52 protein-coding genes (1 of these 52 only partly in view) are annotated in these 56,018 nt (G+C 60.5%); 23 read left to right on the plus strand and 29 right to left on the minus strand.

Going from position 1 to position 56,018, the window contains the following annotated elements; translation table 11 throughout:
- Positions 1-35 carry the end of a catalase HPII gene (katE, locus tag JOE33_RS12615; protein ID WP_187624986.1) on the plus strand. Its footprint begins 2,116 nt before the window's first position, so 35 of the gene's 2,151 nt are visible here — the last part of the coding sequence; its start codon lies beyond the left edge, outside the window; it ends in the stop codon at positions 33-35.
- A gap of 162 nt (positions 36-197) precedes the next feature.
- Here katE and JOE33_RS12620 read toward each other — a convergent pair whose 3' ends face one another.
- The 4 genes from JOE33_RS12620 to JOE33_RS12635 are packed head-to-tail and all read right to left on the minus strand — an operon-like array spanning position 198 to position 3,004.
- Complete coding sequence (locus JOE33_RS12620) at positions 198-914, minus strand: PA5502 family lipoprotein (protein WP_187624985.1); 717 nt, start codon at positions 912-914, stop codon at positions 198-200.
- Between the two features lie 38 nt (positions 915-952).
- Positions 953-1,741 carry a zinc ABC transporter permease subunit ZnuB gene (gene znuB, locus JOE33_RS12625; RefSeq protein WP_003341611.1) on the minus strand — a complete coding sequence of 263 codons (789 nt, stop codon included), beginning with the start codon at positions 1,739-1,741 and terminating at the stop codon, positions 953-955.
- Entirely contained in the window at positions 1,734-2,522 is a 789-nt protein-coding gene (gene znuC, locus JOE33_RS12630; RefSeq protein ID WP_010431319.1) for a zinc ABC transporter ATP-binding protein ZnuC, read from the minus strand. The genes znuB and znuC overlap by 8 nt, the downstream gene beginning before the upstream one ends.
- Positions 2,522-3,004, minus strand: coding sequence for a Fur family transcriptional regulator (locus tag JOE33_RS12635; protein ID WP_003425978.1), 483 nt, complete (start codon positions 3,002-3,004; stop codon positions 2,522-2,524). Before JOE33_RS12635 ends, znuC begins: the two co-directional genes overlap by 1 nt.
- Positions 3,005-3,071: 67 nt before the next feature.
- Here JOE33_RS12635 and znuA point away from each other — a divergent pair, with 67 nt between their 5' ends.
- The gene (znuA, locus tag JOE33_RS12640) at positions 3,072-4,013 is read left to right on the plus strand and encodes a zinc ABC transporter substrate-binding protein ZnuA (protein WP_010431326.1); all 942 of its coding nucleotides are present in this window, start codon (positions 3,072-3,074) and stop codon (positions 4,011-4,013) included.
- A gap of 649 nt (positions 4,014-4,662) precedes the next feature.
- Here znuA and JOE33_RS12645 read toward each other — a convergent pair.
- Both JOE33_RS12645 and JOE33_RS12650 read right to left on the minus strand, forming a co-directional pair.
- Positions 4,663-5,613 (minus strand): homoserine kinase, encoded by a 951-nt coding sequence (locus tag JOE33_RS12645; RefSeq protein ID WP_010437274.1) that lies wholly within the window; start codon positions 5,611-5,613, stop codon positions 4,663-4,665.
- 36 nt (positions 5,614-5,649) lie between these two features.
- On the minus strand, positions 5,650-5,937 hold the full coding sequence (locus JOE33_RS12650) for a DUF2782 domain-containing protein (protein WP_010437272.1): 288 nt from the start codon (positions 5,935-5,937) through the stop codon (positions 5,650-5,652).
- 74 nt (positions 5,938-6,011) lie between these two features.
- Between JOE33_RS12650 and polA the strand changes: the two genes are divergently transcribed.
- Positions 6,012-8,777, plus strand: coding sequence for a DNA polymerase I (polA, locus tag JOE33_RS12655; RefSeq protein WP_187624984.1), 2,766 nt, complete (start codon positions 6,012-6,014; stop codon positions 8,775-8,777).
- Positions 8,778-9,018: 241 nt separating this feature from the next.
- Here the strand turns inward: polA and yihA are convergent, their stop codons facing one another.
- Positions 9,019-9,654, minus strand: a complete 636-nt coding sequence (gene yihA / locus JOE33_RS12660) for a ribosome biogenesis GTP-binding protein YihA/YsxC (RefSeq protein ID WP_003341625.1) — start codon at positions 9,652-9,654, stop codon at positions 9,019-9,021.
- Positions 9,655-9,948: 294 nt separating this feature from the next.
- Here yihA and JOE33_RS12665 point away from each other — a divergent pair, with 294 nt between their 5' ends.
- The 4 genes from JOE33_RS12665 (at position 9,949) to JOE33_RS12680 (ending at position 14,425) form a co-directional block, all read left to right on the plus strand.
- Positions 9,949-10,593, plus strand: coding sequence for a thiol:disulfide interchange protein DsbA/DsbL (locus JOE33_RS12665; RefSeq protein ID WP_010437268.1), 645 nt, complete (start codon positions 9,949-9,951; stop codon positions 10,591-10,593).
- A 9-nt stretch (positions 10,594-10,602) separates the two neighbouring features.
- Positions 10,603-11,478 carry an endonuclease/exonuclease/phosphatase family protein gene (locus tag JOE33_RS12670; RefSeq protein WP_003414076.1) on the plus strand — a complete coding sequence of 292 codons (876 nt, stop codon included), beginning with the start codon at positions 10,603-10,605 and terminating at the stop codon, positions 11,476-11,478.
- Entirely contained in the window at positions 11,475-13,550 is a 2,076-nt protein-coding gene (locus tag JOE33_RS12675; RefSeq protein ID WP_209924077.1) for a GGDEF domain-containing protein, read from the plus strand. Before JOE33_RS12670 ends, JOE33_RS12675 begins: the two co-directional genes overlap by 4 nt.
- Before the next feature lie 95 nt (positions 13,551-13,645).
- Positions 13,646-14,425 (plus strand): N-acetylmuramoyl-L-alanine amidase, encoded by a 780-nt coding sequence (locus JOE33_RS12680; RefSeq protein WP_010437232.1) that lies wholly within the window; start codon positions 13,646-13,648, stop codon positions 14,423-14,425.
- Positions 14,426-14,453: 28 nt separating this feature from the next.
- Here JOE33_RS12680 and JOE33_RS12685 read toward each other — a convergent pair whose 3' ends face one another.
- Together JOE33_RS12685 and algB are read right to left on the minus strand one after the other, a co-directional pair.
- Positions 14,454-16,241, minus strand: a complete 1,788-nt coding sequence (locus JOE33_RS12685; protein WP_054992823.1) for a KinB sensor domain-containing domain — start codon at positions 16,239-16,241, stop codon at positions 14,454-14,456.
- Between the two features lie 10 nt (positions 16,242-16,251).
- A complete protein-coding gene (gene algB, locus JOE33_RS12690) occupies positions 16,252-17,598 on the minus strand; it encodes a sigma-54-dependent response regulator transcription factor AlgB (RefSeq protein ID WP_003318895.1) in 1,347 nt (448 codons plus the stop codon).
- Positions 17,599-17,795: 197 nt separating this feature from the next.
- Here algB and JOE33_RS12695 point away from each other — a divergent pair, with 197 nt between their 5' ends.
- The 4 genes from JOE33_RS12695 (at position 17,796) to JOE33_RS12710 (ending at position 19,841) form a co-directional block, all read left to right on the plus strand.
- Entirely contained in the window at positions 17,796-18,635 is an 840-nt protein-coding gene (locus JOE33_RS12695) for a BON domain-containing protein (RefSeq protein WP_122529263.1), read from the plus strand.
- A 229-nt stretch (positions 18,636-18,864) separates the two neighbouring features.
- Positions 18,865-19,152 carry a hypothetical protein gene (locus JOE33_RS12700; RefSeq protein ID WP_032614113.1) on the plus strand — a complete coding sequence of 96 codons (288 nt, stop codon included), beginning with the start codon at positions 18,865-18,867 and terminating at the stop codon, positions 19,150-19,152.
- 54 nt (positions 19,153-19,206) lie between these two features.
- The gene (locus JOE33_RS12705) at positions 19,207-19,371 is read left to right on the plus strand and encodes a DUF1328 domain-containing protein (protein ID WP_002555679.1); all 165 of its coding nucleotides are present in this window, start codon (positions 19,207-19,209) and stop codon (positions 19,369-19,371) included.
- A 2-nt stretch (positions 19,372-19,373) separates the two neighbouring features.
- Positions 19,374-19,841: an inhibitor of vertebrate lysozyme family protein gene (locus tag JOE33_RS12710; RefSeq protein WP_010437217.1), complete on the plus strand. Its 468-nt coding sequence runs from the start codon at positions 19,374-19,376 to the stop codon at positions 19,839-19,841.
- Positions 19,842-20,095: 254 nt separating this feature from the next.
- Here the strand turns inward: JOE33_RS12710 and JOE33_RS12715 are convergent, their stop codons facing one another.
- The gene (locus JOE33_RS12715) at positions 20,096-21,406 is read right to left on the minus strand and encodes an ATP-binding protein (RefSeq protein WP_187624982.1); all 1,311 of its coding nucleotides are present in this window, start codon (positions 21,404-21,406) and stop codon (positions 20,096-20,098) included.
- A 163-nt stretch (positions 21,407-21,569) separates the two neighbouring features.
- On the minus strand, positions 21,570-22,310 hold the full coding sequence (gene ompR, locus JOE33_RS12720) for a two-component system response regulator OmpR (protein WP_003318889.1): 741 nt from the start codon (positions 22,308-22,310) through the stop codon (positions 21,570-21,572).
- Between the two features lie 299 nt (positions 22,311-22,609).
- Between ompR and JOE33_RS12725 the strand changes: the two genes are divergently transcribed.
- The 3 genes from JOE33_RS12725 to gshA all read left to right on the plus strand — a co-directional run bounded on the left by JOE33_RS12725 (position 22,610) and on the right by gshA (position 27,148).
- On the plus strand, positions 22,610-24,928 hold the full coding sequence (locus tag JOE33_RS12725) for a Tex family protein (RefSeq protein ID WP_010437207.1): 2,319 nt from the start codon (positions 22,610-22,612) through the stop codon (positions 24,926-24,928).
- 1 nt (position 24,929) lies between these two features.
- Positions 24,930-25,319 carry a PaaI family thioesterase gene (locus JOE33_RS12730; protein WP_010437205.1) on the plus strand — a complete coding sequence of 130 codons (390 nt, stop codon included), beginning with the start codon at positions 24,930-24,932 and terminating at the stop codon, positions 25,317-25,319.
- Between the two features lie 236 nt (positions 25,320-25,555).
- Positions 25,556-27,148: a glutamate--cysteine ligase gene (gene gshA / locus JOE33_RS12735; protein WP_209924078.1), complete on the plus strand. Its 1,593-nt coding sequence runs from the start codon at positions 25,556-25,558 to the stop codon at positions 27,146-27,148.
- Between the two features lie 126 nt (positions 27,149-27,274).
- Here the strand turns inward: gshA and argA are convergent, their stop codons facing one another.
- Positions 27,275-28,573 carry an amino-acid N-acetyltransferase gene (gene argA, locus JOE33_RS12740; RefSeq protein WP_003367421.1) on the minus strand — a complete coding sequence of 433 codons (1,299 nt, stop codon included), beginning with the start codon at positions 28,571-28,573 and terminating at the stop codon, positions 27,275-27,277.
- A 144-nt stretch (positions 28,574-28,717) separates the two neighbouring features.
- Positions 28,718-29,866: an acetylornithine deacetylase gene (gene argE / locus JOE33_RS12745; protein ID WP_032614118.1), complete on the minus strand. Its 1,149-nt coding sequence runs from the start codon at positions 29,864-29,866 to the stop codon at positions 28,718-28,720.
- Between the two features lie 163 nt (positions 29,867-30,029).
- Here argE and JOE33_RS12750 point away from each other — a divergent pair, with 163 nt between their 5' ends.
- Positions 30,030-31,397 (plus strand): CYTH domain-containing protein, encoded by a 1,368-nt coding sequence (locus JOE33_RS12750; protein ID WP_032614120.1) that lies wholly within the window; start codon positions 30,030-30,032, stop codon positions 31,395-31,397.
- 294 nt (positions 31,398-31,691) lie between these two features.
- Here JOE33_RS12750 and JOE33_RS12755 read toward each other — a convergent pair whose 3' ends face one another.
- Entirely contained in the window at positions 31,692-32,171 is a 480-nt protein-coding gene (locus tag JOE33_RS12755; RefSeq protein WP_010426836.1) for an Lrp/AsnC family transcriptional regulator, read from the minus strand.
- A 125-nt stretch (positions 32,172-32,296) separates the two neighbouring features.
- On the opposite strand from JOE33_RS12755, the gene JOE33_RS12760 reads away from it, so the two are divergent.
- From JOE33_RS12760 to JOE33_RS12770, 3 genes are all read left to right on the plus strand, one after another.
- A complete protein-coding gene (locus JOE33_RS12760; RefSeq protein ID WP_010426837.1) occupies positions 32,297-32,644 on the plus strand; it encodes a hypothetical protein in 348 nt (115 codons plus the stop codon).
- Positions 32,645-32,754: 110 nt separating this feature from the next.
- Positions 32,755-34,539 (plus strand): GspE/PulE family protein, encoded by a 1,785-nt coding sequence (locus JOE33_RS12765; RefSeq protein WP_010426838.1) that lies wholly within the window; start codon positions 32,755-32,757, stop codon positions 34,537-34,539.
- A gap of 141 nt (positions 34,540-34,680) precedes the next feature.
- Entirely contained in the window at positions 34,681-35,001 is a 321-nt protein-coding gene (locus JOE33_RS12770) for a DUF2388 domain-containing protein (RefSeq protein ID WP_002551535.1), read from the plus strand.
- Positions 35,002-35,069: 68 nt separating this feature from the next.
- Here the strand turns inward: JOE33_RS12770 and gcvH are convergent, their stop codons facing one another.
- From gcvH to JOE33_RS12795, 5 genes are all read right to left on the minus strand, one after another.
- Positions 35,070-35,456, minus strand: coding sequence for a glycine cleavage system protein GcvH (gcvH, locus tag JOE33_RS12775; protein WP_010426839.1), 387 nt, complete (start codon positions 35,454-35,456; stop codon positions 35,070-35,072).
- A gap of 43 nt (positions 35,457-35,499) precedes the next feature.
- Positions 35,500-36,582 carry a glycine cleavage system aminomethyltransferase GcvT gene (gene gcvT, locus JOE33_RS12780; RefSeq protein WP_010426840.1) on the minus strand — a complete coding sequence of 361 codons (1,083 nt, stop codon included), beginning with the start codon at positions 36,580-36,582 and terminating at the stop codon, positions 35,500-35,502.
- A 153-nt stretch (positions 36,583-36,735) separates the two neighbouring features.
- Positions 36,736-38,352: an iron ABC transporter permease gene (locus tag JOE33_RS12785; RefSeq protein WP_187624980.1), complete on the minus strand. Its 1,617-nt coding sequence runs from the start codon at positions 38,350-38,352 to the stop codon at positions 36,736-36,738.
- A gap of 312 nt (positions 38,353-38,664) precedes the next feature.
- The gene (locus JOE33_RS12790) at positions 38,665-39,666 is read right to left on the minus strand and encodes an extracellular solute-binding protein (protein WP_054992817.1); all 1,002 of its coding nucleotides are present in this window, start codon (positions 39,664-39,666) and stop codon (positions 38,665-38,667) included.
- Between the two features lie 116 nt (positions 39,667-39,782).
- Positions 39,783-40,493 (minus strand): Crp/Fnr family transcriptional regulator, encoded by a 711-nt coding sequence (locus JOE33_RS12795; protein WP_096139901.1) that lies wholly within the window; start codon positions 40,491-40,493, stop codon positions 39,783-39,785.
- An 81-nt stretch (positions 40,494-40,574) separates the two neighbouring features.
- Between JOE33_RS12795 and JOE33_RS12800 the strand changes: the two genes are divergently transcribed.
- Entirely contained in the window at positions 40,575-41,099 is a 525-nt protein-coding gene (locus tag JOE33_RS12800) for an Mpo1-like protein (protein ID WP_032614126.1), read from the plus strand.
- A gap of 68 nt (positions 41,100-41,167) precedes the next feature.
- Here the strand turns inward: JOE33_RS12800 and JOE33_RS12805 are convergent, their stop codons facing one another.
- The 6 genes from JOE33_RS12805 to dadA form a co-directional block, all read right to left on the minus strand.
- Positions 41,168-43,099, minus strand: a complete 1,932-nt coding sequence (locus JOE33_RS12805) for an acetyl-CoA hydrolase/transferase C-terminal domain-containing protein (RefSeq protein ID WP_032614128.1) — start codon at positions 43,097-43,099, stop codon at positions 41,168-41,170.
- Positions 43,100-43,220: 121 nt separating this feature from the next.
- Positions 43,221-43,544, minus strand: a complete 324-nt coding sequence (locus tag JOE33_RS12810; protein WP_054992814.1) for a c-type cytochrome — start codon at positions 43,542-43,544, stop codon at positions 43,221-43,223.
- A gap of 25 nt (positions 43,545-43,569) precedes the next feature.
- On the minus strand, positions 43,570-44,118 hold the full coding sequence (locus JOE33_RS12815; RefSeq protein WP_010426847.1) for a cupin domain-containing protein: 549 nt from the start codon (positions 44,116-44,118) through the stop codon (positions 43,570-43,572).
- Positions 44,119-44,243: 125 nt separating this feature from the next.
- Positions 44,244-45,317: an alanine racemase gene (alr, locus tag JOE33_RS12820; protein WP_187624979.1), complete on the minus strand. Its 1,074-nt coding sequence runs from the start codon at positions 45,315-45,317 to the stop codon at positions 44,244-44,246.
- Between the two features lie 73 nt (positions 45,318-45,390).
- Entirely contained in the window at positions 45,391-45,744 is a 354-nt protein-coding gene (locus JOE33_RS12825; protein ID WP_003314012.1) for a RidA family protein, read from the minus strand.
- Complete coding sequence (gene dadA / locus JOE33_RS12830; RefSeq protein ID WP_003367454.1) at positions 45,716-47,017, minus strand: D-amino acid dehydrogenase; 1,302 nt, start codon at positions 47,015-47,017, stop codon at positions 45,716-45,718. The genes JOE33_RS12825 and dadA overlap by 29 nt, the downstream gene beginning before the upstream one ends.
- A gap of 157 nt (positions 47,018-47,174) precedes the next feature.
- Between dadA and JOE33_RS12835 the strand changes: the two genes are divergently transcribed.
- Positions 47,175-47,663, plus strand: coding sequence for an Lrp/AsnC ligand binding domain-containing protein (locus JOE33_RS12835; protein ID WP_010426849.1), 489 nt, complete (start codon positions 47,175-47,177; stop codon positions 47,661-47,663).
- A 7-nt stretch (positions 47,664-47,670) separates the two neighbouring features.
- On the opposite strand, the gene JOE33_RS12840 is transcribed toward JOE33_RS12835, so the two are convergent.
- Positions 47,671-48,024 (minus strand): YkgJ family cysteine cluster protein, encoded by a 354-nt coding sequence (locus tag JOE33_RS12840; protein ID WP_003403950.1) that lies wholly within the window; start codon positions 48,022-48,024, stop codon positions 47,671-47,673.
- Between the two features lie 105 nt (positions 48,025-48,129).
- Here JOE33_RS12840 and JOE33_RS12845 point away from each other — a divergent pair, with 105 nt between their 5' ends.
- Positions 48,130-49,443: an FAD-binding oxidoreductase gene (locus tag JOE33_RS12845; protein WP_187624978.1), complete on the plus strand. Its 1,314-nt coding sequence runs from the start codon at positions 48,130-48,132 to the stop codon at positions 49,441-49,443.
- 4 nt (positions 49,444-49,447) lie between these two features.
- Here the strand turns inward: JOE33_RS12845 and JOE33_RS12850 are convergent, their stop codons facing one another.
- The gene (locus JOE33_RS12850; RefSeq protein ID WP_187624977.1) at positions 49,448-49,699 is read right to left on the minus strand and encodes a DUF1127 domain-containing protein; all 252 of its coding nucleotides are present in this window, start codon (positions 49,697-49,699) and stop codon (positions 49,448-49,450) included.
- A 175-nt stretch (positions 49,700-49,874) separates the two neighbouring features.
- On the opposite strand from JOE33_RS12850, the gene JOE33_RS12855 reads away from it, so the two are divergent.
- Together JOE33_RS12855 and JOE33_RS12860 are read left to right on the plus strand one after the other, a co-directional pair.
- A complete protein-coding gene (locus JOE33_RS12855; protein WP_054992811.1) occupies positions 49,875-51,296 on the plus strand; it encodes a PLP-dependent aminotransferase family protein in 1,422 nt (473 codons plus the stop codon).
- A 72-nt stretch (positions 51,297-51,368) separates the two neighbouring features.
- The gene (locus JOE33_RS12860; RefSeq protein ID WP_074594872.1) at positions 51,369-52,949 is read left to right on the plus strand and encodes a phospholipase D family protein; all 1,581 of its coding nucleotides are present in this window, start codon (positions 51,369-51,371) and stop codon (positions 52,947-52,949) included.
- Here JOE33_RS12860 and JOE33_RS12865 read toward each other — a convergent pair.
- Together JOE33_RS12865 and JOE33_RS12870 are read right to left on the minus strand one after the other, a co-directional pair.
- Positions 52,946-54,094 carry an MFS transporter gene (locus tag JOE33_RS12865; RefSeq protein ID WP_054992810.1) on the minus strand — a complete coding sequence of 383 codons (1,149 nt, stop codon included), beginning with the start codon at positions 54,092-54,094 and terminating at the stop codon, positions 52,946-52,948. The genes JOE33_RS12860 and JOE33_RS12865 overlap by 4 nt on opposite strands.
- Before the next feature lie 276 nt (positions 54,095-54,370).
- On the minus strand, positions 54,371-55,864 hold the full coding sequence (locus JOE33_RS12870; RefSeq protein WP_010426856.1) for an aldehyde dehydrogenase: 1,494 nt from the start codon (positions 55,862-55,864) through the stop codon (positions 54,371-54,373).
- Positions 55,865-56,018 lie beyond the last annotated feature (154 nt).

Consider the following 56,018-nt stretch of genomic DNA (forward strand, 5'->3'; position numbering starts at 1 on the left):
ATCGTGAAGTGAAAGCCAAGGCTGTTCCGGCTTGATCTGACGCTGCTACGCCTATCGCTCCCACGCTCCCACGCTCCGGCGTGGGGGCGATTTTCTGAATGCTCACTCCCCGCATAGGCTCCCGAACACTTCTCGTTCCCCACGTTCCGCGTGGGAATGCAGTTTCGGACGCTCTGCGTCCGCTTTGAAGGATCGACTCAGGACTTGGCTGGCGTCAGGATGATCTGCGCTTTTTCATTGCGCTCGATCTGGCGGCGCAGTTGCAGTTCGAAATCCGGATTGGCCTTGACCACCCGTTTGGTCAGCAACGTCGCCAGCCACGGATAGTCTTCGGTGCGTGGCACCACCATTAGCATTTCACAATTGAACGCCACGGTATCCGCTGCGATATCGTCCAGTTGACGACGCAGTGCCCGCATATCGCCGATCTTGAGCTCAATCGTCGTGCTTTCTGCGGACGGATCAATCAGCTTGGCAACCCTTCTGGCTTCGGCCGCCTTCAAATCCGCTTCGGCTTTTTCCAGCTCGGCCTTGCGCGCATGGGCAATGGCGCCATTGACGCCACTGGTCAGCGCCGGTGCCTTGGGCATCAGCGCGCGCGCACGGCTCAGCGCAGTGGCCGCCGCATTCATATCGCCCTTTTGCAGGCTGATCTGACTGCGGCTCAGATAAGCTTCGGCCAGACGACGCTGAAAAGGCTCCAGACGGATATCGGCAGGATTGGCAGCCTGCAACGCCGTCAATTGGTCCTCGGCCGTTGCCAGCTCATTGCCGGCGATGTTCTGCTCAAGCTGAGCGAATGCGTCAGGCTGGGCCTCGGAGGCAGGCGTCTCGACGGTGGGCGCACTCTGGCAGGCACCCAGCAGGATGGAAAATGCGACAAGCAGCAGATAGCGTGGGGCGAACGGCTTCATTCCTGCGATTCTCTAGTTTGCGCAAAAAACGAGCAAGTCTACACCGCTCGCCTGGGTAGAACAAAGCTGAGCAAGAACAACGCCGCAGCGGATACCACTATAGACGGTCCGGCAGGGGTGTCCTTGAACCAGGACAATGATAGCCCGGCACACACGGCTATCACGCCCAACAGGCTTGCGCCCAGCGCCATTTGCTCAGGCGAACGGGCGTGACGCTGTGCCGCAGCCGCCGGGATGATCAACAGCGACGTAATCAGCAGAACACCGACGATTTTCATCGCTACGGCGATCACCACGGCGATCAGCAGCATCAACGTCATGCGCAGTGTAGCAACCGGCAGGCCTTCGACACGCGCCAGTTCTTCATGCACGGTCATTGCCAGCAGTGGGCGCCACAGCGCGACGATCAGCACCAGCACCAACGTGCTGCCGCCCAGAATCCAGCCCAGATCAGCCGGACTGATAGCCAGCAGATCGCCGAACAGGTAGGCCATCAGGTCGATGCGCACTTCGTGCATGAAACTGAGCACTACCAGCCCCAGGGACAAGGTGCTCGGTGCCAGAATCCCCAGCAGTGTGTCCGACGCCAGCGGTTGGCGCTGTTGCAACGTGACCAGCAACACCGCCAGCAGCAGGCAGCCGACCGTCACCGCGATGGTCGGGCTGATGTCCAGCAGGAAGCCCAGCGCGACGCCGAGCAGCGCGGCATGGGACAGTGTGTCGCCGAAGTAGGCCATGCGCCGCCAGACCACGAATGATCCCAGCGGGCCAGCGACCACGGCCAGAGCAACGCCTGCGAGCAAGGCATAGAGTAGAAAGTCAGCCATGCTTGCAGCTGTCTCCGTGAACGTGATTGTGAGTGTGGGCCGCAGCATCATTCACCACCGCGCCATGCAGATCATGGGCGTGGTCGTGATGGTGGTGATAAATCGCCAGGCTCTGCGCATTGCTGCCGAACAGCTCGACAAAGGCCGGGTCATGGCTGACCTGCTCGGGATGCCCGGAGCAGCAGACGTGACGATTCAGGCATACCACCTGATCGGTGGTGCTCATGACCAGATGCAGATCGTGGGAGACCATCAGCACGCCGCACTGGTGGCGGTCGCGTAGCCGGGTAATCAGGCTGTACAGCTCGGCCTGTCCGGCCACATCGACACCCTGCACCGGTTCGTCGAGGACCAGTAACTCGGGCTTGCGCAACAACGCGCGCGCCAGCAGAACACGCTGCATCTCGCCACCGGAAATGCCTTGAATCGGGCTGTCGATGACCTTCCCGGCGCCGACCTCTTCCAGCGCCGACGCTGCAGCCGTGCGATCCACACCAGGAACCAGGCGCAGGAAACGCAGCACCGACAGCGGCAGCGTCTGGTCCACATGCAGCTTTTGCGGCATGTAGCCGACACGCAGCTTCGGCTTGCGCCAGACAGTACCGGAGTCGGGCTTGAGCAGCCCCAGCACCGCACGCACCAGCGTGGTCTTGCCCGCACCGTTGGGGCCGATCAGGGTGACGATCTCGCCGGGTTTGACGCTCAACTGGATGTCATCCAGGACGTTTTGCCCGGAGAGCGTTACGGCGACCTTCTCCAGACGTATCAATGCATCGGTCATCAAGCGGCCTTGCAACCAGCGCACACGCCGACGATCTCGACCGTCTGGCCTTCGACCGCAAAGCCGACGCCTGCGGCGGCATCGACCACGGCATTGCTGATGGCCGGGTGCTGCAGCTCGATCGCCGCATGGCACAGGCGGCAGATCAGGAACTGGCCCTGATGCGCGTGAGTGGGGTGATTGCAGCCCGTGAAGGCGTTGAGCGAGGCAATCCGATGCACCAGTCCGTTTTCCAGGAGGAAATCCAGCGCACGGTAAACCGTTGGCGGGGCCGCACGGCGGCCGTCTTCATCACTCAGCACCGCGAGGATGTCGTAGGCACCCAGCGGTTTGTGGCTTTGCCAGACCAGTTCCAGCACGCGACGGCGCAAGGTGGTCAGGCGCAGACCCTGTTTGGCGCACAGCGCATCGGCTTCGGCAAGGGCCGAATGTACGCAGTGAGAGTGGTCATGGGGGCGACTGGCCAGGGGAGTATTGGGCATGAGCAGCGACGATATTGGCTAGAGACGTTATTATGTTACCCGTTCCTGGCTGATATGAGTGATTCGAGTGCGCCGTCTTTTAAATCTTGCTGCTGTTTTCTGGGTCAGCCTGCTGATCGTCTCCCCTGCTCAGGCCGAGGTCCGAGTGCTGACCAGTATCAAGCCTCTGCAGCTGATTGCCGCGGCTGTGCAGGATGGCGTCGGCACACCGGAAGTGCTTCTGCCACCGGGTGCCTCACCGCATAACTACGCGCTGCGTCCATCCGACGTACGGCGTGTACAGGAAGTCGAGTTGCTCTACTGGATCGGCCCGGACATGGAAACCTTCCTGCCGCGCGTCATTCAGGGCCGCAAAATGCCAGCGGTTGCCGTGCAGACGCTGCCGGGCATGCACCTGCGCCACTTTGGCGAAGACAACGCCTCGCATGATGACCACGAGCATGATCACGACAACGACGCAGACGAACATGACCACGACCACCGGCCCGGCAGTCTCGATTCGCACCTGTGGCTGTCGACCGTCAACGCGCGGGTGATCGCCGCAAAAATGGCCACTGACCTGAGCGCTGCCGACCCTGCCAACGCAGCACGCTACGCCAGCAACGCCCAGTCTTTCAGCAAACGTCTCGATACACTGGACGCCCGTATCAAGGAGCGTGTCAGTGCGGTGGCAGACAAACCCTACTTCGTGTTCCACGAGGCCTTCGATTATTTCGAAGAGGCCTATGGGCTCAAGCATGCCGGGGTATTCGCCATCGCCGCCGAGATCCAGCCCGGCGCACAGCACGTCGCCGCCATGCGCGAACGTCTCAAGGCTGCGGGCAAGACCTGCGTATTCAGCGAACCGCCACTGCGCCCGCGTCTGGCCGAAACCCTGAGCGCCGGCCTGCCGGTCAAACTGGCCGAACTGGATGGACTGGGCGGCTACACCCCGGCCACCGCGCAGGGTTACGAGCACGTCTTGCAAAAGCTCGCCGACGACCTGACCGGTTGCCTGAGCAGTCTCTGACTGCCACCGCCCACATGGCAGCACTGCTGTGTGACGCGGAGCGTCACGAACTGCATTCCCACGCTGGAGCGTGAGGAACGATAGTCGTCAGGGATAACATTATCGTGCCCATGCTCCGCGTGGGCATGCCGGTCTGGACGCTCCGCGTCCTCTTGCGACGCAGAGCGTCACGAACTGCATTCCCACGCTGGAGCGTGAGGAACGATAGTCGTCAGGGATAACACTATCGTGCCTATGCTCCGCGTTGGCATGCCGGTCTGGACGCTCTGCGTCCTCTTGCGACGCGGAGCGTCACCAACTGCATTCCCACGCTGGAGCGTGAGGAACGATAGTCGTCAGGGATAACATTATCGTGCCCATGCTCCGCGTGGGCATGCCGGTCTGGACGCTCCGCGTCCTCTTGCGACGCAGAGCGTCACCAACTGCATTCCCACGCGGAGCGTGAGGAACGATAGTCGTCAGGGATAACACTATCGTGCCCATGCTCCGCGTGGGCACGCCGGTCTGGACGCTCCGCGTCCTCTTGCGACGCAGAGCGTCACCAACTGCATTCCCACGCGGAGCATGGGAACGATAGTCAACTGTCCAGCTTTTTGGGGTCAGTTCAGAGCGTGGGGACGACAATCGACTCGCGAAGACAGGTCTGGTCTCAGAGCGCAAACGGCAACGCAATATGCGCTTCCTGACGCTCGGCCAGGCGGCGCTCGAACTCCGCAGGATCATGAATCAGCACATCCTGCCCGGCGAAGGTTTCGGCAGCGATCAAACGTGACAGCCAGAAACGCACGCAAGCGATACGCAACATCGCCGCCCAAAGCTTCGACTCCGCAGCGGTGAATGGTCGCAAGCCCGCGTAGGCCCCCAGCAAGGCACGGGCGCGGACGGCGTCGAGCTGGCCGTTTTCGCGGGAACACCAATCGTTGAGAGCAATCGCCAGGTCGTACAACATCGGACCCGAGCAGGCATTGTAGAAATCGATCAACCCGGTCAGGTGCGTACCTTCGAACAGTACGTTGTCGCGAAACAGGTCGGCATGAAGGTTGGCGCGCGGCAGCGCCATGATCTGCGGCTTTAACGCCTCGATCTCCTCAAGGCTCTTTTCAAGCAGCACTCGCTGAGTCTCGCCCAGGTGCGACAGAAAATTGCGCCCCTCGCTCAGCATCCAGTCCAGGCCGCGGTCAGTCTTGCGCTCGACGATCTGCCCACGGGTCGCCAGATGCAGGTTGGCCAGCAACTCGCCAATCTGCACGCAATGCTGGGTGTTCGGCTCGCTGATGTGCTTGCCCGGCAGACGCGGCTGCAAAAGCGCCGGTTTGTCTGCCAGCTCGCGCAGCGCCTGACCGTCGGTGGTGCGCAGCGCATAAGGCACCGGCAGGTCGGCCTCATGCAGCACATCGAGCAGCTCGATGAAGAACGGCATCTCCTGAACCGGGCCGCGCTCGACCAGCGTCAGCACGAACTCGCCCTGCTCCAGACTGATGAAGTAATTGGTGTTTTCACTACCGGCAGCGATGCCCTGATAGTCAAGCAGACGGCCGAGCCCGTAAGGGGCGAGAAATGTTTCCAGCTCGGGCCGAGCCAGTGGGGTAAAAACGGACATATCAGGACTGCCAACGATTGAAGTGAATGTAGGGTGCTACCAGCTGAATATTTCCCACTGCGGGATCAGCATGTCCGGTTGGTCCGAACGAATGAAATTGGGGCTTGTACCATCGGCGCGCACCAGAAAATAGGGTTTGCCGTGTTTCGGGGTGATTTTAACCGCATACAGAAAGCCGTTCTGGCGATATTCCTGAATGGTTCTGTCACCGTCGGTGCGAATAGTAACGTCCGGCGCCGCTGAAGGTGGATCTTCTGCTGCAACAGCGAGCAAAGGGCTAAAGGCCAACAGGCCGGTCAATATCAGTCGATTTACCTTGCGCATGATAACCTTGTCCCTTTGTCGTCAATGGTCCGCGCATTCTAGCGCCGACCCCGCCGAAAAGGTTGATTCTGCTCATGACCCAAGCGCCACTCGTCCTGGTAGACGGTTCCTCCTACCTCTACCGCGCCTTCCACGCACTGCCACCACTGGCCACCTCCAAAGGATTGCCGACCGGTGCCGTCAAGGGCGTGCTCAACATGCTCAAAAGCCTGCGGCGCCAGTACCCGGACAGCCCGCTCGCCGTGGTGTTCGACGCCAAGGGGGGGACGTTCCGTGATGCGCTGTACAACGACTACAAAGCCAACCGGCCCAGCATGCCGGACGATCTGCGCGTGCAAGTCGATCTGCTGCACGCTTGCGTCAAAGGCATGGGTTACCCGTTTCTGTGCGTCGAAGGTGTCGAAGCCGATGACGTGATCGGCACGCTGGCACGCAGCAGCGCGGCGGCCGATCGTCCAGTGGTGATCTCCACCGGCGACAAGGACATGGCGCAACTGGTCGACGGCCATATCACCCTGGTCAACACCATGACCGGCAGCGTGCTGGATGTACCTGGCGTGAAAGAGAAATTCGGCGTCGGTCCGGAGCACATCATCGATTACCTGGCCCTGATGGGCGACAAGGTCGACAACATTCCCGGCGTGCCCGGCGTTGGCGAGAAGACCGCGGTCGGCCTGCTGGTCGGCATCGGCGGTGGCATCAAGGAGCTTTACGAGAACCTCGACAAGGTCGCGACCCTGCCGATCCGTGGCGCCAAGACCCTGGCCGCCAAACTCGAAGAGCATCGTGAGATGGCCTTTTTGTCTTACGAACTGGCGACCATCAAGATCGACGTGCCGCTGGACATCGAGCTGGATCAGTTGCATTGCGGCGAGCCCGACCGCGATACGTTGATGGAGCTGTACGCCGAGCTGGAATTCAAGAGCTGGATCGAAGACCTGCAACGCGACGCCAAGCGTGCAGGCCAGGAGCTGACCGCCGAAGAGCCGACCGTTGAGGCCAGGGAAGCGGCTTATGAGGTCATTCTTGAACAGGGACAGTTCGATGCCTGGCTGAAGAAACTGCAGGCCGCGCCGCTGTTTGCCTTCGTCACCCAGAGCAACGGTACCGATGCCCAGCGTGCGCAACTGGTCGGCCTGTCCTTCGCCATTCAGACCCACGAAGCCGCCTACATTCCGCTGACGCACTCGTACATGGGCGTGCCGCAGCAGCTGGACCGTGACACCGTGCTCAAGGCGCTCAAGCCGCTGCTGGAAGACCCGGACAAAATCAAGGTCGGCCAGCACGCCAAGTTCGCCATCAACCTGCTTGCCAATTGCGCCATCGACGGCGATCAGGCTCAAGGCATCGACCTGCAGGGCGTGCGCTTCGACACCATTCTGGAATCCTACGTACTGGACTCCACCGCCACCCGCCACGACCGTGACAGCCTGGTGGCCAAGTACCTGACGCACACGCCGATCAATTTCCAGGAGATTGCCGGCAAAGGCGCCAAACAGCTGAGCTTTGACCAGATAGCCCTGGAGCAGGCCGGCAATTATGCCGCCGAAGAAGCGGACCTGACCCTGCGTCTGCATGAAGTCTTCGACGCGCGACTGGCCGCGATTCCAACCCTGCAGCCGGTACTGAACGATATCGAGATACCGCTGGTGCCTGTGCTCGCGCGTATCGAGCGCCAGGGCGCGCTGGTCGATGCCAACCTGCTGGGCATCCAGAGTGTCGAGCTGGGCGACAAGATGACCGCGCTGGAGCGCGAAGCCTTCGCCATTGCCGGCGAAGAATTCAACCTCGGCTCACCCAAGCAACTGGGTGTGATTCTCTACGAAAAACTCGGCATGCCGGTTCTCAGCAAGACCGCCACCGGCCAGGCATCGACTGCCGAAGCCGTGCTTGCCGAACTCGCGGAGCAGGATTTCCCGCTGCCCAAGGTGCTGATGCAATACCGCTCGATGAGCAAGCTCAAGAGCACCTACACCGACCGCCTGCCGGAGCAGATCAACCCGCGCACCGGGCGTATCCACACCTCCTACCATCAGGCGGTGGCCGTCACCGGGCGCTTGTCCTCCAGCGATCCGAACCTGCAGAACATTCCGATTCGTACGGCTGAAGGCCGGCGCATCCGTCAGGCATTCGTGGCCCCCAAGGGCTACAAGCTGCTGGCGGCCGACTATTCGCAGATCGAACTGCGGATCATGGCGCATCTAGCTCAGGACGAAGGCTTGCTGCATGCCTTCCGCAATGACCTGGACGTTCACCGCGCGACGGCTGCGGAAGTGTTTGGCGTCGAGCTGGAAAACGTCACCACTGACATGCGTCGCAGCGCCAAGGCGATCAACTTCGGTTTGATCTACGGCATGAGCGCGTTCGGCCTGGCCAAGCAGATTGGCGTGGACCGCAAGCAGTCACAGGCGTATGTCGACCGCTACTTCGCCCGCTACCCCGGCGTGCTGAACTACATGGAGCGCACCCGCGCCCAGGCTGCCGAGCAAGGTTTCGTCGAGACCATCTTCGGTCGTCGTCTGTACCTGCCGGACATCAACGCCAAGAACCAGTCCCTGCGCAAAGGCGCGGAACGCATGGCGATCAACGCGCCGATGCAGGGCACTGCAGCGGACATCATCAAGAAAGCCATGGTGGCGGTGAATGGTTGGCTGGACGAGTCCGGTCTGGATGCACGGGTCATCCTGCAGGTTCACGACGAACTGGTGCTTGAAGTGCGCGAAGACCTGGTCGATCAGATCAGTGCACAGATCCGTCCACACATGAGCGGCGCAGCAGAATTGGCAGTGCCGTTGCTGGTGGAAGTGGGGGTTGGCAACAATTGGGACGAGGCTCACTGAGCCTGAAATGGCGAATCTGTACGCAGGTTCGCCAAATATTGTAGGAAATGTGAACTTTTCTTCACTGCTGGAACTTAACCGTTTGGACAGGAGTCAGACGTGTCGATTGGTTGAAGAATCGATCGTGCTCCTAGTTGTGTTAAGTGTTGGCAGTTATCCAGATCCCACCCTAAGGTCTGGACCTTAAGCCCCGGAACTTCCCCCTCCCCATGCGAAGTCCGGGGTCTTTTTTGCCTGCGATTTACTCAGCAGGAGCCTTGTCTTCCAGCTCCATCCAGTCGGCCAGCACGGTGTAAGCCTCTTCCAGCCCCATACGCTTGGGGGCCGAAAACAGCTGGATGCTCACTGCATCGCCCCAGCCTTTGCGAATCTCGGCCTGGACCTTGAGCAGCGTGTTCTTGGCAGCGCCGTAAGTCAGCTTGTCGGCCTTTGTCAACAGAATGTGCATCGGCATGTTGCTGGCGATGGCCCAATCGAGCATCAGCACGTCGAAGTCGGTCATAGGATGACGGATATCCATCATCAGGATCAGGCCCTTCAGGCTTTCGCGGCTGCCCAGGTAGGCTTCCAGGTGACGCTGCCAGTGCAGTTTGAGCGGGATAGGCACTTTGGCGTAGCCGTAACCGGGCAGGTCGACCAGACGTCGATCCTCGTCCAGACCGAAAAAGTTCAGCAACTGGGTACGCCCTGGCGTCTTGGATGTACGCGCCAGGCTGGCGTGGGTCAGGGTGTTCAGCGCGCTCGATTTGCCCGCGTTGGAACGACCGGCAAATGCGACTTCAAAACCTTCGTCGTCGGGGCATTGGTCGACCTTGGCGGCGCTGAGCATGAACGTGGCCTGTTGGCACAGACCGAGAATGGGGTTTTTGAGTTGCATGTGATTTCCGGTGAAGACCTGCCTGCAAGGGGTGCGGCAAGAGGTGTCGGTTTCGTTTGGATGCGTGCGCATATAATGACACACCTGTCCCCCGGCCCACACTCACACCGTATCGGGCCGCTCTGACCGACGTGCTGGAACATTCAGACATGACCTGCTTCACTCCTTGTACAAAAAGGCCGTTCTCGGTCGCCCATTTTTACAACCTCAGCGTTACACTAACGAACTCAGGCTTTCGCGTCCGGTCGAAACCACCGTCGCTTGAAGGCGATTCAATCTGCTCAGGAGTAAAGCATGCGTAATCTGATCATCAGCGCCGCTCTGGTTGCCGCCAGTCTGTTCGGTATGTCCGCCCAGGCCGCCACGCCCATCGAGGCCGGCAAGCAATACGTCGAGCTGGCAAGCGCTGTGCCTGTCGCCGAGCCAGGCAAGATCGAAGTCGTCGAGCTGTTCTGGTATGGCTGCCCGCATTGCTACGCGTTCGAGCCAACCATCAATCCGTGGGTTGAAAAACTGCCGTCCGACGTCAAGTTCGTACGCATTCCTGCCATGTTCGGCGGCCCTTGGGACGCTCACGGCCAACTGTTCATCACCCTCGACACCATGGGCGTCGAGCACAAGGTTCACGCGGCCGTATTCGAAGCTATCCAGAAGGGCGGCAAGCGTCTGACCGACAAGAATGACATGGCTGATTTCGTCGCCACTCAGGGCGTGAACAAGGACGACTTCCTGAAGACTTTCGATTCCTTCGCAGTCAAGGGCAAGATCGCCCAGTACAAGGAACTGGCCAAGAAGTACGAAGTGACTGGCGTTCCGACCATGATCGTCAACGGCAAATACCGCTTTGACCTGGGTTCTGCCGGTGGTCCGGAAAAGACCCTGGAAGTTGCCGACCAGTTGATTGCCAAAGAGCGAGCGGCTGCTGCAGCCGCCAAGTAAGCGCACGTCATGCGCCGCTGGGGCAAAGGCAGTACCCGTATCGTTGGCCTGCATGATCCGCAGGTCAACGAACATCATCTGCTGCAAAACGGCCTGCCGGAAGACGGCAGGCTGCGTTTGCTCAGTTTCAATATCCAGGTGGGTATCAGTACCCAGCGCTACCATCACTACCTGACGCGCAGCTGGCAGCACTTGCTGCCGCATGGCGGCCGGGCTGGCAACCTGCAGAAGATCGGCGACCTGATCAACGATTTCGATCTTGTAGCGCTGCAGGAAGTCGACGGCGGCAGCATGCGCTCCGGCTTCGTCAATCAGGTCGAGCATCTCGCCCAGTTGGGCGGCTTTCCGTACTGGTATCAACAGCTCAATCGCAATCTCGGGCGCCTGGCGCAGCACAGCAATGGTGTGTTGAGCCGTCTGCGCCCGACCAAGATCGAGGATCACCCGCTGCCGGGTCCAGCCGGGCGCGGTGCGATTCTAGTGCGTTTCGGCGAGGGCGAAGATGCGCTGGTCGTGGTCATGATGCACCTCGCGCTGGGGACCCGAACCCGAACCCGGCAGCTCGCCTATATTCGCGAACTGATCGGCGGTTATCGCCATCAGGTGCTGATGGGCGACATGAACACCCACGCCAATGACCTGCTGGAACACTCGCCGCTGCGTGATCTCGGGCTTCTGGCCCCGCAGATAGAAGCGACCTTTCCGAGCTGGCGGCCACAGCGCTGCCTCGATCACATTTTGCTTAGCCCGACCCTGACGCTCGAACGCGTACAGGTGCTGGCGCAACCCATTTCAGATCACCTGCCTGTCGCTGTCGAGATTCGCCTGCCTGACTCACTGCGCGGGGACTCACTGCCTGTGCCCTCTGGTGGAAGCCTTGCATGAGCGACGACGCGGAGCGTTGGAAAGAGAAATACCTCAAGGGGATCGAGCAACAGGACAAGCTCGAAAAGCGCTGGGATGCGCGGCTCGATTTGTTGCGACGCGGTCTGGTGCGCAGCAGTCTGGCGGCAGAGGGCTCTGACCGCGCCGTCGATGAATGCATGAAGGAAATGCGCGAGATCGTCCGCAAAGACGATATGGACGCGGGCCTGGCAGCCCTGATCCCGCGCCTTGAAAAAGCCGTACTGGACTCAGAGCAACGCCGCGAAGTACGGGCCGCGCAAATCAGTTCGGCACTGACCGCACTGGTCGCACAACTGCAGTCACTGCCGCTGCCACGCGACGTACGCAAGCCGCTCAAGCGCTTTGCCAAGGAGCTTGAAGAGCGCGCCTCCCAGGCCCGCGAGCTGCCTCTGTTGCTCGGCGAGTTGAGTAATTTGCAGGGCCAGGCCCTGACCCAGATTGAAAAGCCCGAAGAAGGCCCCCGCCAAGGGTTGCTGCAACGCCTGTTCGGTTCACGCGAGGGCCACGGCAACGAGTCCCATCCCGAGGCTGCTCCCCCCGAAGAAGACGCCTGCGCACCGCAACCGCACGAACCCGATGCCGAGCCGCAAGCAGCGAACACTTACGCCACGCCAGACGCCGTTCCTGTCGAAGCCGAGGCTATTGATTCCCCTGCCGCAGCCCCCGCTGCCGCAGACAGCACGCTGCCAACGCCTGCCCCGGAAACCGCTGCGCCTGCCGCAGTGATACCCGCCGCAGTGACACCTGAAGAACCTGCACCATCGGCCACCGCTACGGACACTGCTCCGGTATCGGCAGAGGCCGTCGCCGAACCTGTACCTGTACCTGCCGCAGTCGACCCCATCGATTTCGCGGATATCCTGGCGCCTGTCCCATCAGTGCCTTATCAACAGCGGCCAGCGCCAATTGACGTGACCGTTGAAACCCCCTACGCAGAAGCCGAGCAGCAGCCCGAGTCGGCAGAAGGCGAAGAAGGCTATGCGCTACCCTCCTCACCTGAGCCCAGTTACAGCTCGGTGGCAGCACACATTGAACAAACCCTGTTGGGCCTGCTGGACGACCTGACCCTGTCCGAGCACTTTCGCCCGCAGGTCGAGGACATGCAGTTGCGCTTGAAACATGGGCTTAACTGGTACGAATTACTGCCGATCCTCGACGATCTTGCGGTGTTGATGCTGGCGATCAACAACGGCGGCCAGCATGAGTTTGGCACTTACCTCAAGCAGCTCAACGAGCGGCTCGAATCGTTTCAGAGCCACTTGCAGGCAGCCAGTGAAGATCACGCCGAGGATCAGTCCACCGCGCGCGACCTGAACGACCAGTTGCGCGAACAAGTGGGCGGCCTGCAAAGCAGTGTTCAGGACGCCTCCGATCTGCCCAGCCTCAAGCGGGTGCTCGACAATCGGCTTGAGGCCCTGCTCGGCACCATGGATCACTACCAGCTCAAGCGCGATGCCCGCGAGCGCGAAGTGGCCTCGCGCCTGCAAGGTCTGGCGGCGCGCGTCGCGAGCATGGAGCAGGAAGCCCTGGGTTTCAGGACCCACCTGGAAGAACAGCGTCAAAAGGCCCTGATAGATCCACTCACCGGACTGCCCAATCGTGCAGCCTGGGGCGAGCGCCTCGAACTGGAAATGGCTCGGTGGAAGGAAGAAAAAAACAGCCTGCTGGTCTGCATTCTGGATCTGGACCATTTCAAACGCATCAACGACGGCTATGGGCACCTGGCTGGTGACAAGGTGTTGAAGATCGTCGCCAATGTCCTCAGCAAACGCCTGCGCGCCGATGACTTCATGGCACGGTTTGGCGGCGAAGAATTTGTCATGCTGCTGCCTGCGACACCTCCTGCTACCGGGCTGACGCTGCTCGATGAACTGCGCGCCGCCGTTGAGTCATGCCCTTTCCACTTCAAGGGTGAGCGAGTCACCATCACCGTATCCATTGGCCTGACGGCTTTTCGCACTTCAGAGAAGAGCGACACCGCCATCAAACGTGCCGACCAGGCGCTTTACAAGGCCAAGGAGAACGGTCGGAACCGCATCGAACAGGGCTGACTGAAACATTTTGACCTGAACAAATAGCGGGTGCCCCATGCTATTCGCACACATTTTGTTATGATGTTTCATTTCCTGCCGACGCTGCCGACCTCATGAAGCTGTATTTCTCTGCCCTGCTCATGCTCCTCCTCACTGCCTGCGCCAGCGGTCCCAGGCTGGACACCAGCCATCCCTCGGTAAATTTCGACGGCCGTGCCCAGTACGTGGTGATGCATTACACCTCGACGTCGCTGGAACGCTCCCTGCAGTTGCTGACCCATGGCGAGGTCAGCGCCCACTACCTGATCGGTGACGACAGCAAGGCCACCATCTACAAGCTGGTCGATGAAAGCGCGCGTGCCTGGCATGCCGGCGAGAGCGAGTGGGAAGGCCGAACCTGGCTCAACTCCAGCTCGATCGGCATCGAGATCGTCAATCCGGGTTTCAAGGAAACGCCGACAGGTCGCCTGTGGTATCCGTATACCGAAGCACAGACCCAATCGATCATTGTCCTGCTCAAGGACATCGTCAAACGCAACAGGATCGACCCCAAACACATCATTGGTCATAGCGACATCGCCCCGCTGCGCAAGCAGGATCCGGGACCGTTGTTCCCGTGGAAACGCCTCGCTGCCGAAGGTCTGGGAAACTGGCCGGACGAACGCCAGGTTGCCCAGCGTCAGGCACAGCTGGCAGTCAACCTGCCGAGCATCAGCTGGTTCCAGCAGCAGTTGGCGCGCCTGGGCTATAGCACCCCGCAGACCGGCGAGCTGGACGTCGCGACACGTCAGGTACTGGCCGCGTTCCAGATGCACTATCGTCCGGCACGCTTCGACGGCGAGCCTGACGCACAGAGCGCGGCCATTCTGCAGGTGCTCAATCACTCGAATTGAAGTGAGTGAGGGCTTGGCGCTCAAGCCCTCAGAGCGGTAAAGCCATGTAGAACTGCGTGCCCTGCCCCGGCCGGGAATAAACGCCCATGCGCCCGCCGTGCAGCTGGACAATCTCTTTGCACAGCGCAAGCCCGAGTCCGGCACCGCCTTTCTTGCGACCGACCTGGACGAAGGGTTCGAAGATCCGCCCCTGCTGTCCGTAGGCAATGCCCTCGCCGTTATCCTCGACGCTGATGATCGCCCGCTCGCCGTGACGCCTGGCCTGCAGGCGAATCAGGCCGTTGGGCGGCGTGTGACGCAACGCATTGTCCAGCAGATTATCCAGCACCCGCTCCAGTTGGGACTGATCGGCATGCAGGCGCGGCATCGGCTCCTGCATATCCAGCATCAGCACGATATCCTGTTCCTGGGCCTGATCCTCGAAGCGCGCCTTGGCTTCTTGCAGCAAGGTCTCGATGGAGCATGGCGCGAGTTTGAGCTTCTGCAGACCGTTCTGGTAACGCGAGAAATTCAGCAGGTCGTTGATGAGCTGCATCAGGCGCTGCATTTCTTCGGTGACCGTATTGAGCAGATCGGCCTCGCGGGACTCGGGGGCAAAGTGCAGACGCTCCTGAAGAAGGCCGAACGCCATGTGCATGCCGGTGACCGGCGTGCGTAACTCATGCGAGGCCCGCAGGACGAACTCGCTACGTACCCGCTCGAAAGCACGCTGCTCGGTCACGTCGTGTAGCACCATCACCGCCCCCAGGATGTGGCCCTTGGTGTGGCTGACCGGCGTCATGCTGTAGGTCAACAGGCGCGACTCGCCGTCGATTTCGATGGCCAGGTCTTCCGGCGCGCGTTCCAGCGTTCCGCCCCGCAGCACCAGATGCAATTGCTCATCCAGCTCGGGACGGCCCAACGCCTCGCCGAGACTGTGCCCGAGGCGACTCTCGTCCCATCCGAGCTGGCGCTGCGCAACCGGGTTCAGGTGCTCCAGATGGCCCTGGCGATCGATCATCAACAGGCCATCGTCGATACTGTCGAGAACCGCTTGCAGGCGCTGCTGGCCCGCCAGAAGCTCATCGACGTTGGTCGCCTGATGCTGACGCAGGGCTTCGGCCATGATGCCGAAGCGCCGGGTCAGCAGGTTCATTTCAGCGGCCGAGGAAATCGGCAGCGTGACCTCGTAATCCCCCTCACCGATGCGATCGGCAGCCTTGGCCAGCGCCTCGATCGGCGCACCGAAACGACGGGCGATGCCATGCGCGGTCACAAAGCCGATGCACAGCACAGCCAGCCCGACCAAGCCCAGCAAGCCGGCGATCCACAATGCACGATCCCTGGAATTAATCTCGGCGTTGCTGATGTTCTCCAGCGCCTTGCGATGCACATCCATCAGACCGTTACGCAGAGTGTCGAAACTTTCGCTCAGTTGCGCGTTACCGCGTATGCCTCGCGGATCATTGCCATACTGCTGCCAGGCCGCAATGAATCGCTGATAATCGCCTCGGGTCTTTTCAAAACCGTTGCGCACATCTTGCTGGGTGTCCTGCGCCGACCCCTCTTCCAGCAGCTCTTCGAACTGCTTCTGGACTCTTTCCAGCTCAGGCTCATTGCGATTGGAACCGGTCATCAACACCAACTGATCACCCATGTTCTGGCGCAACTTAAGGCCCAGATCGAGGATGGCGAAGTTATGCTGAATCAGTGATTCCTGAGTCCGGGCCATCTGCATGACACTGACGAGCCCCAGCAGCAGTCCGAGCAAAGCGACCGTGATAAGCGCCGAAATGCTCAGAAAGAGGCGGGTGCGCAGCTTCATGGCCAGTTTCATTTGAGGTATTTCATAGGTTGTACTGTTTTCGTTTGCGGTAAAGCGTCGAAGCATCGATACCCAGGGTCTTGGCGGCCTGATCAAGGGTCTCACTGGTTGCCAGTACGGCCCCGATGTGTGCCTTTTCAAGCTCGTCCAGACTCAAGGCCGCTCCCACCCGCGGTGCGTTGTTGGTCGGTTGTTCAGCCATGCCCAGATGACTGACCTCCACGCGCTCCTGCGGACAGATGATGCTGGCACGCTCGATCACGTTGCGCAGCTCGCGAATGTTGCCCGGCCAGCGGTAATTGAGCAGCGCAGCACGGGCCTCTTCGCTGAAGCCTCGGGCCGGACGGGCGTACTCCTTGACGAAACGCGCCAGAAAGCGGTCTGCGAGGGTCAGAATGTCTTCGCTGCGCTCACGCAAGGCCGGCAGATTCAGGGTGATCACGTTCAGGCGGTACAGCAGATCCTCACGGAAACGTCCGCTGCGCACCATGTCTTCAAGGTTGAGGTTGGTCGCCGCCAGGATGCGCACGTCGGCACGCCGGGTCACCGGGTCACCGACCCGCTCGTACTCCTTGTCCTGAATGAAGCGCAGCAACTTGGGCTGCAACGTCAGTGGAAAGTCGCCAATCTCGTCGAGAAATAGGGTACCGCCGTCGGCCTGATTGACTCGGCCCAGCGTACTTTCGCTGGCACCGGTAAAGGCGCCGCGGCTGTGGCCGAACAGTTCGCTTTCCATCAGTTCTGCCGTCAGCGACGGGCAGTTGATCGTGACGCAGGACTTCTTGGCCCGCTTGCTCCAGCCATGAATCGCCCTGGCCAGCTCACCCTTACCGGTACCCGACTCACCCAGAATCAGGATGTTGGCGTCGGTTACGGCAACCTGGCGGGCGGTTTCCAGAATGGCCATCATCGAAGGGCTGTGGGAGTCCAGGCCGTCCTTGGGCTTGCGAACCTCGCCTTCCAGTGCTTCGAGACGTGCAGACAGTTGTCGAACTTCAAGCTGCTTGGCCGTCGCAAGACGTAACTGGTCAGGACTGCACGGCTTGACCAGATAGTCGGCTGCGCCAGCCTGAATGGCATCGACAGCCGTATCCACCGCCGAATGGGCAGTCACGATCACCACACGCATCCACGGCGCCTGAATCCGCATCTGCGCCAGCACGTCCAGGCCGTTGTCTTCGCCCAGACGCAAATCGAGAAAGCACAGATCGAATACTTGACGCTGCATGAGCGTGTCAGCCTGGGCTGCGCTGTTGGCAGTGGCGACACTGTAGCCTTCGTCTTCCAGACAGTACCGGAAAGTGCGGAGGATGGCGGACTCGTCGTCCACAAGCAGAATACGGCCCTGATTCTCAGTGGCTGCTTCCATTTTTCCTACGCTCCTTAATGAATTGTCTCAGTTAGTCTCGGAATCATCGGGCAAGTTGCATGGTCAATTCTGATTGATTCTTCGGCATGCATGGTAGCTTTCTGATCAGCTAATGGCGAACAGCCTGATTAATCCGCGTTTATGCCGTTAAAACCGTCTATTCGGAGACGAAATCTCACCGCAAAAGGAACGCTCATATGTTTTCACTTAAAAAGATTGCTCTGATCACCGCCACCGCTGCGCTACTGGGCAGCGGCCCGGTACTCGCCCAGTCTGACCTGCCCACTCAGCTCAACGAGGCGCGTCAGGAAGGCTCGATCTGGACAGCTTTCGCGCTGAACAAGCATCTGAGCCCGTTCAAGATCGATGTGGGTGTCGAACAAGGCACTGCGACGCTCAAGGGCAAGGTTGAAAACGAGGTGGACCGCGAGCTGGCTGAGCGCATCGCGCTGGATACCAAAGGCATCGAAAAGGTCGACAACCAGCTGGAGGTAGATCCTGCTGTCGCCAGTGAGCCTGGCACACGGACCAACATGGCTCAGCGGTTCGAAGATGCGACGCTGGTCGCGACGGTGAAATCCAAACTGCTATGGAGCAGCGTAACCGAAGCGCTGACCATCGATGTCGACAGCAAGGACGGCGTAATCACCCTCAAGGGCCGAGCACAAAGCCCCGAAGCGAAGGAGCTGGCGGGTAGCCTGGCCAGCAACACCGATGGCGTGGTCAGCGTCAACAACCTGATCAGCCTGAGCGCGGCCGACTCGATTGCGGCCAAGACCCAGCCACAGTCGCTGACCCCGACCGAGGAAATGAGTGACGCCTGGATCACCAGCAAGGTCAAGGCGAGCCTCATCTATAGCCGGACACTGGATGGGCTGAATATCAAAGTAGACACCAAGGCCGGTGTTGTCAGCCTGAACGGCGTGGTGGCCAACTTCGCCGAGAAAGAGCTGGCGGTGGAAATAGCGCGAAATATTCGTGGCGTCAAAGGGGTCAACGGCGACGCGCTTAAGGTCATGGCGCGCAGCGCAGGCTGAGGGTTCAGAGCAAGAGCGTTGAGCGCTTCGTGCAGAACGCACGATTACAAAGGGGTAATCGTGCAGCTTGCTGGCAGCACGCTCACACCTAACTTACTAACTTATTGATTATTAAGGGGTTTATATCTAACAAAAAACTGGCATGCAGTCTGCAATAACCCATTCAACAAAGGTCGACCCACAACGACCCATCAGATTGAATGCCCACTCAGGCCAGGGGATTTTGCAAATGAACAGCCAGCGTTTTGCACAATTGCGTATTTCTCCCCTGCACGTTCAGCAAGGTCTTTTTTTGCTCCTTGCCTTGCTCGTCACTCTGATCGCCATTCAGCAGTTCCAGCGTTGGAATCAAGCCAACGAGGCAACTCAACCGAGACAGCAATTCATCCAGACCAGCAGCATCTCCTATCGCGGCGTCAGCGCCCCGGCAGTCAAGGACATGTCTTCAAGCCTCCGCAACGTCGACGGCCTGGTATCTGTAGATGAAGTGGCTCCGCAGCAAAAATGGGTTTTCTGACCCGACCTTAAAAGCAGCACCCCTTATTAAAACGGCATCAAAAGGAGTATCACCATGTTGAGTTGGGCAATCACGTTTCTGATCATCGCAATCGTCGCTGCAGTACTGGGCTTCGGTGGTATCGCGGGCACGGCTACTGGTATCGCCAAGATCCTGTTCGTCGTCTTCCTGGTGATGTTCGTTGTGTCGTTCTTCTTCGGTCGTCGCGGTCGAGGCTGATAATGCACACGTCATTTCGCACACTGGCCGCCGCCCTGTTGATGGGCGGCAGTGCCATGGTCATGGCAGCCAATGATGGACAGTCTCGGGTTAATGAGCTTTTGAGTTCTGCTCCCGAGTACCGCACAACTTGGGCGAAGGTCGTCAAGAAGGAAGAGCGGTTGCCGGAATGGGTGTTAAACCTGTCCGGTGCTTCCGAGCAGCAGATGACAGCGGCCACTGAAGACGGTGACAACTATTTGGTTGGACCGCTTTGCGAAACGGCCGATACGTGCAAAAGCAAGCGCCTGATCGTGGCTTTCAGCCTCGACAAGGAAGATGCTTACGCCATGTTGGTTGAAGTGCCTGCAGGTCTTCCTGCAGACAAGTCGCCAACTCGTCACGCGACTTACCGCTACCTGGGTAAGCCTGACGAGGGTATGCAAAAGCTCTTGAATGAAGAGTTGCGCAAAGACCCGAACTGGTATTGATCCAGAAGAAAGGCGTCGACTCCAGAAGTCGACACCTTTCGGCTTTGCGCGGCCTGAGGAAGGTACGCGCATGACCAGGGGGCCGGGACGCGTTGATCAATTGGATCGGCGTGACCTAGGGGTACAGGGAGTACCTCCGCCAAGGGCCGGGTCAGGCAAGCCGCCGTGCAAGTCCACGAGGATGCGTCAACCTTCAGAACGCTTCCCATGATCCTGCACGGCGCTTTATGTTTCCTTTCTGCTTCGCCCTCGTCTTAAATTGCATCCCTCGGTAGCATCAGCCCCAGCGGCAACCTTACTCGTGCTTCAAGACCACCTCCCGAACGATTCCTCAACTCGACGTTGCCGCCGTGCATGGCCGCGATACGCTTGACGATGGCCAGGCCGAGGCCGGTGCCCTTGCCACTGCGTGCGCGATCACCGCGAATGAACGGGTTGAAGATGGTGTCCAGCTCGGAAGGATCGATGCCCGCCCCTCTGTCCAGCACACTCAACACCACGTAGGGCGCATTTCGGTCACCCGATACATAGGCGGCGACTTCGATACCATTGCCGGCATGGTGCTTGGCATTGCCAATCAGGTTGGTCAGCAGCCGCTTCATCGAGACGCGGCGTAGCGGGAAGGGAGGAATGGGCTCCAGGCACAGACGGATACTGTCTTCATCGTCATTGAAGGGGGCAACCACATCGCGCACCAGGTGCCCCAGATCGACCTCTTCGATCTCTTCGTCACGCCCATCGCGAATGAACGCGAGGAATTGATCGAGAATGGCGTCCATGTCCTCGATATCGCGCACCATGCCTTCGGAGAACTCGTTGTCGTTCATCAGTTCGAGAGACAGGCGCAGGCGCGTCAGCGGTGTGCGCAGGTCGTGGGAAACCCCGGCCAGCATCAGCTCGCGCTCCTGCCCGGCCTGCTCGACGTCTTCGGCCATCTGATTGAAGGCCCGGTAGACCTCGGTCATCTCGCTCGGCGTGTCACTGACCGGCAGCCGCACGCTGCGCCCCTGCCCCAGCTGACGCGCCGCAAAGACCAGACGCTTGAGCGGTTGATTCAATTGGCGCACGAAAATCCAGGCTGATGCCGTGGAGAGCAATCCGATGGCCAGGAACCAGCCCAGCACGTTCCAGATTTTCTGACCGCGCAACGGGTGCGGATAAAGCGGCACTTTCAGCCAGCCGTCGCCCAGGCTCGGCGCTCGCACCCACAGCGCAGGGGGCGCATGTACGCGCAGACGCACTTCCGTATCGCCCCCCAGCTCGGCCTGCATCTGCCGCTGATAGATCTCGCTGTAAGGCCAGTGCTGCTCCCCTTCCGGCACACCACCGCCCACTACCCGAATCAGCCCCGCCGCCTCGGCAATGGCCTCGCGGTCGTTTTCACCGGCTGCCCAGTACGCGCGAAGTGTCAGAGCAACACCATGGCTGTATTGCCTGTCGACCAGCACGTCCTCGTTCATCAGCAGATAAACCAGCGTCAGGGCCTTGGAAAACAGCACGACGATGAGCACCAGCCAGAGCGTGCGGGAGAAAAAGCTTTGCGGGAACCAGAGCGGAGTCTTCATAACTGCAGCCATACACTTTGCAGGGCGAGCGAGGCTCGCAGGTTTGCCGAACGCGGGCCGGACCCGATGGACGAACGCAAAAAACCAGTACGTCGACAAACCTGTAAAAGATTATCGACGTAACTGGCAGAAATGACGGATGTCTGGGTCGACAACCGGGTTATCAGCGACTTCCGGCACCATCCGGAACGAATACATAGCCCACGCCCCAGACCGTCTGAATATAACGGGGCTTGGAAGGATCAGGCTCGATCAGGCGACGCAGACGGGAAATCTGTACGTCGATGGATCGTTCCAGCGCATCCCACTCCCGGCCACGCGCCAGGTTCATCAGTTTGTCGCGGGTCAGCGGCTCGCGAGCGTGCATGACCAGCGCTTTCAGTACCGCGAATTCCCCGGTGGTAAGCATGTGCACTTCTTCACCGCGCTTGAGCTCGCGAGTTGCCAGAGACAGCACGTAGTCACCGAAACTGACCGACTCGTCTTCGCTGCCGGGGGCTCCGGGCACCGGTGCCGCCTGACGACGCAACACAGCCTTGACGCGCGCCATCAACTCGTCCGGATTGAACGGCTTGGCCAGATAATCATCAGCACCCAGTTCTAGCCCCTTGATGCGGCTCAGCTCATCGCCCTTGGCGGTCAGCATGATAATCGGCACCTGATTGTTCGCGGCACGCAGACGGCGACAGGCTGAAAGGCCGTCTTCGCCGGGCAGCATCAGGTCCAGCACCACAAGGTTGAAAACCTCACGGGCCAGCAGCCGGTCCATTTGTTCCACATTTGCCACGGCGCGGGCACGATAGCCCTTGCTGGTGAAAAAACGCTCCAGGAGACTGCTCAGCCCCGGATCGTCATCGACAATAAGGATTTTTTCGCCTTCGGCATTTTGTGCGGTGCTGCTCATCGGATGCTCCTCTGATCTCGGGGCGCATTATGGCGTAGCTGCGGTGATGCGCACCTTGTGCATTGTTAGCAGATTTTACCGGAGGCGACACTTGTGGCTGCTTTTTCGCCGAAAAAACACCACATTTGTCGGCCGATCCCCTAATCCGGCTTCGCTGGGTATAATGCGCCGCCCTCGAAGTCAGGCAACACCGGACTTATGGCGGTTCGCCAGCCCTGAAAATAAATGCTGGCGCACGATACCCAGGCAAGGCAATTCGTACATAGCCCAGTTTTTTGCTCACAACTCCAGGTGGTTTTATGGACAGCATCAACAGCCGCATCGCCGAAGAACTCGGCGTACGCCCACAACAGGTCGCCGCGGCCGTAGCACTACTGGATGAAGGCTCGACCGTGCCCTTCATTTCCCGCTACCGCAAGGAAGTGACCGGCAGTCTTGATGACACGCAACTGCGCCATCTGGAAGAGCGCCTGCGTTATCTGCGTGAGCTGGACGACAGGCGCGTCAGCATTCTTGCCAGTATCGAAGAGCAAGGCAAGCTGACCCCGGAGCTGGCGCGCGACATCAAGCTGGCCGACACCAAGACCCGCCTCGAAGACTTGTACCTTCCTTATAAGCAGAAACGCCGCACCAAGGGCCAGATCGCCCTTGAAGCCGGGTTGGGCGAACTGGCCGACGGCCTGTTCAACGACCCGGGCCTGGCACCTGAAACAGAAGCAGCCCGCTTCGTCGACGCGGAAAAAGGCGTCGCTGACGTAAAGGCGGCGCTGGAAGGCGCCAAGTACATTCTGATGGAACGCTTTGCCGAAGATGCCTCGCTGCTGGACAAGCTGCGCGGCTTCCTCAAGCAGGAAGCGGTAATCAGTGCACGCGTGGTGCCGGGCAAGGAAGAGGAAGGCGCCAAGTTCCGCGACTATTTCGAACACGACGAACCGCTCAAGAGCATGCCGTCACACCGTGCGCTGGCGATTTTCCGCGGTCGCAACGAAGGCTTCCTGAGCTCAGCACTGAAAGTCGGTGAAGAATTGCCGGGCGCCATGCACCCGTGCGAACTGATGATCGGTGAGCGTTTCGGCATCCAGAACCAGAACCGCCCGGCCGACAAATGGCTGGCCGAAGTGGTGCGCTGGACCTGGAAGGTCAAGCTGTACAGCCACCTTGAAACCGATCTGCTGGGTGAGCTGCGTGACGGCGCGGAAACCGAAGCGATCAATGTGTTCGCCCACAACCTGCACGACCTGTTGCTCGCCGCACCGGCCGGTCAGCGCGCCACGCTGGGGCTCGATCCTGGCCTGCGCACCGGCTGCAAGGTCGCCGTGGTCGACGCCACCGGCAAGCTGCTCGACTACGCCACCGTCTACCCGCACGTACCGAAAAACCAGTGGGACCAGACCATCGCCGTACTGGCCGCACTGTGCGCCAAGCATTCGGTCGACCTGATCGCCATTGGCAACGGCACCGCCAGCCGCGAAACCGACAAGCTGGCTGCCGATCTGATCAAAAAATACCCGGGCCTGAAAATGACCAAGGTCATGGTCTCCGAAGCAGGCGCCTCGGTGTACTCGGCATCGGAACTGGCCGCCAAAGAATTCCCGGACCTCGACGTGTCGATCCGTGGAGCGGTGTCCATTGCCCGTCGCTTGCAGGACCCACTCGCCGAACTGGTGAAAATCGACCCGAAATCCATCGGCGTCGGCCAGTACCAGCACGACGTTTCGCAGCTCAAGCTGGCACGCGGCCTGGATGCGGTGGTGGAAGACTGCGTGAACGCGGTGGGCGTGGACGTTAACACCGCCTCCGTGGCGCTGCTGGCACGCATTTCCGGCCTCAACACCACGCTGGCGCAGAACATCGTTGCGCATCGCGATGAAAACGGCGCGTTCAAGACCCGCGCGGCGCTGAAGAAAGTCAGCCGCCTGGGCGAAAAGACTTTTGAGCAGGCCGCCGGCTTCCTGCGCGTCATGACCGGTGACAACCCGCTGGACGCTTCCGCCGTCCACCCGGAAGCCTACCCGCTGGTGCAGCGCATTGCGGCTGAAACCGACCGCGATATTCGCTCGCTGATCGGCGACGCCAGTTTTCTCAAGCGTCTGGACCCGAAGAAATTCACCGACGAGACCTTTGGTCTGCCGACCGTGACCGACATCCTTCAGGAACTCGAAAAACCGGGTCGCGATCCGCGTCCGGAGTTCAAGACTGCAGAGTTCCAGGACGGCGTCGAAGACCTCAAGGACCTGCAACTGGGGATGATCCTCGAAGGCGTGGTCACCAACGTCACCAACTTCGGTGCATTCGTCGATATCGGCGTGCATCAGGACGGTCTGGTACACATCTCGGCGTTGTCCGAGAAGTTCATCAAGGACCCGCGTGAAGCGGTCAAGGCCGGTGATGTGGTGAAAGTGAAGGTCATGGAGGTCGATATCCCGCGCAAACGCGTCGGCCTGTCGATGCGCATGAGCGACACGCCCGGCGAGAAAATCGATGGTGCACGCGGTGCCCGTCCAGGTTCTTCGCCTCGCCAGAACAGTGCCCCGCGCAAGGAAACCACTGCACCAGCGCCCGCCAACAATGCGATGGCGTCGCTGTTCGCCAATGCCAAGCAACTGAAGAAGCGCTGAGATGGATATTCCTGAAGATCTGACCCATAGCGCCTACTTCAAGATGCTCGGCTGCGAGCTGCGGCGTCTGGACGAGGGTGTTGCCGAAGTTGCGTTGCCGCTGGAGGCGCACCTGCGCAATCGCGGCAACGTGATGCACGGCGGTGCAATCTTCAGCCTGGTCGATATCGCCATGGGCCTGGCCTGTTCCAGCGTTCACGGCTTCGACCAGCGCAGCGTGACCATCGAGTGCAAGATCAACTACGTGCGTGGCGTCTCCGAGGGCGAAGTCCTGTGCATCGCCAAGGTGCTGCACGCAGGTCGCCGCACGCTGGTGGTCGAGGCCGAAGTCGTTCAGGGCGACAAGCTTGTGGCGAAAGCGCAAGGCACATTTGCGGTGATCCAGGCTTGATCGAGGGCTGATGAAAAGCATCCCTGCGAACTGAACCTAGCCGTACCTACATCATTTGGGTTAATTTCGGCACCATTAGCGTGGTGCCGAGTCCATTTGGGTAGTACGACAAAGAGCAGTGATTGTGAACAGGCGCTACCGACCAACCAGGCGACTACGCCAGTTCCTTTCTTCACCCTTGTAGACCGTCAAGTCCACCCCCATATCGGGGCGACCGATGCGTGAAGGATTACACCTTGAGCGAACTTTTAAACCGTCGTCTTGCATTGCTCGGCGAGCGTAACAACCTCTCTCTGCTGGAGCAGTGCCTGCACGGTATCGAGCGTGAGTGCCTGCGCGTTACCGCAACGGCAGAACTGGCCCGGACGCCACACCCGCAAGCTCTGGGTGCCGCCCTGACCAATGGTCAGGTGACGACCGATTATTCCGAATCGCTGCTGGAGTTCATCACACCAGCCTTGAAGAATCCGGCCGAGACCATCGACAACCTGGACCGGATCCACCGCTTCGTTTACAGCAAGCTGGGCGACGAGCTGCTGTGGAGCCCGTCGATGCCGTGCCCGTTGCCGGACGAGGAGCACATACCGATTGCCTATTACGGCACGTCGAACATCGGCAAGCTCAAGTACGTGTACCGCAAGGGCCTGGCGCTGCGTTATGGCAAGACCATGCAGTGCATTGCCGGCATTCACTACAACTTCTCGTTGCCGGAAGACGCCTGGGCGCTGCTCAAGCAGACCGAAGACTTTGCGGGCGATGCGCGGGACTACCAGTCGCATTCATACATCGCGCTGATTCGTAATTTCCGCCGCTACAGCTGGCTGCTGATGTACCTGTTCGGTGCTTCACCGGCACTCGACGCGGGTTTCCTGCGCGGCCGCAAGCATCAGCTCGAGCAACACTTCGACGCCGATACCCTGTATCTGCCGTACGCCACCAGTCTGCGCATGAGCGACCTGGGTTATCAGAGTGACGCCCAGGCCGACCTGACCCCTTGCTACAACGATCTGGTCAGCTACACCGACAGCCTGCGCAAGGCCGTGGCCACGCCTTACAAGCCTTACGTCGATGTCGGCACTCATGACCAGAACGGCGAGTGGGTGCAGCTCAACACCAACGTGCTGCAGATCGAGAACGAGTACTACTCCAATATTCGCCCCAAGCGTGTGACCTATAGCGGCGAACGCCCTATTCAGGCGCTGGTGGCCCGTGGCGTGCAGTACGTCGAAGTGCGCTGCCTGGACATCAACCCGTTTCTGCCTACCGGCATCAGCCTGGAGCAGTCGCGTTTCATCGATGCGTTCGTGCTGTATTGCGCCCTCGAGGAAAGCCGGCAACTGGCCAGCCACGAGTGCTCCAACGCAAGTTCGAACTTCCTGTCAGTGGTCAAGGAAGGGCGTCGCCCGGGCCTGAGCCTGATGCGTGACAACCGCCCTGTCGATCTCAAGACCTGGGCCACCGAGCTGGTGGAGAAGATCACGCCGATTGCCCGCTTGCTCGACCAGGCTCAGGGCACCGATGAGCACCTCAGGTCGATTGCCGTGCAACAGGCCAGGATCGATGATTCAGCGCTCACACCGTCTGCACAAGTGCTGGCCAGCATGGAAGCGCATAACGAAGGCTTTACCGCGTTCTCCCTGCGCCAGAGCCAGGTCCACGCCGAATACTTCCGTACTCACCCGCTGAGCGCTCAGGAACAGGCAGACTTCGAAGCTCAGGCCAAAACCTCGATCGAAGACCAGGCAGAGCTGGAAGCGACCGAGGAAGTGGTGGATTTCGACACGTTCGTGGGTTCGTATCAGGCGAGCATTCTGTCGATCAGCAACTGATGCTCAGGTGACGCAGAGCGTCACGAACGGCATTCCCACGCGGAGCGTGAGGAACGATAGGCGTCCGCAAGAACACCTATCGTGCCCACGCTCGCAGTTCTGGACGCTCTGCGTCCGCTCCCGAGCTTATATCGCCTTTTCGAAGATCTTCGAATTACGCTGGTAGTTGTACAGCGAGGCGCGGGCGCTTGGCAGGCGGTCGACGCTGCTGGGTTCAAAACCGCGTTCGCGGAACCAGTGCGCAGTGCGGGTGGTGAGGACGAACAGGGTTTTGATACCCAGAGCCCGGGCGCGGTTTTCAATGCGCTCCAGCAACTCGTCGCCACGGCCGCCGTGCCGGTATTCCGGATTGACGGCCAGACACGCCAGCTCGCCCGACTCCGAATCGGCAATCGGATACAGTGCGGCACAGGCGATGATCAGCCCTTCACGCTCGACCACGCTGAACTGCGTGATCTCGCGTTCCAGTACTTCACGGGAACGACGCACCAGAATGCCCTGCTCTTCCAGCGGCGTGATCAGGTCCATCAAACCGCCGACATCCTCGATGGCCGCTTCGCGCACCAGCTCGAACTGCTCCTGTGCGACCAGAGTGCCGCCACCGTCACGGGTAAACAGCTCGGTCAGCAACGCGCCGTTCTCGGCATAGCTGACGATATGGCTGCGCGCCACGCCGCCACGGCAGGCCTCGGCCGCAGCGTCCAGCAGTTCCGCCTGATAGTTGGCGCCCAGTCGCTGCAGGTGCGCGGGAACCTGTTGCGGACGCAGCTCGCGCACCAAACGGCCCTGCTCGTCCAGCAAGCCGGTTTCGGCACCGAACAGCAGCAGTTTGTCGGCGGCCAGATCGATGGCCGCGCGGGTGGCGACGTCTTCACAGGCCAGGTTGAAAATCTCCCCGGTCGGTGAATAACCCAGGGGTGACAACAGCACGATATGACGTTCGTCCAGCAGGCGATTGATGCCCTTGCGGTCGACCCGGCGCACTTCGCCGGTGTGCTGATAGTCCACACCCTCAAGCACGCCGATAGGCCGTGCGGTCACCACGTTGCCGCTGGTCACTCGCAACCGCGAGCCCTGCATGGGCGAGGCGGCCATGTCCATCGACAGACGCGCCTCGATCGAAATGCGCAGCTGACCCACGGCATCGATCACGCACTCCAGCGTTTCGGTATCGGTGATACGCATGTCGCGATGGAAACGCGGGGTGATGCCGCGCTGGGCCAGACGGCTTTCAATCTGCGGGCGGGAACCGTGAACCAGCACCAGACGCACGCCCAGGCTGTGCAGCAGCACCAGGTCGTGGACGATATTGCCGAAATTGGGGTGCGCAACGCCGTCGCCGGGCAGCATGACGACGAAGGTGCAATCGCGGTGAGCATTAATGTACGGAGACGCGTGGCGAAGCCAGTTGACGTATTCGGGCATGACAACAAGAGCCTGTAGAAAAAATGGACGAAGAAAAGAAGCACGCACAACGGTGTGGTGGTTATCGTCGGAACAGGCTTGGCAGCACGCGCAGTCTCCTTCTACTCAAGATACTTTCATTAGCAGACACGGGTTATGTCTGACTCACTGGGGCGTCAGGCAGTAATGTTCGATCAATTGACGTAACAGACGCACTGTAGGGTCAAGACGTGACATTTCGAGGTATTCCCCCGGCTGATGCGCACAGGCGATATCGCCCGGGCCGAGCACCAGTGTCTCGCAGCCGAGGCGCTGAAGATAAGGCGCTTCGGTGCCGAATGCTACTGCTGCGGCCGTATGACCGGTCAGACGTTCAGCGACACGCACAAGTTCAGCGTCAGCGACCTGCTCGAAAGGCGCGCACTCGGGGAACAATGGCGCGTAGTCGATCTGTACCTGATGCAGCTCGGCCAGCGGCTGCAGCTTCTGCCGAATGGCCGAGCGCAGCATTTCCGGGTCCATGCCCGGCAGCGGACGCAGGTCGAATTCCAACGAGCACTGGCCACAAATCCGGTTCGGGTTGTCGCCGCCATGAATACAGCCCAGGTTCAGCGTCGGCTGCGGCACCGTGAATTGCGGGTTGCGGTACTTCGCCTGCCACTGCGTGCGCAGACCCTTGAGTTCGCTGATGGCGTCGTGCATGGCTTCGAGTGCGCTGTGCCCAAGACTAGGGTCGGAGGAATGGCCGCTGCGCCCGAGAATGTCGATGCGCTCCATCATCACGCCCTTGTGCAGGCGGATCGGCTTGAGCCCGGTCGGCTCGCCGATCACTGCCGCACGACCCAGCGGGCGTCCGGCCTCGGCCAGTGCGCGGGCACCGGCCATCGAGCTTTCCTCGTCGCAGGTGGCGAGGATCAGCAGCGGCTGCTTGAACGGCTGGTCAACGAGACCACGCACCGCTTCGATGACCAGCGCAAAGAAGCCTTTCATGTCGCAACTGCCCAGCCCCACCCAGCGACCATCCACCTCGGTCAGCTTCAAGGGGTCGGTCTTCCACAGTGCCTCGTCGAACGGCACGGTATCGCTGTGCCCCGCCAGTACCAGACCGCCCGGGCCTGTTCCGTAGGTCGCCAGCAGATTGAACTTGCCGGGGGACACTTGCTGGATATCGCAGACAAACCCCAGATCGCCGAGCCATCCGGCCAGCAGATCGATGACGGGACGGTTGCTCTGGTCCAGAGAAGGCTGAGTGCAGCTCACCGAGGGTGCGGCGATCAGGGCGGCGAACTGTTCTTTCATGGACGGCAACGGCATGGACGCTTCCTGTAATCGAGACGGAACACGGCCCATCATAGGGCCATAGCAACCCAGGAATAAACCGTTTCGGGCCATGTCCTGTACACTGACGGCCTCAGCAGTCGTTCAATCATGGGCTGCGCTCCCGTTTATCCGTATCAGCGTTTGGATTCCCCCGGCCATGCAAAAAGAAACAGAAATCAAACTCCGCGTCAGCCGCGAGACCCTCGCTGCACTGCGTGAACACCCGTTGCTCAAGAAGCGCAACAAGAGTGGCTGGGAGCGCCTTGAACTGTCGAACCAGTATTTCGATACCCCCGAAGGCGAGCTGGCGCAGGCCAAAGTCGCCCTGCGCATCCGTCGCGACGGCGATCAGATCATCCAGACCATGAAGACGCGCGGGCAAAGCGTGGCCGGCCTGTCCGAGCGCAATGAGTACAACTGGGACCTGAGCAAGGCCAAGCTGGACCTGAAGAAGCTCGAAGGCGATTGCTGGCCCGAGCAACTGGCCGATCTGGACAAGAAAACCATCAAGCCGCTGTTCACCACCGATTTCGTGCGTGAGAAAGCCGAGATTGCCTGGGGCCGTGGCAAGGCCAAAGTGGTGATCGAAGCCGCACTGGACCTGGGCCAGGTGGTGGCAGGCAAGCAGAAGGAAGAGATCTGCGAGCTGGAACTCGAGCTGCGTGAAGGCGAGCCTGCCGCGCTGCTGGAACTGGCCGCCGAACTGGCTGCAACGCTGCCGCTGATGCCATGCGATATCAGCAAGGCCGAACGCGGCTACCGCCTGCTCGATGCCAGCAGCTACTCGCTGAGCCTGCATGCGCCCGCCCTGAATGCTGAAACGCCGCTGGACGACGCTTATTCCGCGCTGGCCTGGCATCTGCTGGGCAGCAGTCAGCGCCTGGCCGAGCAATACCGTTTCAACGGCCACTGGCGTCTGCTGCAGGACTGGGTCGAGATGCTCGCCGAACTGCGTGCTCTGACCAGCAGCCTCGGCCAGGCCGCGCCACGCACCTCGACCGCACAACTGCGTACTGCGCTGGACGCCTTGCTGGAAGACTGGCGGCCGCTGGTTCAGGCCGGGCAGGATGATGCCGATGTACGCGGTGCCGCCCACGAGCAATTCCTGGAGGAATTGCAGGACACGCGCTGGGGCGAGTTCTCGCTGAATACCTCACGCTGGTTGCTGGGCCGCAGCTGGACCACCGAACGCAACACCCGCGGCAATCGTCAAGGCGCCGCGCTGTTGAGCAGCTGGCTGCCACGCCTGCTGGGCGAAGAAGCCACGTCCCTGCAATTGAGCCGTTATCAGCAGCAGCCGGAAGACCTGGCCGAGCAACTGCCACGCATCGAGCGCATTCAGTCCTGGCTGCACTGGGCACGCGGCGCGCTGGACCTGCCGGAGCTGGACCGTCTGTACGGCGAACTGCGCAAGCTCGAAGAACTGGCGCATCTGGACATCAGCGACGAAGTCCTCGATGCCCGTGTGCAACAGGCAATCACCGTCTTCCAGAGCCGCGCCTGGAAAACCCTGCTGCGCTTGTAAGGCTGGATTCCTGTTTCCATGCTCTGGCGCAAGTTATCGTTCCCACGCTCCAGCGTGGGAATGCCGTTCTGGACGCTCCGCGTCCGATCTTGAACATGCGGCGCGGCGCAAATTTGTGACGCAGAGCGTCACGAACTGCATGCCAACGCGGAGCATTGGCACGATAGTCATCGAAGACGAAACTGGCTGACCGTCGCGACTCTCGTTCCCACGCTCCAGCGTGGGAACGCCGTTCTGGACGCTCTGCGTCCGATCTTGAACATGCGGCGCGGCACGATAGTCAAAAGCGCACGCTCAGCCTCCCTGGCGCAGCAGCGGCAGGCTGGTGGTGGATTTGATCTCTGAGAGGGCCACTGTCGAGTTAACTTCCTGAATGCCGGGCACCAGCGACAGTTTTTCGAAGAAGAACCGCTCGTACGCCTCGATATCCGGGGTCACGATGCGCAGCAGAAAATCCACCGACCCCATCAGCACATAGCACTCCAGCACCTCCGGAAAACCACGAATCGCGTCGGTGAACTCGGTGAAGTTGGAGCGCCCGTGGGCGTTGAGTTTTACCTCCGCGAATATCTGCGTGTTCAGACCGATTTTCTTGCGGTCCAGCAACGCCACCTGACGGCGAATCACCCCTTCATCCTTGAGCCGCTGAATGCGGCGCCAGCAGGGTGATTGCGAAAGGCCGACCTGCTCGGCGATCTGCGCACTGGAAAGCGAAGCGTCTTCCTGGAGCAGCGCCAGAATCCTGCGATCGTAATTATCCAGCTCGATTTGCATAATTAATTTTCCGAAATAGTCTGTTGCGCATTAACAAGTCTTACAAAGACTAATTCACCCAATGATGGACCAGAAATTTCTTTTCAGGCATGCAAAGATTTCCAGCATCCTTCTGGAGTATCAGCATGCCCAATCTCGAAGCCGTCACCACCCCTTCGCAGCGCCCGGACAGCTGGTCGTCCAGCAATGCACAGTGCTGCGCACGCTACCGTGTCTGCGCCGAAGCCGAGCCTGCATTGCTCTGTCAGGTGTTGAACCTGTTTGCCATGCAGTACCTGACTCCCGACCAATTGAGTGCTGTGCAACAAGAGAACCTGCTGCTCATCGACCTTCAGGTTTCCAGATTGAGCTGGCATCGAGCACAGGTGATTGGTGAAAAAATGCGCAACCTGATCGACGTCTGCTCAGTAGAGGTCGAGCAGGTCGACGCCTGCAATAACGTGCAATCCCGAGTCGCCCTGGCAACGGGCTGAATCAATTCGCCTGCTCCGGCAATTCCCGGTCGCATAGAACGAGCAACGCTGTCACGCTTGGCGTCTACTCTTGTTCATCGTCCAATGACGAATTGCCTCAAGGAGCGCACATGGCAGCCCTGGCCCCCTCTTCACAGGATCGCTGGCTTGATCTGAACGATGTGTTGCGTGATCTGGTTGCCGAAGGCTATCTCGGCCAGGACGACGCGGAAACGGCACTCACCCAACGTCGCAGTGCGGTGAACATCCAGCTGCACCCCATCGAGTTTCTCGCTGCGCTGCAGTTTGACGACCTCAAACGGCCGGGCAAGAAGCTGGACGTGGAAACCCTGGCGGCCTGGCTGGCCAAAGCCTGTGGCCAGCCTTACATGCGTATCGATCCGCTGAAGATCAACGTCGCGGCGGTCACGCCACTGATGTCCTACGCCTTTGCCCAGCGCCACAAGATTCTGGCCGTGGCGGTCGATCGCGAATCGGTGACCATCGCCAGCGCGCAGCCCTATGTGCGCTCATGGGAAGCCGACCTGGCGCATGTGCTCAAGCTGCAGATCAAACGTGTGGTCGCCAACCCGACAGACATCCAGCGCATGGCGATGGAGTTTTTCAGGCTGGCCAAGTCGGTCAGCGGGGCCAGCGCCTCTGAACAGAAAATGAGCAACATGGGCAACTTCGAACAGTTGCTCAAGCTCGGTGCCAGCGATCAGGAACCTGACGCCAACGACGCGCACATCGTCAATATCGTCGACTGGCTGTTCCAGTACGCCTTCCAGCAACGCGCCAGCGATATTCACATCGAACCGCGCCGCGAACAGGGCACCGTGCGCTTTCGCATCGACGGGGTACTGCACAACGTTTACCAGTTTCCGGCGCAGGTGATCATGGCGATTGTCAGCCGCCTGAAGAGCCTTGGGCGGATGAACGTCGCCGAAAAACGCAAACCGCAGGACGGGCGGGTCAAGACCACCACGCCTGAAAATCGCGAAGTGGAGTTGCGCCTGTCGACCCTGCCGACCGCGTTCGGCGAAAAAATGGTCATGCGGATCTTCGACCCCGAGGTATTGCTCAAGGATTTCGACCAACTGGGCTTTTCCAGTGACGACCTGCGGCGCTGGCAGGAAATGACCCGCCAGCCCAACGGCATCATTCTGGTCACCGGCCCGACCGGTTCGGGCAAGACCACTACGCTGTACACCACCCTGAAAAAGCTGGCGACCTCCGAGGTCAACCTGTGCACCATCGAAGACCCCATCGAGATGGTCGAGCCGGCCTTCAACCAGATGCAGGTGCAGCACAACATCGAACTGAGCTTTGCCGCCGGCGTGCGTGCGCTGATGCGACAGGACCCGGACATCATCATGATCGGCGAGATTCGCGATTTGGAGACGGCCGAAATGGCGATCCAGGCGGCGCTCACCGGTCACCTGGTGCTGTCGACGCTGCACACCAACGATGCGCCCAGCGCCATCAGCCGGATGCTCGAACTGGGTGTACCGCATTACCTGCTCAAGGCGACCATTCTCGGGGTCATGGCCCAGCGTCTGGTGCGCACCCTTTGCCCACATTGCAAGGCGCCCATCAACCTCAACGAGACCGACTGGCAAACCCTGACGCGCCCCTGGCAGGCACCGGTGCCACCCGGCGCGCATCAGGCGGTCGGCTGTGTGGAATGCCGTGATACAGGCTACCGGGGCCGGGCGGGTGTCTACGAGATCATGGTCATGTCCGACAACATCAAGGCATTGATCTCGGCCGACCTGGACCTGAACGCCATGCGTCGTCAGGCCTTCAAGGAAGGGATGCGCAGCCTGCGTCTGTCCGGCGCGCAGAAAGTCTCGGCAGGCCTGACTACACTTGAAGAAGTGCTGCGGGTGACACCGCAGAGCGAACAACGCTGATCAGGGTCGAGAGCGTTGTTCCAGAAGGCCGCGCAGCATGGCCAGCCAGCTAAAGTGAACTACGCGGTACACCTTGATTGAACTAGTTCATGTCTTTGGCTATCCAACCCCTCAGAACAACCACAGCTGGAGTAACTCATCATGCGTCTCAAGTTTGCTGTCGCCACCGTAGCCTTGCTTTCCATCCCAATGGGTTCAGCGATGGCTGACACCTTCTGGCGTAATGTGCTGTCGTCCGGTGCAACCACCGGCTCGACTTATCTGACCTTCAAGGATCACAAACTGATCGTGGCCGCCCAGGACGACGCAGGCAGCTTCGTCGCCAGCGACGGTGGCATTCGCGGTCCGTTCCTGGAAGCGGCCATCGAGCAAGTGCGCAAAGACAATCCCGGCCTGAAAGCCACCGACATGGAACTGGCCAACGCGATCCTGGATAAAAACCTCGTCGCTGAAAACCAGTAAGCCTTGCCGGTTAGCTTCGCGCACAAAAATGCCGCTCAATGAGCGGCATTTTTTTGAGCGGCAATCGGTTATTCGCCGATGGCGCTCTTGTAACCCGCTGCATCCAGCAGCTTGGCCAGATCGCCGTTGGCGTCGCTTGGCTTGAGCTTGAAGATCCAGGCGCTGTACGGTTCGCTGTTGAGCGACTCGGGGGCATCGCCCAGCGCTGTGTTGACTTCGATGACCTCGCCCGCGACCGGCGAGTAGATATCCGAAGCGGCCTTGACCGACTCGACGACACCGGCGGTGTCAGCGGCAGCGAACACTTTGCCGATTTCCGGCAGTTCGACGAAGACCACATCGCCCAGTGCTTCCTGTGCATGGTCCGAGATGCCGACGGTCACGGTGCCGTCTGACTCCAGACGTGCCCATTCATGACTTTCGGCGAAACGCAGCTCGGCGGGAATATTGCTCATTTAGTCATCCTCAACATCGGGTCAGCGGAAAACCCGCCATAGGTTAGATCAAGGTTTTGCCATGGCGCACAAACGCAGGCTGCACCACCCGCACCGGATACCATTTGCCGCGGATTTCCACCTCGGCCCGGTCAGCGGTCGCCATCGGAACGCGAGCCAGTGCAATGGATTTGCTCAACGTAGGAGAGAAACTACCACTGGTGATCTCTCCTTCGCCAATTTCTGCGACACGTACCACCTGATGCGCCCGCAAGACACCGCGCTCTTCGAGCACCAGTCCCACGAGTTTGAAGGCAGTTCCCTCAGCCCGCTCGCTCTCCAGCGCCTTGCGACCGACAAAATCACGGTCGGCAGGCTCCCAGGCGATGCTCCAGGCCATATTCGAAGCCAAGGGCGAAACATGCTCACCGATGTCCTGGCCATACAGGTTCATGCCGGCCTCAAGACGCAGCGTGTCGCGAGCGCCCAGGCCGATCGGCGAAATACCCGCGCCGACCAATTCATTGAAAAAGCTTTGCGCCTCTTCGGCAGGCAGCATGATCTCCAGGCCATCCTCGCCGGTATAGCCGGTGCGCGCGATAAACCAGTCGCCATCATCAAGCCCTTCGAACGGCTTGAGCTGGTGAATCAGTTCGGCGCGGGCGCTTGAAACCAGCTCGGCAATACGGGCTCTGGCCTTGGGGCCTTGAATGGCGAGCATTGCCATTTCACTGCGCTCGACCAGCTGCACGTCGAAGTCGCCCAGTTGCGCCTGCATCCAGGCAAGATCCTTGACGCCGGTCGCCGCGTTGACGACCAGCCGATAACCTTCAGGCGTGAGGTAGACGATCATGTCATCGATCACCCCGCCGCTCTCGTCGAGCATGGCGCTGTACAAGGCACGACCGGGAGTTTTGAGCTTGTCTACATCATTGGCCAGCAGACGACGCAGCCAGACCCGGGCCTGACGGCCGAGCACATCGATCACGTTCATGTGCGAGACGTCGAAGACCCCACAGTCGCGGCGCACCTGATGGTGTTCCTCGACCTGCGATCCGTAATGCAACGGCATGTCCCAGCCACCAAAATCGACCATTTTCGCGCCAAGGGCGAGGTGCAGGTCGAACAGGGGGGTACGCTGTCCCATGGGTTTCTCCTTCCGGGCGTGGCGAAGGTGCGGGCAGAAGACATCGGCAAGCCCCCAATAAACCGGAGTTTGCAGCACGTAACAGCTGACCGAATTATCTGACAGACCGCACCAATTGCGGCGCATTGTAGCCGCAAGGTGAGGGCCCCGCACCTAGCCAATCTGACGGGAAGAGCGACGAATCAGCCCAATGACGGGTAATAATCCTACAAGCACCAGCGACAAAGCCGGCAATGCGGCTCGTGCCCACTCGCCCTCGCTGGTCATTTCGAAGATACGTACCGCCAGCGTATCCCAGCCAAACGGGCGCATGAGCAGGGTTGCCGGCATTTCCTTGAGCACATCGACGAACACCAGCAGCGCCGCGCTCAACGCCCCGGGCACCAGCAGCGGCAAATACACGTTGAGAAACAACTTTGGTCCGCTGACCCCCAGACTGCGCGCCGCTTCCGGCAATGAGGGGCGGATACGCGACAGGCTGTGTTCCAGCGGACCGAAGGCCACGGCGATGAAACGCACCAGATAAGCCAGCAGCAGGGCCGAGAGGCTGCCCAGCAACAAAGGCTTGCCTGCGCCGCCCAGCCAGCTGGACAGCGGAATGACCAGTTCGCGGTCCAGATAACTGAACGCCAGCATGATTGAAACGGCCAGTACCGAGCCTGGCAACGCGTAGCCCAGGTTGGCGAGGCTGACACCGGAGCGGATCGCAGGCGTGGGCGCCATACGTCGGGCAAATGCCAGAATCAGCGCCACACCGACGGTGATCAACGCCGCCATGCCACCCAGATAGAGCGTGTGCAGAATCAGACCGGTGTAGCGCTCATCCAGATCGAAGCGGCCGCGCTGCCAGACCCAGACGATCAATTGCAGCATCGGCACCACGAAAGCGCAGAGAAACACCAGCCCACACCAGAAGCTGGCGGCCAATGCCTTGATGCCGCGCAACCGGTAAAGCGCAGCGCCACGCGGACGCTCGTTGGCCGGTCGGCTTGCACCGCGGGCGCGGCGCTCGCCGTACAGCAGCACCAGCACGGCCAACAGCAGCAGACTGGCCAGTTGCGCGGCGCTGGACAGGCTGAAGAAGCCGTACCAGGTTTTGTAGATGGCGGTGGTGAAGGTGTCGAAGTTGAACACTGATACCGCACCAAAGTCGGCCAGGGTTTCCATCAGCGCCAGCGCTACCCCCGCGCCGATGGCCGGACGTGCCATTGGCAGCGCCACCCGCCAGAACGCCTGCAAGGGCGTGTTGCCGAGCACTCGCGCAGCTTCCATCAAGCCTTTGCCCTGCGCCAGAAACGCTGTGCGTGCCAACAGGTAGACGTAGGGATAGAAAACCAGCACCAGCACGATGATCACCCCACCGGTGGAACGCACCCGAGGCAGACGCAGGCCGGAGCCGAACCATTCGCGCATCAACGTCTGCACCGGGCCGGAAAAATCCAGCAGCCCGACGAACACGAACGCCAGCACGTAGGCGGGGATCGCGAAAGGCAGCATCAGCGCCCAGTCCAGCCAGCGACGGCCAGGGAATTCACACAGGCTGGTGAGCCACGCCAGGCTCACTCCCAGCAGCGTCACGCCCACGCCGACACCCAGTATCAGAATCAGCGTATTGCCCAGCAGGCGCATCATCTGGGTTTCGAGCAGGTGTGACCATATCTGCTGGTCAATGGTCTCCCACGACAGCAGCAGAACGCTCAGCGGCAGCACGACCAGCGCAGCGATGGCAAAGACCAGGGGGTACCAGCGGCGTTGCACAGGATGGGCCACGGTGTTCTCGAAATGAGGAGTGATCAGTTTCTAAGTCATACATCTATGCGGCACGGCCCACTCACGCTGGAGCGATCAGCGTAATACACAAGGCTGTTTTTGATTCTGGCCGAAGGCCGTGGGAGCGAGCTTGTTCGCGAAAGGTCAGGTATAAAAGCCGAAAGTGCATCGTCTGAAATACCGTCTTCGCGGACAAGTCCGCTCCTACGCCCTGCGGGCAGAATCCTGAAAGCCCCGTGTTCCTGGCTAGTCAGGACCTGTGCATAACGCTGAGCACTAAAGCGTGGGAGCGATAAGGCACTGGGTATTAAATCAATTCCAGCCCGCGCGATCCATCATGCGTATCGCTTCTGCCTGACGCTTGCCTGCCACCTCGACCGGGATGGTGTCGGCCTTGAACTGCCCCCAGCTCGACACTTCTTCTGAAGGCGCCACGTTCGGGTTGGCCGGGAATTCCTGATTGACGCTGGAGAAAATCTTCTGCGCCTCGGGGCCGGTCATCCATTCGACCAGCGCCTTGGCGGCTTCAGGGTGCGGAGCGTATTTGGTCAGGCCGATACCCGACAGGTTGACGTGCACACCGCGATCAGCCTGGTTCGGCCAGAACAGCTTCACCGCCAGATCCGGTTTTTCCTTGTGCAGGCGACCGTAGTAATAGGAATTGACGATGCCCACGTCGCACTGCCCGGCATTGATCGCCTCAAGCACCGCGATGTCATCGGAGAACACGTCGGTGGACAGGTTGTTGACCCAGCCCTTGAGGATTTTCTCGGATGCTTCGGCGCCGTGGGTTTCGATCAGCGTGGCGGTCAGCGACTGGTTGTAGACCTTCTTCGCCGTACGCAGGCACAGACGGCCTTCCCAGTTCTTGTCGGCCAATGCCTCGTAAGTGGTCAGCTCGGCAGGCTTCACCCGGTCGGTGGAGTAGGCGATGGTGCGCGCGCGAAGGCTCAGGCCGGTCCAGCCGTGGGTCGACGAGCGATACTGCGGCGGAATGTTGGCTTCGATCACCGGCGAGGTGAATGGCTGCAGGATACCCATCTGCTCGGCCTGCCAGAGGTTGCCCGCATCGACCGTCAGCAACAGGTCGGCGGTGGCATTCTCACCCTCGGCCCTGATGCGCTGCATCAACGGCGCTTCCTTGTCGGTGATGAATTTGATCTTCACCCCGGTACTGGCCGTGTACGCATCGAATACCGGCTTGATCAGCTCGTCGATCCGCGACGAATACACCACCACTTCATCGGCAGCCTGAGCGGTGCCGCCCAGTAAAGTCAGTGTCAGAGCAGCCAGAAGACGCTTGCTTGCCTGCATCGGGGTATCTCGCGTTCGCAAATGAGGCGAAATGGTAGTGAATCCCATTTGCTATCTCAATCGAAGCGGCAGCGGAGCCGTTACCGGATGTTTCCAGACTTGATCATCACCAGTGATCAGCACACAGCCCTGGCTCTGGAAAAGTTCGCAACCCTGCGCAGCTTGTCCACATCGAACACTTCCAACTGCTCCTCTCCCAGGCGCACGATCCTGCGCTCATGCAGGTCCTGAAGCACTTCCAGCAAGGCCGGGGCAGCAAGCGCGAGACGCTCCGCCGCCTGAATGTCATCCAGCGCAATCAGGCGCCGTGCCTGGCTCAACGGTCCATACCCCTCGCTGAGCATCAGCAGGCGCCAGGCAACCCTCGCCCGTGGCGGCAGGTGACGCATTTTCTCGGGGCTCTGCAGCGGCAACCCGACTTTCTGGCTGAGCAGTGCGGCAAACCAGCGCCAGTATTCGGGGTGCCTGTCGAGCAGCCGGGTCAGGAATGGCTGGGGGATGTGCAGAAAGATGCTCTGTTCAAGCGAGCAGACTTCGAAACGGCGCGGCAGCCCGTCAAACAGCGAGACTTCGCCAAACCAGCACGGCGCGCTCGCCGGTTCCATGTGTGTCAGCAACCGTTGCTCGTGAGCGCCGCCGATCCGCACGCTGCCCTCCAGCAGCACATAAACACCGCAGGGCAGATCGCCCTTGTCGAACAGCCGCTGGCCGGGCGTCTTGCGTCGCTGGCGGGCAGCGTCCAGCAGGCTATCCTGCAGACCGGCAGGCAGATGGGAAAACCAGTAATCGGATAGCAATCGTGACCGCCACGACACTCCATTTGTCATTTTTGCTCCCTTCTCTTTCAGCCATGCATGTTGTACAAGAAATCAGGCTCAAGCCGGCCATCGTCTCAGGCAGGAATAATAATGAAAACCCTTGTCGATCATCTCAGCCAATACGCGGCTTATCACCGTGATTCACGCAATATCGTGACGCACTTCGTGGGTATTCCACTGATCGTGCTGGCCGTAGCGGTGCTTCTCTCGCGACCGGGCTGGACTATAAGCGGGCTGTGGCTTTCACCTGCGGCGCTGCTGGCCTTGGGCTCGACGATCTTTTACCTGCGACTCGACCGCGCCCTGGGCATCGTCATGGCGGTGTTGCTGGCGCTGTGCATCTGGGCCGGGGCCAACCTTGCGCAGCAGGCAACCATGGTCTGGTTGAGTGCGGGCGTCGGGCTGTTTGTGATTGGCTGGATCATCCAGTTCATCGGCCATTACTACGAGGGGCGCAAACCGGCCTTCATCGATGACCTGACCGGGCTGATCATCGGCCCGCTGTTTGTGGTCGCCGAGCTGGCTTTTCTGATGGGCCAGCGCAAGGTTCTGCAGCACGCCATCGAAGAGCGCGTCGGCCCGGTGGGGCGTGCGACTCGCAAGGCGACGACCTAGGCGCCAAGCGCCGGGCACCGGGCACCGGGCACCGATCGTCGCCAGCGGCAACGATCGGTGCCCGCTTCTCAGCCGGCAAGCCCAGTGCTGTTCTGCAACCCGGCCAGCAACAGCCGCTGATACAACTCTTCGCGCAAGCCCTGTGGCTCGTCGAGCTGCATGCGTTGCAAGTGCACGAGGAAGGCCTCCGGGTCCGGAGCGTCGAGGGTCGCCTTGCCCAGTTCGAGGATTTCAGTGAGCTTGAGCTTGCTCTTCAACCAGTTCAAGGCTCTCAGCAGGTCGCGCTCCTCGGCGGTAAAGTCGCACCCCAGCGGGTATTCGGTGAACAGTGACGGGTAGCGTGATGCAGTGTCCTTGAGGCGCTCGGGCGTGTTGTCGGTGAAGCGCGGATCGAGACGGAAGTCCTTGGGCAGCTTGCCAGCCTTTTGTGCCTGCTCGATCAGGCCCGACTGAAACCGCGAGTCGGTGATGTTCAGAATTCGCTCGATCACCGTCGCGTCGGTCTGCCCGCGCAGATCGGCGATGCCGTATTCGGTCACGACAATGTCGCGCAAGTGTCGGGGGATGGTGGTGTGGCCGTACTGCCAGACGATGTTGGAGCTGACCTCGCCGCCCGACTCACGCCAGCTGCGCAGCATCAGAATCGAACGGGCGCCTTCCAGTGCATGGGCCTGCGCCACGAAGTTGTACTGACCGCCCACGCCACTGAGCACCCGGCCATCTTCCAGTTGATCAGCCACTGCCGCGCCCATCAGGGTGACGGTAAACGCACTGTTGATGAAGCGCGCATCGCGGCGTTGCAGACGCTTGAGTTCTTCCTGGCCGTAAAGCTCGTTGATGTAGCTGATGGCGGTCATGTTGAACTGCGCCAGACGCTCGGCGGGCAGCTCGCGCAGCCGCGCGTAGAAACTGCGCGGGCCAAGGAAAAAGCCGCCATGCACCACCACGCCACCAGGATGGGCATCCTCATCCAGCGTGCCCATATTGGCCAGCCGTTGCAGTTCTGCATCGGCATACACCTTGCGCCGCACAATGCCGGCATCGGCGAGTACCAGCAGGCCGTTGACGAACATTTCGCTGCAACCGTAAAGGCCGCTGGCGAACGGCTGAACGCCGCCTTCGCGATCGATCAGGGTCTGCCAGTTACTCATATTCAGCTCTGCCAGCAGGCCGCGCCAGGTTTCGTTATCGGCCTGGCGGGCCAGCAGCGCGCCGGTCAGTGCATCGCCCATCGAGCCGATGCCGATCTGCAACGTGCCACCGTCACGCACCAGTGTGCTGGCGTGCAGGCCGATCAGGTGGTCCTGATAGCCCACTGGCATGTTGGGAGTGGAAAACAGCGTACTGCGCTCGTCTTCGTCGATCAGCACATCGAAGGCGTCGATATCCAGCTCCGAGTCGCCCGGCATGTAAGGCAGGTCGGCGTGCACCTGGCCGAGCATCAGAATGGTTTGTCCGGCGGCCCGACGCTTGGCGATCATGGGCAGCAGGTCGAGGGTCACATCCGGGTTGCAGCTCAGGCTCAGCGTGCCTGGGCGCTGCTCGTCACGGGCCACCAGTTGCGCGACCAGATTCAGGCCGTTGGCGTTGATGTCGCGCGCGGCATGGCTGTAATTGCTGCTGACGTAGTCTTGCTGGGCTGACTGGCTGTTGAGCAAACTGCCCGGCTGCATGAAGAATTGCTGCACATGAATATTGTCAGGGAGTTTGTCGCGGCGCAGTGCAGCCAGGAAATCGAGTTCCGGATAGTCAGCGAAGACGCGCTCCAGGAACGGTTCGAGAAACCGCGCCTGCAAACCTTCCCCGGGCGTCGGCCGCCCGAGTGTCAGCGCGGTGTAGATCGTCAGCCGTCGTTCGGGCAGCTCGCTGATGCGCCGGTACAGCGCGTTGACGAACCGGTTGGGCTTGCCCAGACCCAGCGGCATGCCGAGGTGGATGTGCTCGGGTAGCTGCGCCAGAACGTGATCGACGGCATGCTCGATGGAACAGGAATACGGCATCCCAGCTCTCCTGAATTGTTATTGGGTGCAGGTTGGACCGGTGACAACGTCAAAGTGCTGCATGCTCGCCACGCAACTATCGTTCCCGCATACATAAGTCTTGTGGAAGCGAGGGTGCACCTCACTTCAGCCCGGACATGCTCTGGATGGCGTTCTTCAGTTCGTCGTTCGTGCAATCGCCGCAGGTACCTTTCGGGGGCATGATGCCGATGCCTTTGATGGTGCTGGCCAGCAGTCCATCAAGGCCGCCTTTTTGGCCGGCGCGCTGTTCCCAGGCCGCCGTGTCACCGATCTTCGGCGCGTTGAGCAGGCCGACGCTGTGACAGGCAACGCAGTGGGCGGCGATGATGTCGTCAGGGGCTCGGGCGGTATCGGCGGCTTGCACGTTGAACGCCCACAACGTCAGAACGCCTGCGATGCTCAGAATCTTCCGGGTCAGTTTCACGCGTCACTCATCGCAAGGGGGCGGGTCAGAAATTGGCCGGGGTGGCCGCACTGATCAATCGTGCCGGGACGTCGAACGGGTTACGAAAACGATGCGGCCGGGTGCTTTCGAAATAATAGCTGTCACCCGCTTCGAGCACGTAGGTATCAAGCCCGACCACCAGCTCCAGCCGTCCCTCGACAAGGATTCCGGTTTCCTCGCCTTCGTGAACGAGCATCTCTTCGCCGGTATCGGCACCCGGTGGGTAGGTTTCGGTAAGAAAGGCGATGGCGCGGCCCTGGTGCGATTTGCCGACCAGCTTCATGGTCACGGCGCCGTCCGAAATATCAATCAGCTCGCTGGCCTTGTACACCACTTGAGCCGCGTTCTCGGGCACGGTTTCTTCCGAGAAAAATTCGACCATGGACATGGGGATACCGCCGAGCACCTTGCGCAGCGAGCTGATCGAAGGGCTGACGCTGTTTTTTTCGATCATGGAGATGGTGCTGTTGGTCACACCTGCGCGCTTGGCGAGTTCACGCTGGGACAGTCCCTTGAGCTTGCGAATCGATTGCAGTCGTTCACCCACGTCCAATGCGATATTCCCCCAGTTTTTGTCAGGTCTAGTCGATATGAGCGCCATCATGGCAACAGCGTTCGATATTTACAACACTTCGACCAACACCTGACACACCAAGGCCTGGCGCACAGAGGGCGGAATCAGTCTTCGGAATAGATGCGCGGAACGCGACGCAGATTGCAGAAGATTTCATAGGGAATGGTTTCTGCACCCTGGGCGACTTCACTGGCGAGCACCTGCTTGCCCCACAGCTCGACACGGCTGCCAAGCCCGGCCTTCGGCACGTCGGTGAGGTCCACGCAGAGCATGTCCATGGACACTCGTCCGAGCAGCCTGGATGGCTGGCCGTCGATCTGCACGGGGGTGCCGGTCGGCGCGTGACGCGGATAGCCATCGGCGTACCCCATCGCCACTACCCCGATACGCGACGGCCGGTCACAGACAAATGTCGCGCCATAGCCCACAGGCTCGCCCACCGGCAGTTCACGCACGCTGATGATCTTCGATTCCAGGGTCATCACCGGTTGCAGGCGATCCGCCAGAGGGTGCACCTGTTCAAACGGCGTAGCACCGTAGAGCATGATGCCCGGGCGCGACCAGTCGCTCGGAATCTGTGGCCAGCCCAGCACCGCCGGGGAGTTTTTCAGGCTGGTTTCTGCCGCCAGCCCCTTGCGAAGGGTCTCGAATACGGCGAGCTGCTCATCACTGCAGCCGCTGTTCAGCTCATCGGCGCGAGAGAAGTGGCTCATCAGGACAATTCTGGCCACTTTGCCGGTTGCCAGCAGACGCTGATAAGCCGCCTGGTACTCATGAGGATGCAGGCCGACCCGGTGCATGCCGGTGTCGAGCTTGAGCCAGACCGTTATCGGCTTGCCCAGATGCGCCTGCTCGATGGCCTCCAGTTGCCAGGTCGCGTGTACAACGGTCCACAAGTCATGCTCGACAATCAGCGCCAGCTCATCGGCCTCGAAGAAACCTTCGAGCAGCAGGACGGGCGCACGGATACCGGCCGCACGCAGCTCCAGCGCCTCTTCGATGCAGGCCACTGCAAAACCGTCGGCCTGCGCCTCGAGTGCCTGAGCGACGCGCACCGCGCCATGACCGTAGGCATCGGCCTTGACGACGGCGAGCGCTTTGCCGCCGCTGTTTTCACGGGCCAATTGGTAGTTGTGACGCAGTGCCTGAAGATCGATAAAGGCGCGGGCTGGACGCATGATGACGTTACTTGCCTGAAAGGATGGAAAGAGGGAGGACGAACCCGACGCAGGGACGCGCCGGGTAAAAGGGTCAAGGCAGCGCGGCAACCACCGACAGTTCAACGAGGATTTCCGGCTCGCACAGTTTGGCCTCGACCGTTGCGCGTGCAGGCGCGAAACCCTTGGGCAGCCATTTGTCCCAGACGCTGTTCATGCCGGCGAAGTGGGCATCGATGTCTTTCAGGTAAATGGTGACCGACAGGATACGCGTCTTGTCGGTGCCGGCCAGGTCGAGCAGGCGCTCGATGCTGTTCAGAACCTCTCGGGTCTGCTGCTCGACACCCGCGGTCATGTCATTGCCGACCTGGCCCGACAAATAGACGGTGCCATTGTGGACAACGACCTGACTCATGCGCTCATTGGTGAGCTGGCGCTGGATTGACATGCTGTGCATTCTCCTGAGTGTTGCCGTAACGAGAGATATCAAGGCCTTCAGCACTGATACGGGGTGTCTTGCGGGCAATGAGGTCTGCCAGCAAGCGACCGGAACCACACGCCATCGTCCAGCCCAGAGTGCCATGGCCGGTATTGAGGAACAGGTTGCGGAACGGTGTTGCACCCACAATCGGTGTGCCGTCGGGAGTGGTCGGACGCAACCCGGTCCAGAAATCGGCCTGGGTCAGGTCGCCGCCCTGAGGATAGAGGTCACCGACGATCATCTCCAGTGTTTCGCGTCGACGTGGATTGAGCGACAGGTCAAAACCGGCGATTTCCGCCATGCCGCCGACGCGGATCCGGTTGTCGAAACGGGTGATCGCGACTTTATAGGTTTCATCGAGAATGGTCGAAGTCGGTGCCATGTCCGGGTTGGTGATCGGCACGGTCAGCGAATAGCCTTTCAGCGGATAGACCGGTGCCTTGATGCCCAGCGGCTTGAGCAGCTGCGGCGAGTAACTGCCCAGCGCCAGCACGTAACGATCGGCGGTTTCGAGCTTGCCGTCGATCCACACGCCATTGATGCGGTCACCAGCGTGATCGAGGCGTTCGATGTTCTGCCCGTAGCGGAACTCGACACCCAGCGCGACGGCCATTTCTGCCAGGCGCGTGGTGAACAGCTGACAGTCACCCGTCTGGTCGTTGGGCAGGCGCAATGCGCCGCTGAGGATGCCGGTCACACCGGCCAGCGCTGGCTCGACGCGGGCGATGCCTTCGCGATCCAGCAGTTCGTAGGGCACACCGGACTGCTCGAGCACGGCGATGTCCTTGGCGGCGTTATCCAGTTGGGCCTGGGTACGGAACAACTGCGTGGTGCCCAGGCTGCGCCCTTCGTAGGCAATACCGGTCTCAAGGCGCAGTTCGTCCAGACAATCGCGGCTGTATTCGGACAGGCGTACCATGCGTTCTTTGTTGACGGCATAGCGGCTGGCCGTGCAGTTGCGCAGCATTTGCGCCATCCACAGGTACTGATCGATATCCGCCGTCGCCTTGATCGCCAATGGCGCATGACGCTGCAGCAGCCATTTGAGCGCTTTGAGCGGAACACCCGGCGCAGCCCATGGCGAGGCATAGCCCGGAGAAACCTGGCCGGCATTGGCAAAACTGGTTTCCATGGCGGCAGCAGGCTGACGGTCAACGACAGTCACCTGGAAACCGGCACGCGCCAGATAATAAGCACTGGTTGTACCGATGACGCCACTACCAAGGACCAGAACGCGCATGTCGATGACCTCATCGCGGATATCCGCTGATAATTCGAAGTTTTAAGCAAGGATGTGCGCAGTATATTGAGCAATGGGCAGTGCTTCTCACTGTATAACGATCTATATTCAGTTTTTATTCGCGCCGATAAACGCTTTGCTAGAGGGGAAATGTCCCGTGCGGACTCAACACCAGTCAAATCGTGAGCTGGACAAGATCGACCGCAATATTCTGCGCATCCTGCAGGCCGACGGGCGCATCTCGTTCACCGAGCTTGGCGAGCGGGTCGGCCTGTCTACCACGCCCTGTACAGAACGGGTGCGCAGGCTGGAGCGCGAGGGGATCATCATGGGCTACACCGCCCGACTGAACCCGCAAAGCCTCAAGGCCAGCCTGCTGGTTTTCGTCGAGATCAGTCTGGACTACAAGTCCGGCGACACCTTCGAGGAATTCCGCCGCGCCGTGTTGAAGCTTCCCCATGTGTTGGAGTGCCATCTGGTGTCCGGCGACTTCGACTATCTGGTCAAGGCGCGGATTTCCGAAATGGCGTCCTACCGTAAACTGCTGGGCGATATCCTGCTCAAACTGCCGCATGTGCGTGAGTCCAAGAGCTACATCGTCATGGAGGAAGTCAAAGAAAGCCTGAATCTGCCGATTGCCGACTGATTACTTGCTACACGAGCACCTGGCGGGTCGAGGCCATATATTCGTGAATCTGCTTTTCGACGCGGGGATGGATCAGTTCGACCGGGCGACGTCCATTCGGGCATGGCAGGCTTGCGGTGGTGCCGAACAGGCGGCAGATCAGCGGACGCTCGTCATACACGGTGCAGCCTTGCGGACCCAGGTGTACGCAATTGAGTTCGTCCAGCGCAGCTTCCTGCTCGGCGGCCGTCTTGCGCGGCAGACGCGACATTTCTTCTGGCGACGTGGTCACCGGCCCACAGCAGTCGTGGCAGCCAGGCACACACTCGAACGAGGGAATCTGGCGACGCAGATCGGCTATTTTCTGACGGTTGCAGCTCATTGACTCGACCACTCATGCACAAGGCCGAGAGTTTGCCTCAGTTGGCAGGCTCATGACAGCGGCTTATCCTCCCGACACGCCATCCGCCACCAACAGGACACGCTCATGAACGCCCGCGTTCAGCACCCGACTCGTCACGATCAGCACGCTGCTTCCTACTACGCCGCCAGCAGCCATCCGCAAGCGGATCATCCTGCGCTGCACGGTGAGGTGAAGGTGGATGTGTGCGTGGTAGGCGGTGGTTTCTCCGGCCTCAATACCGCCATCGAACTGGCCGAGCGCGGGTTCAGCGTTGCGCTGCTCGAAGCGCGCAAGATCGGTTGGGGGGCCAGCGGGCGCAATGGCGGCCAGTTGATTCGCGGGGTCGGTCATGGTGTCGAACAGTTCGCCAATGTGATCGGCAGCGAAGGCGTGCGGCAGCTCAAGCTGCTGGGCATCGAGGCCGTCGAGATCGTGCGTCAGCGCATCGAACAGCACGCTATCGATTGCGACCTGAAGTGGGGTTATTGCGATCTGGCCAACAAACCACGCGACCTGCACAGCCTTGCCGAAGACGCAGAGGAATTGCGCAGCCTGGGTTATCGCCATGCACTGCAGTTGCTGCAACCTGAAGAGATGCACAGCGTGGTGGGCTCCTCGCGCTATGTCGGCGGCCTGATCGACATGGGCTCGGGGCATTTGCATCCTTTGAACCTTGCCCTGGGCGAAGCTGCTGTTGCGCAGTCGCTCGGCGTTCAGCTGTTTGAGCATTCAGCAGTGACGAGCATCGACTATGGCCCGCAAATCAGGGTGCATACGGCTGCCGGCTCGGTGCAGGCGCAGACCCTGGTGCTGGGTTGCAACGCCTACCTCAACGACTTGAATCCGGAAATCAGCGGCAAGGTGTTGCCTGCCGGCAGCTACATCATCGCGACCGAGCCATTGAGCGAAGCGCAGGCCCGTGAAGTGTTGCCGCAGGACATGGCGGTCTGTGATCAGCGGGTGACGGTGGATTATTACAGGCTGTCTGCCGACCGCCGCTTGCTGTTCGGCGGTGCCTGCCATTACTCGGGTCGTGACCCTAAGGACATCGCCGCGTACATGCGACCGAAAATGCTGGAGGTGTTTCCGCAATTGGCCACCGTGAAGATCGATTACCAGTGGGGCGGGATGATCGGCATTGGTGCCAATCGCCTTCCGCAAATTGGCCGGCTCAAGCAGCACCCCAATGTGTTTTATGCTCAGGCCTACTCGGGCCACGGCCTGAATGCCACGCATCTGGCGGGCCGACTGCTGGCCGAAGCCATCGCCGGGCAACACAGCGATGGCTTCGAGTTGTTCGCCAAAGTGCCGCACATGACCTTTCCCGGCGGCAAGCACTTGCGCTCGCCCCTGCTGGCATTGGGCATGCTCTGGCACCGCCTCAAAGAGCTGCGCTAGAGGCTCAAGGCCGCCAGAACGGCTTCATGGCCTCGACCCGCGCCTGGCGGAAATCCAGGCCGATGTCGCGCAGCTGATCGTCAGTCAGTGTCAGCAAGGTACGGCGCGACGCCCAGCGATGGCGATACAGTGCCCAGCGACCCATGCCTGCCAACAGATCGGTCTTGTTCGAGCGGACGGTTCTAAGCGTCGCGGGCCGATACTCATTCAATTCCTGGCTGTGAAGCGCAACGCGTACATCGCTGAACCCGTTCATGTCCTGTCCCCTCATCCTGGGTGGGTGTGGATTCATGATGAAGCGAACGGCAAAACCAATACAGATTCAAAAGTCTTTTATATTTTCCATACAGATGATTCAAAAACACTACTGAATGCTATATTTCCGGCCAATCTGTATTGCTTTGACGCACTAAAATTCCTGAGAGTACGCCATGACGCTCTACGTCAACCTCGCCGAACTGCTCGGCTCGCGAATCGAAAACGGCTTCTATCGTCCCGGCGACCGCCTGCCCTCGGTACGCGCGTTGAGCGTCGAACATGGCGTCAGCCTGAGTACCGTGCAGCAGGCGTATCGGGTGCTGGAAGACAATGGCCTGGCCGCGCCGAAACCCAAGTCCGGCTATTTCGTCTCGGTCAGCCGAAAAGCACCTGCGCTGCCAGCGGTAGGCAGGCCGGTGCAGCGGCCTGTGGATATCTCTCAATGGGATCAGGTGCTGGACCTGATTCGCGTGGCACCCCTTGAAGCCGTCACGCAGCTGGGGCGCGGCATGCCCGATGTCACCAGCCCGACCCTGAAACCGTTGATGCGCGCGCTGAGTCAGTTGAGTCGTCATCAGGACATGCCGGGGCTGTATTACGACAACATCTATGGCGTGCGCAGGCTGCGCGAACAGATTGCCAGGCTGATGCTCGACTCGGGCTGCAACCTGACCGCCAATGACCTGATCATCACCAATGGCTGTCATGAAGCCCTGTCAGCCAGTGTCCGGGCCATCTGCTCGCCGGGGGACATCGTGGCGGTGGACTCGCCAAGCTTCTTCGGCGCCATGCAGACCCTCAAGGGCGTGGGCATGAAAGCCATGGAAATCCCCACCGACCCATTGACCGGCATCAGCCTCGAAGCGCTGGAACTGGCGCTGGAGCAATGGCCGATCAAGGTCATTCAACTGACACCCAACTGCAACAACCCACTGGGCTACGTCATGCCCGAAGCGCGCAAGCGGGCACTGCTGACCCTGGCGCAGCGCTTCGACGTGGCGATCATCGAGGATGATGTGTATGGCGACCTGGCCTACAACTACCCTCGCCCGCGCACCATCAAATCCTTCGACGAGGACGGTCGCGTGCTGTTGTGCAGTTCGTTTTCCAAGACACTGGCACCGGGGCTGCGAATCGGCTGGGTAGCGCCGGGCCGTTATCTGGAGCAGGTGCTGCACATGAAATACATCGGCACCGGCTCGACCGCCCCGCAACCTCAATTAGCCATCGCCGATTTCATCGAAGGCGGCCATTACGAGCCTCATGTGCGGCGCATGCGTACCCAATACCAGCGCAGTCGCGACCAGATGATCGACTGGGTGATGCGCTATTTTCCCGAGGGCACCCGCGCCAGCCGGCCGCAAGGCGGTTTCATGCTGTGGGTGGAACTGTCCGAAGGCTTCGACACCCTGCGCCTGAACCGCGCCCTGCTGGGCAAGGGTGTACAGATCGCCGTGGGCAGTATCTTTTCGGCCTCGGGCAAGTACCGTAACTGCATGCGCATGAACTTCGCGACCAAATCCAGCCGCGAAATCGAGAGCGCCGTGCGTATCGTGGGCGAGACAATTGCACTGCTGAATGCGCAAACTGACTGATGCGGGCAAATCTTTCCCGGTTTTGCGGGTCATATCGCCAAGTCGAGCCATGTCCAGACGCGGAAGATCAATTTGAATAATTCATGGGCCTTGCCCTTTTGCTTGCTGGTGGCGTTGTGCGTCAGCGGTTGCGCGCATCAACAGGTCGCCAGCGAGCCAAGCCAGGCCATGCCGTCTTCAGGCTCTGCGTTCGGCCGCTCGATCCAGGCCATGGCCATGCCGCACGAAGGGCGTTCTGGCTTTCGCCTGCTGCCGGACAGCAGTGACGCCTTCAAGGCTCGTGCCGAACTGATCCGCAACGCCAAGAGCAGCCTTGATCTGCAGTATTACATCGTCCACGACGGCCTGAGCACACGCGCGCTGATCGACGAACTGCTCAAGGCGGCAGACCGTGGCGTTCGTGTGCGCATCCTGCTGGACGACACCACCAGCGATGGCCTGGATCAGGCCATCGCTACCCTCGCCGCTCACCCGAACATTCAGATTCGCCTGTTCAATCCGCAAAACCTGGGGCGCGAAACCGGCATCACCCGCAGCCTCGGGCGCTTGATGAACCTGTCGCGCCAGCACCGGCGCATGCACAACAAGCTATGGCTGGCCGACAGCAGCGTGGCCATCGTCGGCGGGCGCAACCTGGGCGATGAATACTTCGATGCCGAGCCGAACCTGAACTTCACCGATATCGACATGCTCAGCGTGGGGCCGGTGGCCGAGCAGCTCGGCCACAGCTTCGACCAGTACTGGAACAGCACGCTCAGCAAGCCTATCGATGAGTTCATGTATTTCCTGCCCGACGGCGAGGATCTGGCCGAGGCCCGGCGCAAGCTGGACGACTCGCTGGAGCAGGCGCACCAGCAGCACAAGGCGCTGTATGAGCGACTGATGGCCTACAAGACTCAGCCGCGCATGAAGACCTGGCTCAACGAGCTGGTCTGGGCGTACAACCAGGCGCTGTGGGACGCACCCACCAAGGTACTGGCGCAGGGCGAGCCTGATCCGCACCTGCTGCTGACCACGCAACTGGCGCCTGAACTGCTGAACACTCGCAAGGAACTGATGCTGATCTCGGCCTACTTTGTACCGGGCCAGGAAGGCTTGCTGTACCTGACCGGTCGTGCCGATGCCGGCGTCAACGTCAGTCTGCTGACCAACTCCCTGGAAGCCACCGACGTGCCTGCCGTGCATGGCGGCTATGCGCCGTACCGCAAGGCGCTGCTGGAGCATGGCGTGAAACTGTTCGAGCTGCGCCGACAGCCTGGCGATACCGAGACGATGCGCGGCGGCGGTCCGCACCTGTTCAAGAAAAGCCATTCTCTGGCCAGTTCCGAATCAAGCCTGCACAGCAAGGCGATGATCTTTGATCGACAGAAAGTCTTTGTCGGCTCATTCAACTTCGACCCGCGCTCTGTGCTGTGGAATACCGAAGTGGGCGTACTGGTCGACAGTCCGCAACTGGCCGAACAACTGCGCGAACTGACCTTGCAGGGCATGGCCCCGTCGCTCACCTACGAAGCGCGGCTGGAGGACGGCAAAGTGGTGTGGGTAACCGAAGACAACGGCCAGATCCACACTCTGCATACCGAACCGGGCGACTGGTGGCGGCGTTTCAATGCGTGGATGAGCCGCGCCATCGGCCTGGAAAGAATGCTTTAAGCGGGCGCAGCCTGCGCATCCCCGAACGCGCCGCGTCGCCGGATCAGTATCAACAGGCCAAGCGCACCTGCAGCCATCATCAGCGGCAGGGCTTCACCGCTGACCCACTGGCTGCCCGCGCCGGCTATCAAAGGGCCGAGCAGGCAGCCGATGCCCCACAGTTGAGCAACATGCGCGTTGGCGCGGACCAGTGAATCATCGCGATAGCGTTCGCCGATCAGAATCAGCGACAGGGTGAACAGCCCGCCGGCACTGGCCCCGAAGACGGTCCACAGCGGCCAGATCAGAATGGTGTCGATCAGCAGCGGCACCAGCAGGCTGGACGCCAGCAGCAAAGCGGCGCAGCCGGTAAACATCGCACGACGTGAAATGCGGTCGGCGAGCATGCCGATCGGCAGTTGCAGCAGCGCATCACCGACCACCACCACGCTGACCATGAGCAGAGCGATTTCAGGAGTGAAGCCGTGGCGTATGCAGTACAGCGGCAACAGGGTGAGGATCAGCGCTTCGAACGCGGCAAACAGGGCGACCGCCCAGGCGATGGCAGGCATGCCGCGACAGAAGCCGGACAGATCGGCAAACGTCACGTTGCAAGATTCGGTCGACGGCGCGCCGGTACGCCCCAGCAGCAGAAACGGTGAGCCGACCAGCAGCACTACGCCAATCCAGAAACCATAGTCGGCCTGGGTGCCGATCACGCCCAGCAGCAGCGGACCCGCGAGTTGGCTCAATGCGTAGGTGCTGCCATACAGCGCCACCAGACGCCCGCGCAAGCGCTCGATGACCAACTGATTGATCCAGCTTTCACCCAGCACGAAGACGATGGTCAGAATCACCCCGAGGGTCAGGCGCAGGACCAGCCATATCCAGTAATACGGCAGCAGCGCCAGCGCGCCGACTGAAACTGCCCCGGCCCACAGGCACAGGCGCATCAGATTAGCTGTACCAAAGCGCGCCGCCAGGCGACTGGCAAGCGCCGCGCCGAGCAGCACGCCCACCGCAGGCATCGCCGCCATGATGCCAATGGCAAACGAGCCGTAGCCCCAGCCCGCCAGCCGCAATGAAACCAGCGGCATGCTGACGCCCATTGCCAGACCGACGCCCAGCACAGACGCCAGCACAGCAAAATAAGTACCCCAACGCATTTCCACGCTCCTGCCCGGCGCTGCGCTACGCGCTCATCGCCTTGTACAAATCCTGTGTGGAGCGATGATCAATCTTGAGATGACCATCGTGCCAATGCTCCGCGTTGGCATGCATCCCGTGACGCTCAGCGTCACAGATTCGTGCCGTTGCGCACATGCAAGCCAGGACGCGGAGCGTCCAGAACTACACTCCCACGCAGAGCGTGGGAGCGATGATCTTGATACCCCATCGTGCCAATGCTCCGGGGGCAGAGCCTGGGAGCAACACGCAAATGACTACAGCTTGATCCAGGTCGACTTCAGCTCGGTGTATTTATCGAACGCATGCAGCGACTTGTCACGACCGTTGCCCGACTGTTTGAAGCCGCCGAACGGTGCGGTCATGTCGCCGCCGTCGTACTGGTTGACCCATACGCTGCCTGCGCGCAAAGCCTTGGCGGTCAGGTGTGCCTTGGAGATGTTCGCGGTCCATACGGCAGCAGCCAGACCATACTGCGTGTCGTTGGCGATCTGGATCGCCTCTTCGGCGCTGTCGAACGTCAGTACCGAAAGCACCGGGCCGAAGATTTCTTCCTGAGCGATTTTCATCGCGTTATTCACACCATCAAAAATGGTCGGTTCCACGTAGGTGCCGCCAGTCTCCTGCAGGATGCGCTTGCCACCCGCAACCAGCTTGGCGCCGTCGGTGTGGCCCGCTTCGATATAGGACAACACGGTGTTCATCTGCTGGGTATCGACCAGCGCACCCACGGTGGTCGCAGGGTCCAGCGGGTTACCGGGCTTCCAGGCGCTGAGTGCCTCGATCACCATCGGCAGGAAGCGATCCTTGATCGAGCGCTCGACCAGCAGGCGCGAACCGGCGGTGCAGACTTCGCCCTGGTTGAAGGCAATCGCGCTGGCGGCTGCGCTGGCGGCGGCCTGCAAATCAGGCGCGTCGGCAAAGACGATGTTCGGGCTCTTGCCGCCGGCTTCCAGCCAGACGCGCTTCATGTTCGATTCGCCCGCGTAGATCATCAGTTGCTTGGCGATTTTGGTCGAGCCGGTGAACACCACGGTGTCCACGTCCATATGCAGGGCAAGCGCCTTGCCGACGGTGTGGCCATAGCCAGGCAGCACATTGAGCACGCCCGCAGGAATGCCGGCCTCAATGGCCAGTTGTGCAATGCGAATGGCCGTCAGCGGAGATTTTTCCGATGGCTTGAGGATGACCGAGTTGCCGGTGGACAGCGCAGGGCCCAGTTTCCAGCAGGCCATCATCAGCGGAAAATTCCACGGTACGATGGCGGCCACGACACCTACTGGCTCGCGTGTCACCAGGCCCAGTTGGTCATGAGGCGTTGCCGCGACTTCGTCATACAGCTTGTCGATGGCCTCGCCGCTCCAGCTCAGGGCTCTGGCGGCCCCGGGGATGTCGACACCGAACGAGTCGCCAATCGGCTTGCCCATGTCCAGAGTCTCAAGCAGCGCAAGCTCTTCGGCATTGTGCTTGAGCAGCTCGGCGAAACGGATCATCGTTTCCTTGCGTTTGGCCGGAGCCAGTCGCGACCAGGCACCGGAGTTGAAGGCACTGCGTGCACTGTCGACCGCGCGTTGCGCGTCAGCGGTGTCGCAGCTGGCAACCTTGGCAAGCATCCGGCCATCGACCGGGCTGATGCAGTCAAACGTCTCGCCGGAGGAGGCTGCGGTGTATTCGCCTTGAATGAAGGCACGGCCTTCGATCTTCAAATTCCGGGCGCGTTGCTCCCAGTCAGCACGAGTCAGGGTGGTCATTTGCATGTCCTCCTCTTGTTGAATGTGGGTGTGTCATGGTTGATTAAAGACACAATATGAAATTTTTCAGGACGGCCGTTACCCTAAACCAGCGGCCCGACAAAACCAATATATTTGACATAAATAGCCGCTACGGTGCCTTTATGTTGATTTT

This window comes from Pseudomonas sp. PvP027, from assembly GCF_017833005.1.
In the GTDB taxonomy this organism is placed as follows: Bacteria; Pseudomonadota; Gammaproteobacteria; order Pseudomonadales; family Pseudomonadaceae; genus Aquipseudomonas; species Aquipseudomonas congelans.

What these genes read in the sequence shown, in the direction of transcription:
- JOE33_RS12730 (WP_010437205.1), top strand. Translation starts at nt 24,930, where the DNA reads ATGGATATTCCTGAAGATCTGACCCATAGCGCCTACTTCAAGATGCTC.
- JOE33_RS12650 (WP_010437272.1), bottom strand. Translation starts at nt 5,937, where the DNA reads ATGCGCAAGGTAAATCGACTGATATTGACCGGCCTGTTGGCCTTTAGC.
- alr (WP_187624979.1), bottom strand. Translation starts at nt 45,317, where the DNA reads ATGCGTCCAGCCCGCGCCTTTATCGATCTTCAGGCACTGCGTCACAAC.
- JOE33_RS12770 (WP_002551535.1), top strand. Translation starts at nt 34,681, where the DNA reads ATGCGTCTCAAGTTTGCTGTCGCCACCGTAGCCTTGCTTTCCATCCCA.
- JOE33_RS12760 (WP_010426837.1), top strand. Translation starts at nt 32,297, where the DNA reads ATGCCCAATCTCGAAGCCGTCACCACCCCTTCGCAGCGCCCGGACAGC.
- JOE33_RS12725 (WP_010437207.1), top strand. Translation starts at nt 22,610, where the DNA reads ATGGACAGCATCAACAGCCGCATCGCCGAAGAACTCGGCGTACGCCCA.
- JOE33_RS12645 (WP_010437274.1), bottom strand. Translation starts at nt 5,613, where the DNA reads ATGTCCGTTTTTACCCCACTGGCTCGGCCCGAGCTGGAAACATTTCTC.
- JOE33_RS12840 (WP_003403950.1), bottom strand. Translation starts at nt 48,024, where the DNA reads ATGAGCTGCAACCGTCAGAAAATAGCCGATCTGCGTCGCCAGATTCCC.
- JOE33_RS12665 (WP_010437268.1), top strand. Translation starts at nt 9,949, where the DNA reads ATGCGTAATCTGATCATCAGCGCCGCTCTGGTTGCCGCCAGTCTGTTC.
- argA (WP_003367421.1), bottom strand. Translation starts at nt 28,573, where the DNA reads ATGCCCGAATACGTCAACTGGCTTCGCCACGCGTCTCCGTACATTAAT.
- dadA (WP_003367454.1), bottom strand. Translation starts at nt 47,017, where the DNA reads ATGCGCGTTCTGGTCCTTGGTAGTGGCGTCATCGGTACAACCAGTGCT.
- JOE33_RS12755 (WP_010426836.1), bottom strand. Translation starts at nt 32,171, where the DNA reads ATGCAAATCGAGCTGGATAATTACGATCGCAGGATTCTGGCGCTGCTC.
- polA (WP_187624984.1), top strand. Translation starts at nt 6,012, where the DNA reads ATGACCCAAGCGCCACTCGTCCTGGTAGACGGTTCCTCCTACCTCTAC.
- znuB (WP_003341611.1), bottom strand. Translation starts at nt 1,741, where the DNA reads ATGGCTGACTTTCTACTCTATGCCTTGCTCGCAGGCGTTGCTCTGGCC.
- JOE33_RS12635 (WP_003425978.1), bottom strand. Translation starts at nt 3,004, where the DNA reads ATGCCCAATACTCCCCTGGCCAGTCGCCCCCATGACCACTCTCACTGC.
- JOE33_RS12715 (WP_187624982.1), bottom strand. Translation starts at nt 21,406, where the DNA reads ATGAAGACTCCGCTCTGGTTCCCGCAAAGCTTTTTCTCCCGCACGCTC.
- JOE33_RS12750 (WP_032614120.1), top strand. Translation starts at nt 30,030, where the DNA reads ATGCAAAAAGAAACAGAAATCAAACTCCGCGTCAGCCGCGAGACCCTC.
- algB (WP_003318895.1), bottom strand. Translation starts at nt 17,598, where the DNA reads ATGGAAGCAGCCACTGAGAATCAGGGCCGTATTCTGCTTGTGGACGAC.
- gcvH (WP_010426839.1), bottom strand. Translation starts at nt 35,456, where the DNA reads ATGAGCAATATTCCCGCCGAGCTGCGTTTCGCCGAAAGTCATGAATGG.
- JOE33_RS12695 (WP_122529263.1), top strand. Translation starts at nt 17,796, where the DNA reads ATGTTTTCACTTAAAAAGATTGCTCTGATCACCGCCACCGCTGCGCTA.
- JOE33_RS12685 (WP_054992823.1), bottom strand. Translation starts at nt 16,241, where the DNA reads ATGAAACTGGCCATGAAGCTGCGCACCCGCCTCTTTCTGAGCATTTCG.
- JOE33_RS12855 (WP_054992811.1), top strand. Translation starts at nt 49,875, where the DNA reads ATGACGCTCTACGTCAACCTCGCCGAACTGCTCGGCTCGCGAATCGAA.
- JOE33_RS12680 (WP_010437232.1), top strand. Translation starts at nt 13,646, where the DNA reads ATGAAGCTGTATTTCTCTGCCCTGCTCATGCTCCTCCTCACTGCCTGC.
- ompR (WP_003318889.1), bottom strand. Translation starts at nt 22,310, where the DNA reads ATGAGCAGCACCGCACAAAATGCCGAAGGCGAAAAAATCCTTATTGTC.
- JOE33_RS12620 (WP_187624985.1), bottom strand. Translation starts at nt 914, where the DNA reads ATGAAGCCGTTCGCCCCACGCTATCTGCTGCTTGTCGCATTTTCCATC.
- JOE33_RS12700 (WP_032614113.1), top strand. Translation starts at nt 18,865, where the DNA reads ATGAACAGCCAGCGTTTTGCACAATTGCGTATTTCTCCCCTGCACGTT.
- JOE33_RS12710 (WP_010437217.1), top strand. Translation starts at nt 19,374, where the DNA reads ATGCACACGTCATTTCGCACACTGGCCGCCGCCCTGTTGATGGGCGGC.
- JOE33_RS12870 (WP_010426856.1), bottom strand. Translation starts at nt 55,864, where the DNA reads ATGACCACCCTGACTCGTGCTGACTGGGAGCAACGCGCCCGGAATTTG.
- JOE33_RS12850 (WP_187624977.1), bottom strand. Translation starts at nt 49,699, where the DNA reads ATGAACGGGTTCAGCGATGTACGCGTTGCGCTTCACAGCCAGGAATTG.
- JOE33_RS12790 (WP_054992817.1), bottom strand. Translation starts at nt 39,666, where the DNA reads ATGCAGGCAAGCAAGCGTCTTCTGGCTGCTCTGACACTGACTTTACTG.
- JOE33_RS12670 (WP_003414076.1), top strand. Translation starts at nt 10,603, where the DNA reads ATGCGCCGCTGGGGCAAAGGCAGTACCCGTATCGTTGGCCTGCATGAT.
- JOE33_RS12795 (WP_096139901.1), bottom strand. Translation starts at nt 40,493, where the DNA reads ATGACAAATGGAGTGTCGTGGCGGTCACGATTGCTATCCGATTACTGG.
- JOE33_RS12765 (WP_010426838.1), top strand. Translation starts at nt 32,755, where the DNA reads ATGGCAGCCCTGGCCCCCTCTTCACAGGATCGCTGGCTTGATCTGAAC.
- argE (WP_032614118.1), bottom strand. Translation starts at nt 29,866, where the DNA reads ATGCCGTTGCCGTCCATGAAAGAACAGTTCGCCGCCCTGATCGCCGCA.
- JOE33_RS12805 (WP_032614128.1), bottom strand. Translation starts at nt 43,099, where the DNA reads ATGCCGTATTCCTGTTCCATCGAGCATGCCGTCGATCACGTTCTGGCG.
- JOE33_RS12705 (WP_002555679.1), top strand. Translation starts at nt 19,207, where the DNA reads ATGTTGAGTTGGGCAATCACGTTTCTGATCATCGCAATCGTCGCTGCA.
- JOE33_RS12800 (WP_032614126.1), top strand. Translation starts at nt 40,575, where the DNA reads ATGAAAACCCTTGTCGATCATCTCAGCCAATACGCGGCTTATCACCGT.
- znuC (WP_010431319.1), bottom strand. Translation starts at nt 2,522, where the DNA reads ATGACCGATGCATTGATACGTCTGGAGAAGGTCGCCGTAACGCTCTCC.
- JOE33_RS12865 (WP_054992810.1), bottom strand. Translation starts at nt 54,094, where the DNA reads ATGCGTTGGGGTACTTATTTTGCTGTGCTGGCGTCTGTGCTGGGCGTC.
- gcvT (WP_010426840.1), bottom strand. Translation starts at nt 36,582, where the DNA reads ATGGGACAGCGTACCCCCCTGTTCGACCTGCACCTCGCCCTTGGCGCG.
- yihA (WP_003341625.1), bottom strand. Translation starts at nt 9,654, where the DNA reads ATGCAACTCAAAAACCCCATTCTCGGTCTGTGCCAACAGGCCACGTTC.
- JOE33_RS12825 (WP_003314012.1), bottom strand. Translation starts at nt 45,744, where the DNA reads ATGTCAATCCAGCGCCAGCTCACCAATGAGCGCATGAGTCAGGTCGTT.
- JOE33_RS12675 (WP_209924077.1), top strand. Translation starts at nt 11,475, where the DNA reads ATGAGCGACGACGCGGAGCGTTGGAAAGAGAAATACCTCAAGGGGATC.
- JOE33_RS12845 (WP_187624978.1), top strand. Translation starts at nt 48,130, where the DNA reads ATGAACGCCCGCGTTCAGCACCCGACTCGTCACGATCAGCACGCTGCT.